Source organism: Vibrio sp. 10N.286.49.C3 (assembly GCF_041469545.1).
Taxonomy (GTDB): domain Bacteria; phylum Pseudomonadota; class Gammaproteobacteria; order Enterobacterales; family Vibrionaceae; genus Vibrio; species Vibrio tasmaniensis_A.
This window is the reverse complement of sequence record NZ_JBFRKT010000009.1, coordinates 76,198-133,868: the sequence shown is the minus strand read 5'-3', so window position 1 is coordinate 133,868 and position 57,671 is coordinate 76,198. Positions and strand designations below refer to the sequence as shown.

The window sequence follows — 57,671 nt, the reverse complement described above, 5'->3', positions numbered from 1 at the left end:
ACTACGATTGGTATTAGTTTAACAAATTCAATAAAAAGCCCCGAAGCTCAGGCAGCAACGGGGCTTTTGTTATCTATTAAACTTTGCGGTATCTATTAAGCTTTTTGAAATCTATGAGCTGATTAGTCTTGGTCACCAAGCAGCACAGAGTCTAGTGCGATAACCATCATGTCGTTGAAAGTCGTTTGACGTTCATCTGATGTGGTTTGCTCACCAGTTTTGATGTGATCAGAAACAGTACAAATAGTCAGAGCTTTTGCACCGTATTCAGCACACACACCATAGATGCCTGCCGCTTCCATTTCTACGCCGACAATGCCGTATTTATCCATCACTTCGAACATCTCTGGATCTGGCGTGTAGAACAATTCAGCCGAGAACAGGTTGCCAACCTTTACATCAACACCACGCGATTTTGCTGCATCTTCCGCTGCACGTACCATTTTGTAGTCTGCGATTGCGGCAAAGTCATGACCTTTAAAGCGAATACGGTTCACTTTAGAGTCGGTACATGCACCCATGCCGATAACCACATCACGTACTTTGATATCTTCGCTCACAGCACCACAACTACCAACACGAATGATCTTTTTCACACCAAAGTCTTTGATCAGCTCTGTCGCGTAAATAGAACACGATGGAATGCCCATACCGTGTCCCATTACCGAAACCTTACGACCTTTGTAAGTACCGGTGTAACCAAACATGTTGCGAACGTCGCACACTTCAACCACTTCTTCTAAGAAGGTTTCAGCGATGTATTTAGCACGTAGCGGGTCACCTGGCATGAGAACTACGTCAGCGAAATCACCCATTTCAGCATTAATATGTGGAGTAGCCATTGAAAATATCCTTAATCTCAAAACAAAAAAAGAAGAGAGAGGCTTCCCTCTCTCTTCGTTAACTATTATAGAAAGCTTGTACCGTGTCCCATTGGCGATGTGCCAAAGTAAGACGCTAAGCTTTGACCAATATCAGCGAAGGTATCACGACGGCCTAGAGAGCCAGCAGGAACCTTGTTTCCGTAAACAATCACAGGGATATGTTCACGAGTATGGTCAGTACCTGGCCATGTCGGATCACAACCGTGGTCAGCAGTTAAGATAAGTACATCATCTTCTTTCATCATATCGATGATTTCATTGATACGGCCATCGAAGTACTCAAGTGCCGCTGCGTAACCTGCAACGTCACGGCGGTGGCCGTAAGCTGAGTCGAAATCAACGAAGTTAGTGAACACGATAGTGTTGTCGCCCGCTTCAGTGATCGCTTCTTTAGTTGCTTCAAATAGCGCAGGAATACCTGTTGCTTTCGTTTTCTGAGTAATACCACAACCTGCGTAGATATCAGAGATCTTACCGATTGAGTGAACGTTACCGCCCTTCTCATCAACCAACTTCTGAAGAACTGTCGCCGCTGGCGGCTCAACAGAAAGGTCACGACGGTTACCAGTACGTTCGAACTGACCTTTACCTGGGCCAATGAACGGGCGCGCAATAACACGGCCGATGTTGTAGTCTTCTAGCTCTTCACGAGCAATCTGACAAAGGTCTAATAAGTTCTGTAGACCGAATGTCTCTTCATGACATGCGATTTGGAAAACAGAGTCTGCTGAAGTATAGAAGATTGGCAAGCCACTCTTCATGTGCTCTTCACCTAGGTTATCTAGGATTTCTGTACCCGATGAGTGACAGTTACCTAAGAAGTCAGATAAACCTGCACGCTCAAGGATGCGGTCAGTCAGTTCTTTTGGAAAACTGTTTTCTTTGTCGGTGAAGTAGCCCCAGTCAAACAGTACCGGTACACCTGCGATTTCCCAGTGACCTGATGGCGTGTCTTTACCAGAAGACAGCTCAGCAGCGTGACCGTACGCGCCAATGATCTCAGCGTCTGCGTTCATACCAGGAGCAAAGCGACCTGTAGACTCTTTGTGAGCCATAGCTAAACCTAGCTTAGACAGGTTTGGCAGCGTTAGTGGACCTTTACGATCCGCATTGTCTGCAAGACCTTGATCACAATGGTCAGCAATGTGACCCATAGTGTCTGAACCTACATCACCGAATGTGTCCGCATCTGCTGTTTCGCCGATACCGAATGAATCTAAAACTAAAATAAATGCTCTTTTCATTTTCTTCACCAACTTATTGCTCTTTGCACCAGAACTCTGTTTATCGGCATACACAAGGTATGCCGATACCTGTTATTTACACGTCTTCAGAACGAATCTGACGGTAAACGTCTGGCGTTACTGTATATTCTCCGCCCACAGTGATTGCATTTTGTAATGCTTTTGCAGCTTCTTGCCACTGTTGTTCATTGCGAGCATGAATCATTGCTAATGGTTTATCGGCGCTTGCTACTTCGCCAAGGCGAATGAAGCTATCAAAACCGACTGCGTAATCAATGCTGTCTGTTGCTACGCGGCGACCACCGCCCATACCAACGACAGCCATACCAATTGCACGCGTATCCATCGCTGATACTACACCGCTTTCTAGCGCATACACTGGTTTAACAATTTCTGCTTTTTCTAGGTAGTTATCGTAGTTCGTTACGAAATCAGTTGGACCACCAAGGCCCGCTACCATTTTACCGAAGCACTCTGCTGCTTTACCGTTATCCAGTACTGCCATCAGTTTTTCACGCGCTTCGTCTGAATCTTTTGCAAGGTTACCCAGAACCAGCATTTCAGCACACGATGCCATCGTAATTTCTAGCAAACGAGGGTTACGATATTCGCCGGTTAGAAATTGAACCGCTTCACGTACTTCTACTGCGTTACCCGCTGAAGAAGCCAGAACTTGGTTCATGTCCGTTAGGATTGCCGTTGTTTTAGTACCCGCACCGTTTGCTACTGCAACGATAGATTTTGCTAACTCTTCAGACGCTTCGTAAGTCGGCATGAATGCGCCTGAACCTACTTTTACGTCCATCACTAAAGAATCAAGACCAGCAGCCAATTTCTTAGACAAAATTGAAGCTGTGATCAACGAGATGTTGTCGACTGTTGCCGTGATATCTCGAGTCGCGTAAACGCGCTTATCAGCCGGTGCTAAATCACCAGTTTGGCCGATGATCGCTACGCCAGCTTCTTTGGTTACAGCACCAAACACATCGTTGGTGGGTGTAATATTGTAACCAGGGATAGATTCAAGTTTGTCTAGCGTACCGCCAGTGTGGCCTAAACCACGACCAGAGATCATTGGAACGAAACCACCACATGCTGCCACCATAGGGCCAAGCATCAGAGAAGTTACGTCACCAACACCACCAGTAGAGTGCTTATCAACGATTGGGCCATCAAAGTTCATGTGGCTCCAGTCAATCACCATGCCCGAATCACGCATTGCACACGTCAGTGCGATACGTTCTGGCATCGTCATTTCATTAAAAAAGATAGCCATTGCGAATGCTGCAATTTGGCCTTCAGAAACGGTATTTTTAGCCACGCCTTGAATGAAGAAGTTAATTTCTTCAGTCGTTAGGACTTCACCATCACGTTTTCTGCGAATAATTTCTTGAGGTAGATACATTAGTGCCTCCCAAACTCTAGTGAGTATGGTTTGTAGGGAAAGAGGTAATATGGAGTGACTTAACGCCACTCCATCAAACAGACTTTATTGTTATACCCGATAGGGAAATTAGTATGCTGCTGGATCAGCAGTTTGGTCTGTCACTTCTAATGTATTAAGAAGGTTAGTCAGTAGGCTTGAAGCACCAAAACGGTAGTGCATGTTGTCTGCCCAGTCAGCGCCTAGTAGCTCATCAGCCATTGCTAGGTAAGCTTGAGCATCTTCAGCTGTACGTACGCCACCAGCTGGTTTGAAACCAACTGTTTTAGCTACGCCCATGTCACGAATAACTTCAAGCATCATGCGCGCGTACTCTGGAGTCGCGTTTACTGGCACTTTACCTGTTGAAGTTTTGATGAAGTCTGCACCTGCTTCGATACAGATCTGAGAAGCTTTCTTGATCAGTGCTTCTTCTTTTAGCTCACCAGTTTCGATGATCACTTTAAGCGTGATGTCACCACAAGCGGCTTTACATTGCTTAACTAGCTCAAAGCCAACTTCTTCGTTGCCAGCAATAAGAGCACGGTATGGGAATACTACGTCAACTTCGTCTGCGCCGTACGCTACCGCTGCTTTTGTTTCTGCAACAGCAATTTCGATGTCGTCATTACCATGAGGGAAGTTAGTTACAGTCGCAATGCGTACTTCTGGAGTACCTTGCTCACGCAACGCCTTTTTAGCTGCTGGGATGAAGCGAGGGTAAATACAGATTGCAGCGGTGTTGCCAACTGCAGTCTTCGCGTCATGACAAAGTGCCACTACTTTTTCAGTAGTATCGTCGTCATTTAGCGTAGTTAGGTCCATAAGTTTAAGTGCACGTAGAGCTGCTGCTTTTAAATCGCTCATTTCTATCTCCGATCAATATATTCAAATAGTTAACTACTTCACCATCCATCCAGTATAGATGGATATTTTAGTAATGCTCAGTAGTCACAAATGAACGGACTTGGTTCCCTGAAGACTTGATAACTTTCGCTACCAATTGCAATCCTTGTCACCGCACAGTACCAGTTTGGTCTATGGCACAACAAATCAGTCATGTTGTGTCTAACATCTATAGTGTATTGCTAATATAGCGTATTGCTAAGTTTGGCTTAATCCCAGAAGAATAACGTTCGAGCTAATCTCAATGTTACTTTCTTGCCAGCAGAGACATCCTATCCCTTTAGCTAATACATTATAGGTATCCATCAATAAATTGTAGTGCTCCTTAGAACGCAAACGGTTTGTATCTCAAAAAAACATTCTAGACCCATTTTCGACTCCAAGCATTCACTCATGCTAATGCTCAAAATCACTAGGCCCAAAAACAAAAAAGCCCCGCAGCAATTTCTTGCTACGGGGCGATATTATTATGGCGTCTATATATCGATTTCTAACTGATTAGAAAGACAGGAAGAAGCCAGCAATTGTTGCTGCCATCAGGTTAGATAGAGTACCAGCTACAACCGCTTTAACACCCATACGTGCGATGTCGTGACGACGGTTTGGAGCAATACCACCTAGACCACCTAGAAGAATCGCAATTGAAGAAAGGTTTGCGAAACCACATAGAGCGAACGAGATAATTGCTTGAGTCTTAACAGACATTACTTGACCAGTCGCTTCAACGATTTGAGCGTTTTCACCGATGTATGGTACGAAGTTTAGGTATGCAACGAATTCGTTAACAACTGTCTTCTGACCAATGAAAGAACCAGCAATAGTTGCTTCTTCCCATGGAACACCAATGATGAATGCTAACGGTGCGAAGATCCAACCTAGAAGAAGTTCTAGAGTTAGGTTTTCCATACCGAACCAACCACCGATGCCACCTAGGATACCGTTGATAAGAGCGATTAGACCGATGAATGCTAGTAGCATTGCACCAACGTTAAGTGCTAGTTGTAGACCAACTGACGCACCGCCAGCCGCTGCATCGATAACGTTAGCAGGCTTGTCGTCGCCACCGTCGATGTCTGAACCTAGGTTCTCGTCAACTTCATCAGTTTCAGGCTTGATGATTTTAGCGAATAGTAGACCACCAGGTGCTGCCATGAATGACGCTGCTACTAGGTACTCTAGAGGTACACCCATAGATGCGTAACCCGCTAGTACACCACCAGCAACAGACGCTAAACCACCACACATTACTGCGAATAGTTCAGAGTTAGTCATTTTAGGAACAAATGGACGAACAACTAGAGGCGCTTCCGTTTGACCAACGAAGATGTTTGCAGCTGCAGACATAGACTCGGCGCGAGAAGTACCTAGAGCTTTCTGAAGACCACCACCAAGAACCTTGATTACAACTTGCATCGCACCAATGTAGTAAAGTACAGAGATAAGAGCAGAGAAGAAGATTAGTGTTGGTAGAACTTGGAATGCAAAGATGAATCCGATACCGTCAACTGAGAAGTTAACAAGGCTACCAAATAGGAAGCCAGTACCATCTTTACCGTAGTCGATCACGTTTGCTACACCAGCAGAGAAACCTGCAAGTAGATCACGACCCCAAGGGATGTAAAGTACGAATGCACCAAGTGCGAATTGGATAGCGAAAGCGCCACCCACTGTTCTTAGATTAATTGCTTTGCGGTTGTCGGATAGTAGTACTGCGATTGCAATCAGTGCAACCATTCCGACGAGGCTCATAAACAGGCTCATAGTTTATGACTTCCTTATTAGTTATTTATTGGCGTGTTACAAAATGGGGCTATAAAGCGGAGGCAATTATACTCATGCGACCACTAATAAAGTAATGCCGTCCTCACACTTTCGTAGAAGATTCATGTACCATTCACACGTAAATGTGAGCCGAATCACAAGCCAAGTGCAATTTACGCAAACGATAAACAAAAACCTTCGATTTTATTCACATATACCGAATGCGCGATGGCTATTTTGCCAAATTTGCGCTGCAACCGATTGCTTCGGTTCTTTTCTAAGCAAAAACAGTTCATTTAAGATCGTAACTAAATACTTGGAATGATTAACATTTCCTTGTTTTCCATGCATGGGCATATCCGGGGCATCCGTTTCTAACACCAGGCCGTCAAGAGGCAGTTTTGAGATAGTGGTGCGTGTTTTTTGTGCTCTTGGGTAAGTAATCGTTCCACCGACACCAATATAGAAACCAAGCTGAATCCACGCCAAAGCCTGCTGTTCGCTCCCTGAAAATCCATGAATCACACCACCCAAAGTAAATTTATACTGCTTTATTAGCTCAATAAGTCGGTTAAAAGACTTCCTTTCATGGATGATTAAAGGCAGCTTAAACGCCTTAGCTAGCTCTATTTGTTGGATGAAAAAACGCTCTTGTTTCTCCCGTGCAACATCGACAAAAAAGTCGAGACCACACTCTCCTATCGCAACGCATTGACTGTTTTTTGATGAGAGTAATCGGCGAAGCTCTGAGAATTGCTTGTCATTGGCTTGCTCTAAAAAATAAGGATGGAAACCTAAAGCGTAGTAAACATTAGGGTAAGATTTAGCGATTTCATCAAGCTTCCTCCAGTTACTTTGGCCAATAGAAGGGATGATTAACTTCTCGACTTGCGCCTGTTTCGCCTCTTTAACGTAACCTTCAATACCTTTATCAAGTGAAAAACCTTGCTCAAAGATGTCAAAGTCCGCATGGCAATGGGTGTCAAACAGCGGAAAGTCACTTATTTTCGATGTCATCTTCCCTGCTCTCTGTTTGTTTTCCTTGAGGATCACGGCGATAAGCCGCACAGCTGCGCTTATTTTCAGGCGTTAAGCCAAGCTCTTCGCACCACTTATCGTATTTCTTAATCCAAGCTTTTATCCAACTGAACATACTTACCTTAAGCCTCTAACCTCAAATGACACGAATAAAAAAACGCCTATTGCAGAACAATAGACGTTTTTGTTTAACTCGAATAGAGCGCAGAGTGATTAGTGCTCGCGCGTCGCTCGGAATTGAACTTCTGGGAAACGCTCAGAAGCTAGGTTCAAATTCACCATAGTCGGTGCAATGTAAGATAGGTTATCACCACCATCTAACGCTAGGTTAGCTTGGCTCTTACGTTTGAACTCTTCTAGTTTCTTAGCGTCATCACATTCAACCCAACGTGCAGTTGCAACGTTCACACCTTCGTAAATCGCTTCAACGTTGTATTCCGCTTTCAAGCGCGCTACAACTACATCAAACTGAAGTACACCAACTGCACCAACGATCAGATCGTTATTTTGCAAAGGACGGAATACTTGAACCGCGCCCTCTTCAGAAAGCTGAACCAAGCCTTTTAGAAGTTGCTTCTGCTTCAATGGATCGCGCAGACGAATACGACGGAATAGCTCAGGCGCAAAGTTAGGAATACCTGCGAACTTCAAGCTTTCGCCTTGAGTAAAGGTATCGCCAATCTGAATTGTGCCGTGGTTATGCAGACCAATGATGTCACCCGCGTATGCTTTTTCAGCACGAGCACGGTCACCCGCCATGAAGGTTACTGCATCTGAGATACTCACGTTCTTACCAGTACGAACATGGTTCATCTTCATACCTTGGTCGTAAGTACCTGATACGATACGCATGAATGCGATACGGTCACGGTGTTTTGGATCCATATTTGCTTGGATCTTAAATACGAAACCAGAGAACTTCTCTTCAGTCGCTTCAACATCACGCTCATTTGCTTGACGCGTTTGAGGTGCAGGAGCCCATCGAGTTAGGCCGTCAAGCATATGATCAACACCGAAGTTACCCAATGCAGTACCGAAGTAAACCGGAGTCAACTCGCCAGCAAGGAACAGTTCGTGATCAAACTCAGGACATGCGCCGATAACCAATTCAAGCTCTTCACGAACGCTGCTCGCCAGATCTTCGCCAACAGCTTCGTCTAGTTCAGGGTTATCTAGACCTTTAATGATACGAACTTCTTGGATCTCATGGCCGTGGCCAGATTCATACAAGATCGTTTCATCACGGTGAATGTGGTAAACGCCTTTAAACTCTTTACCACAACCGATAGGCCAAGAGATTGGAGCACAAGCCATACCTAGCTCGCTTTCCACTTCATCTAGCACTTCCATTGGGTCACGAACATCACGGTCAAGTTTGTTCATAAACGTTACGATTGGTGTATCACGTAGACGCGTTACTTCCATCAGTTTACGAGTACGATCCTCGACACCTTTTGCAGCATCGATAACCATCAAACAAGAGTCAACCGCTGTTAGTGTACGGTACGTATCTTCCGAGAAATCTTCGTGTCCAGGAGTATCGAGTAGGTTGACTAGACAATCGTTGTATGGGAATTGCATTACAGACGTAGTTACCGAGATACCACGTTCTTTTTCCATCTCCATCCAGTCAGATTTAGCGTGCTGGTTAGAGCCACGGCCTTTTACGGTACCCGCTTTTTGAATCGCGTTTCCGAATAAAAGAACTTTTTCAGTAATCGTGGTTTTACCCGCATCCGGGTGAGAGATAATCGCAAACGTTCTACGTTTGCTCACTTCTTGTTGGAAAGACATAGTCGCCCTTTGCTGATCTAAAGCGTAAAAAGGGCAAGTAGATAATACTTGCCCTTGAATTCTGTGTGCGGATTATACAGAAAGCGTGTCACTTTCTAAAGGGTCAGTTTACACCCTATTTTGTGGCTAATTCCGGAGCTAGCGCTCTAGTTCGCGAAAAGACGTAACATGACTAGCTAAAAGACATAAAAAGATAGCTCATAATGATGGCATCTTCATTGCCTTGCTTGGTTGGATAATAGTTACGACGGCGATCAACTTCATTGAAGCCGGCCTTTTCGTAAAGATTAAACGCATTTACATTACTTTCGCGAACCTCTAGCCAAGCGCTTTCCGCGTCAGCTTGTTCGCACATATCGAGAAAGTGCTCAACCAAAGCTTTGCCGTAACCTTTACCTTGCTGCTTTGGGTCAACCGCTATCGTCAGCAAAGTCACTTCACCGACAATGTTCTGAGCATAAAAATAGCCGACAACCTCTCCGTCCACCTCTAAAACACGGTGGCAGCCTCCACGGCTATTAAGATCACGGATCATGTTTTCAGACCAAGGATGAGAATGCGCGGCCTGCTCTATCTGCCAAATAGCATCTAGGTGTTGTTGTGAAGTCGGTAAAAATTGATTAGTCATAAGCACAAATTTGTTGCCATAAGTCGCGGCGATGTTGGTTATTACCGTTAATGTCAGACAGTAATGGAGATTGAAGTGTTTTAGCCTTCAGTTCATGAGCAGATTCGCAACCAGCAAACCATACCCAGTCAACCGCCCCTAAATCCACAGAAGATAGATGCTGAGGTTGAATATACAACGCCTGAGATAAGTCGAGCTTGATACTTTTGAGTACTCGCTCAAACATCACGGCGAGATCATCCTGAGGTTTTTCTGGTGAAACCAACAGTAACTTGCAATCATTCGATAACAGAGTCAATTCAGATTCATAACCAGCCAAACGCTCTGGGTGACTTAACTCCCATTGGCTAATGCCCATCTCTTGTAGATATTGCGCGTGTGTTTGTGACATATCTAGCGGTCGTAACCTTTGGTTTGTTGGTATTAATATTCTTCGAGTGAACTTAAACGGTGCTCATTGGGGCTGATACTAACAAAAAATAAAGGAGCATCAAGCTCCTTTATTTAGACTAAATCAGTTTGTATCTTATTGAGTGGTAAATCAGCTTATAAGTCGTTGAACTCTGGGCTGTAAGCAATTTCACCAGAATGCCCAGCAAACGCCCCTTCTACCAACTCAATCGCTTGAAAAGCGCCTTCAGGCACATCCCAAACACAACTCAGGCCAAATTCGCTCGCCGCCTTGAAACCAAAACGACCGTAGTAAGCAGGATCACCGAGTACAACACAGGCTGGGTAACCAAAATCTACCAAAGTAGAAAATGCGTCTTCAACCAGTGATTTGGCAATGCCTTGATTGCGGAACTCTTCTTTCACGGCGAGAGGTGCGAGCCCCTGCCAGTTATGATCGTCACCATCAAGAGTAAGAGGGCTAAACATCAGGTGACCAACCACCTCCCCTTCATCAGAACAAGCCACCAGCGATAGCGTTAAATGGCTATTCTCACGCAAGCTCATAACCAAATTAGCTTCTGCATCCGTTTCAAAAACAGATTTCAATAAACGATCGATGACAAGTATATCTGCCGGTGCTTCAGTTCGAATAAGCATTCATTACCTCACTTTGTGTATCTGGGGATTGTACTCCCTTCTGCACAAAATCAGCTAATTGATTTAACAAAGTTTTCATAGGAGTCGGCAATAAGTCTAAATCGACGCTATCCATCAAATTTTTCACTTCCAAGCCTAGCTCGGTATCGCCCTCAATAGACAGTCGACGTTGGAAGAAAAGCGTATCTGGGTCTTCTTTTCGCCCAGCAATCAACACGAGATCATTTAGATTGCCACTAAAACTCACATCTTCATTGACCTCTTTATCAGCGACAACTAGTTGCTCATTTTTGTAGCTAATACACCAACTTAACCCCATATCTTTTATTGAAACTTTAAGCCACTTGTCTTCTAAGAACTCAAAATCACCATCCTCTAAAGCCTCCTTGAATACATTTTTCAATGCTTCTAATAAGGCTTTTTTTTGTACTGATTTTGGTAATAACTGGACTGGAGATCGCAAAATTGATGCGGCATTTTGAACTAGTTGAGTGCGTATCTTGTTTATCACGTGACTTATCCGTAACTTTGTCAATAATATAGAAAGCATCATAGATGATGTTGAGATCTCAGTTACTGTTATGTATCAAATTAATTCAGTTTGATGCTCGACCTTTAATATATTGATAATCACAGTTATAGTAACTCTGGTCATGAAAATCACAGCGAATCGCTGCACTCACAAGTAAACATCGATAGCTGAACAAAAAGCAATCAATGTTTATCGATAGTGAATATTCAAGCTCTTGGAGAATTGGTAGTACTTTGATGCCTCCCCAGCAACTACAACATTGGTTTACACAGCTTACTGCAAACAGCCCGTTCTTTTTTGCGGTACTTGATGCTCAACATAACTATTTTATGGTGAATGAGCGTTACTGTGATATTGCTGGTTTAAGTAAAACAGAACTTGTAGGCATGAATGACCGCCAAACCTTGGGCGAGCAATTCTACCAACACCTTAAGCCTTACTATGAGCGTGCATTCAATGGCGAAACAATTGAGGCGGAAATCACCCTAAACGAAACGGCTTTAGACACTAGCCTTCATTTCAGCCTATCTCCGCTTACCAATGGTAAAAAGACTGAATACATCATCTTTCACGCCTTCGATACATCTGAAAACCAAGTACTTGTCCGTTCTTTAGAAGAGTCTGAAGCGAAATTCCACAAGCTATCTCACCTGCTCCCAGACGGATTGCTATTAGTTGAAAACGACTACATTCTGTCTTCGAACCCTGCAGCTGCGCGCTTACTTGGCTTTAACTCCACCACAGAATTGATTGGCGAAGAGTTAGGCCGATTATTTATCGATGAACAAACCAAAACAGTCTTTAATAATGACCTCAGCTCCATTATTTCTGAGTCTGGCTTGGTTTGTTTAACGGGTGCTCGATGTGGCTTTGAACGTAAAGTTCAGTTAAATATCGACTCGACGGTCATTCTTGGAAGCAGTACCCAACTCGTACTTATTCAAGACGCTCAAGAAACAACAAAACAATACACACCCGCTAACAGTGAAGATGCCTACATCGATACACTGACTAAGCTCTACAACCGACTTGGGTTTACCAAAAGCCTTGAGCAGTTCATTCACAACAAGACCCCTGTTGTGATGCTCTACTTAGACATCGATAACTTCAAAAATATCAATGACTCACTTGGCCACCACATCGGTGATAAAGTGATTAAAGAGGTCGCATCTCGCTTAAAACGACAACTGCCTCGTCAAGCTATTATTGGCCATTTAGGCGGTGATGAATTTGGTATTATTCTACCTGAGCCTGAACACCCACGAACACCTGAAATACTCTCTGAAAAGATCATATCTCTGATCAACCAACCCTTCGATCTCCACCATTTTAGCAAGCGTTTAGCCTGCTCGATTGGTAGTGTGAGCTTTCCTCACGATGGCAGTGACGCACGTATCTTGCTACAGAATGCTGACACCGCAATGTATGAAGCTAAGGATCGTGGACGCAACCGCCTGATCAAGTTCAACGAACAGATGAACAAAGAAGCGCGAATGCGACTGTGGCTTGAGATAGAACTGCAAAAAGCACTGCAACAGAACGGGCTTGAGGTTTGGTACCAACCAAAAGTAAATGCGCGTGACTTCACCATTAACGGAGCAGAAGCTCTGGTACGTTGGAAACACCCCGTAGAAGGTTATATTAGCCCTGCCGCATTTATTCCTGTAGCGGAACGAGCTGGCCTTATTGAACAACTTGGTCGTGTGGTAATGCGCGAAGTATTTGCCACGGTGAAACGTTGGAAGATGCAAGGTATTTTACCTGGTCGCGTCGCGATCAACCTTTCACCAGAGCAGTTTGGTAATCCAAAATTGATTGATTTCATGGAGAAGTTGCTGCGTTCTACTGAGCTAGATCCAAGTGCGATTACCTTTGAGCTTACAGAAAGTGCCGTAATGAGTGATAGTGAGCACACGCTTCAAATGCTGAACGCGATTAAGAGACTTGGCTTTGCGTTATCCATCGATGACTTTGGTACGGGTTACTCTTCTCTATCTTACCTTGCTCGCTTTCCGATTGATGAGCTTAAAATTGACCGGGCTTTTATCTCAGATATCGATACCTTACCAAAGCAAATTACCGTAATTGAAAACATCATCAACCTTGGGAAATCTCTCGATTTAACCGTGGTTGCAGAGGGTGTCGAAACCAGTGAACAAGCAACCCTGCTGTCTAACCTCAACTGTGGTTCAATTCAAGGTTTCCACTTCTATCGCCCTCAACCAAAACAAGAGGTTGAAGAACTGTTCGCCCAAAACCGTCGTCACAAGAATTAATTAAACACGCCCTCCAACACCAAGCTAAAGCGTAAATTCGCCATTCGTCAGTACCTCAAATGGGGTAAAAGCAGATTTATCCATCTAAACCTGCCTTACATCAATTCCGTCATTCATAATTCTTCATAAAATACTCGCTTCAATTTTATTCTATTGGTAGTGAGCAAATGGAACTCTTATGCCCAGCGGGTAACTTACCTGCTTTGAAAACCGCTATTGATTGCGGTGCGGATGCTGTCTATATCGGATTCAAAGACGATACGAATGCCCGACACTTCGCAGGCCTTAACTTTGCGGGTAAAAAGCTCGATCGTGCTGTGCAGTATGTGCATGACCGCAACAAGAAAATTCACGTTGCCTTAAATACTTTTGCTCACCCAAACGGCTTCGAACGCTGGACTAACGCTGTAGATAACGCCGCCGCACTAGGCGTTGATGCGCTGATCATCGCTGACATTGCGGTGCTCGAGTACGCTGCAAATAAATATCCAGAACTAGAGCTGCACTTATCAGTACAAGCATCTGCGACCAATGCAGCCGCTATCGACTTCTATCATAAAAATTTCAACGTTAAGCGTGTGGTATTGCCGCGCGTATTGTCGATCCATCAGGTCAAACAGCTTTCTCGTAACATCACTTCTGACGTTGACCTCGAAGTATTCGCTTTTGGTAGCTTATGTATCATGGCAGAAGGCCGTTGCTACCTCTCTTCATACATGACGGGTGAATCGCCAAATACGGTTGGGGCATGTTCTCCAGCAAAATACGTTCGCTGGCAAGAAACGGATGGCGGACTTGAATCTCGCTTGAACGAAATCCTTATCGACAAGTATGAAGCAGGTGAGAACGCAGGTTACCCAACGCTATGTAAAGGCCGATTTGAAGCAGAAGTAGATGGTGAGCGAAAGCGTTATCACGCACTTGAAGAGCCAACTAGCCTTAACACACTATCTATGTTGCCTGAGCTTTTCGCCGCGAATGTTGCTTCTGTGAAGATTGAAGGTCGCCAACGTAGCCCTGCTTATGTCGAGCAAGTCACTCGCACTTGGCGCGCAGCCATCGATCGCTACTTAGCGAACCCTGAACAATACCAAGTGGAACAAGCTTGGAATGCGACACTGGCGAATGTATCTGAAGGTACACAAACCACGCTTGGCGCTTACCACCGTAAATGGCAATAGAGCCAAATGGAGAACTCAATGAAATACGCATTAGGCCCTCTACTTTATTTTTGGCCAAAACAAGATGTTGAAAGCTTCTATGAGCAAGCAAAATCAAGCTCTGCCGACATCATCTACCTCGGTGAAGCGGTGTGCTCAAAGCGCCGTGAGATGAAAGCAAAACACTGGATGGACATAGCAAAAGAGCTGTCTGATTCAGGTAAGCAAGTGGTACTTTCAACCATGGCATTGCTAGAAGCCCCAAGCGAAGTCAACATCATGAAGAAGTACATTGATAACGGTGACTTCGCCATTGAAGCCAATGATGTATCTGCGATTCAACTGGCAAGTGAAAGTAAGGTGCCTTTTGTTGTTGGTCCTGCGGTGAACACCTACAATGCACGCACTCTGAACCTGTTCTTGAAACAAGGTATGACGCGTTGGTGTATGCCCGTTGAGCTTTCTCGCGAGTGGCTAAGCAACGTAATGAAACAGTGCGAAGAGCTTAATATTCGTAATAAGTTCGAAGTAGAAGTGTTTAGCCATGGCTACTTACCTCTTGCTTACTCTGCACGTTGCTTTACAGCCCGAGCAGAGAACAAAGCCAAAGACGATTGCGAAACCTGCTGCATCAAATACCCAACAGGTCTACAGGTCGAAAGCCAAGAAGGCCAATCGGTATTTAACCTTAATGGTATCCAGACGCAATCAGGTTACTGCTACAACCTAGTCAATGATCTACCGAGCATGCATGACTTGGTCGATGTCGTTCGCCTGAGTCCATTGGGTATCGACACTTTCTCTGAAATCAATAACTTCAGAGCGAACGAGCAAGGTCAAAAACCAATGAAGATTGAAAGCCGCCAGTGCAATGGCTACTGGCATCAGCTTGCGGGTTTAGACGTTAAAAACATCTAGTTTCTAGAGTTAAACCCATCAGCCACAGAGACAAAAAGGTCTAGCATTCGCTAGACCTTTTTAATTCTACTTAAGAAATACGACCTATGCCGCCGCTGTATTCATCGGTGAGACATCGAGCTTCTTTACATCTTTGTAGAGCATCACCATCACCACCACGCTTAGCGCAATATTAGACAGTGGGTACGCAACCCAGATCCCCGGCACACCGTACAACTTAGGCATAATGTACAAGAAAGGTAACTGGATAAGCATATTACCTAGCATGACAAACATCGCTTTACTGCCTTTGTTGACCGCCTGATAGTAAGCACCCGCTACCACTAAGAAACCATCAAGCGCCAGTGCAAACATGTGCAATCGAATACCCAACACGGTGTACTCAACTAGCTGAGGTTCATCTGAGTTAAAGACTGACACAAACTCACGTGGGAACACGTTCAGAAGCAGCACGAACGCCACACCAATCAATACCGAACTCATCATCGCAATCTTAAGTAGCTTACGGATATTCGCTTGGTTACGCGCACCATGGTTATAACTCACCAATGGTTGCATGCCGTTGGCGATGCCTTCAGCTGTGAGATAATAAACCGTCACTATGTAGCCCAAAATCGCGTAAGCACCAATCATCAACTGGTCGCCATATTGAGAGAACAACGCATTGTGCAGCGCAACCATCATCGAACCATACGCATACATAAAGAAGCTTGATGTACCGATAGCGAAGATTTCAGGAATTACCGATAACTTCAGTCTCAGTTCATTCCAACGCAAGCGCAGGTTTGCTCGACGTGAGAAGAAGTAAGCCAGACCCAGACCGGTTACTACAAACTGAGCAATCGCGGTTGCCAGTGCTGCACCTTTCAACTCCCAACCAAACTGAGCAATAAACAGATAATCCAGAGCTATATTGATCACCGCACCGACAATCATCAGTATGGTGGCTAAGTTAGGGCTGTCATCGTTACGCAGTAAAAACGGCATCGCGATCGAACCTAGCGTGAAGACACTCGCGCCAATCAGAATGTGTAAGTATTGCAGGCCAAGTTCATACACTCGCCCTTCTGCGCCCTGCCAAAGCAAGAAGTTATCAGCAAACAAAAACAGCAATGCAGAAACAATAGGTGTTATCGCCAACAACAAGGTTAAACCTGTTGCTAAGATCTCCTTAGCGCCTTGAGTATCTTTTTCACCTTGGCGAATCGAGACAAGCGCACCTGTACCTACACCCACCAACATACCAATACCGAGAATCGAACCAATCACAGGCCACGCAACATTGATACCTGCAAGTCCATCAGCCCCCACATAGCGGCCAATGAAGATGCCATCCACCACTTGGTAAAGGCCATTAACCAACATGGCAGCCACAGTAGGGATTGTGTATCGCCAAAACTGACGACTAATTGAGTTACTCATTTCTTACTCTACTTTCATCTGTGAGTCGCATATCAACAAGATATGACTCGAAAAATTAGTTAACAAGGCTAACTAAATATCTAAATTATTTACTTCAAAGCTTTATTTAATAACAGGTTTAGCTGCTGAGACTCTTGCTCAGACAAACGACTTTCCAATATCTGTGCCATGACCTGATAGATCTTACTTTCTTCTTCTAAGCCGACTTCAGCTTTGCTGGTCAATACGACCAACTTAGACCTCGCATCTTCGAGCGAAGCTTTACGCTCAACAAGCCCCTTTCTCTCTAGTCTCTGAACCATAGTGGTTGCTGAAGGCTTTGTAACCTGCATCTCAATCGCAAGATCAGTCAATCGGATCGGTTCAGGAGAAGATTGAATGACCTTCAAATAGTCATACTCATTGAAGCTCAATTGGCAAATAGGGTCTTCATTTACCTGAGTTCGCCATATCTTAGAGGCGAAGCGCTCAATCTTTTCTAAATTCTGGTTCAGCATACTCACCTAATCAAGAATCGCATTTAGTTAGCAAGGCTAACTATTTTAGTGTTGTTTAAATAAAAAGCAATCAAAACTAGCCCCCTTGTTTATAAAAAAGGAGTATAAAAAAGGAGCATAAAAAAACCGCTGACAGGCAGCGGTTCTTCGGAATCAAAATATATCGTTTACTTTGTGTCGGCTTTTTCTTCGGCCTCAGCCAACTTAACTTTTGCTAAGTGCTCGGCTTTAAGAGTAGTAAATATACGGCTTAGCTCTAAGAAAGAGTAACGATGCTCTACATATTCATACACATTGAAAGACACTGACAACTTGTACAGAGAGATCGCATTCGCGTAGTCCCCATTCATGTGGTAACGCTTAGCAAGGTAGAAATATGTCTCAGTTAGGCGCTGCGCAAGTAACGTGTTGTCACGAGTACCGGTCAAGATGGCCTTAAAAGCCTGCTCTTCAGTAATGTCATCAAGCATAATCGCGACTAATACCCAACCCCACTGCTCATCACGGCTCTCGTAACGTTTTTGCAAATCAAGCTTGGCTTGCTCTGGCGTGAGTTCGTGCTGAATGATATACAACCAAAGCGCACGGAATGGATCACTTGGGTCATCGGTATAATGCTTCGTCATCTCTTCATTGGCTAAATCATAACGTTCGCCGTAGTAGAGTGCGATAGAGCGGTTTCTTTCTGCGTAAGAGTTTGCAGGATCAAGCTCTAACGTAGAATCAAAAGATTCATAAGCGGCATCAAACTCCCCTACCTGCGTAAAGTAAACCCCCAAAAGGTTGAAGATATCAGGTTGAGCAGGGTTCAATGAAAGAGATTGGTTGAAGTCGAGACGTGCTAGATCACGCAGGCCAACACTATCGTAGTAGTTACCACGTTCAAACAGCATCTTAGATCGAACTTCATCATTCAAGTCCGGGCGCTGTAATAATTGACTAAGACGTGCAATTTGAACCTCTTGCTGAACGCTTGGTTGCAGCGGCACAGCCATTGGTGGATAAACCCAACGTGAGGTGTTATCTGATGTTGTCGCACAACCTGTCAGTACAAGCAGTAAACACATACTCGCGGTTTGAAACCATTTCACAAATAATTACTCCTGTTATGACCGCAATAAAAAAGGGGAGCGATATGCTCCCCTTTATAACATGCTTTTTTACCAATGGGTTAGAAATCACTAAAAAGCGATAGTCCCATTAATAGGCTAAGAATTACTCAGCAGCAGGTGCTTCGCCTTCAGCTGGCGTCTCAACTGCTTCTTTCATGCTTAGACGTACACGGCCTTGACGGTCAATTTCAAGAACCTTAACTGGTACTTCTTGACCTTCAGTTAGGTAGTCAGACACTTTCTCAACGCGCTTATCAGCGATTTGAGAGATGTGTACTAGACCATCTTTACCTGGAAGGATAGTAACGAATGCACCGAAGTCAGCTAGACGAGCAACTTTACCTTGGTAAATGCGGCCAACTTCAACTTCAGCAGTGATCTCTTCGATACGACGGATAGCTTCTTTAGCAGCTGCGCCTTCAGTAGCAGCAATCTTGATTGTGCCATCGTCTTCGATTTCGATTGTAGTACCCGTTTCTTCACAAAGAGCACGGATAACTGCGCCGCCTTTACCGATAACATCTTTGATCTTATCAGAGCTGATTTTCATTGTGTGGATACGTGGAGCGAATTCAGAGATATCTTCACGAGCACCAGAGATAGCTTCATCCATTACAGAAAGGATGTGCTTACGTGCACCTTGCGCTTGGTTAAGAGCAATTTGCATGATCTCTTTAGTGATACCTTCGATCTTGATGTCCATTTGAAGTGCAGTGATACCAGCGTTAGTACCTGCTACTTTAAAGTCCATATCACCTAGGTGATCTTCGTCGCCAAGGATGTCAGAAAGAACAACGAAATCGTCGCCTTCTTTAACAAGACCCATTGCGATACCCGCAACAGAAGCTTTGATTGGAACACCAGCATCCATAAGTGCTAGAGATGTACCACATACAGAAGCCATTGAAGAAGAACCGTTAGATTCTGTGATTTCCGATACAACACGAACTGTGTATGGGAATTCGTCAACAGAAGGCATTACTGCTTGGATACCACGTTTAGCAAGCTTACCGTGACCAATTTCACGACGCTTAGGAGAACCAACGAAACCAGTCTCACCTACACAGTATGGAGGGAAGTTGTAGTGTAGAAGGAAGTTGTCTTTCTTCTCACCCATTAGGCTGTCGATGATTTGTGCATCACGTTGTGTACCAAGCGTTGCAGTAACAAGTGCTTGAGTTTCACCACGAGTGAATAGAGAAGAACCGTGTGTACGTGGAAGAACACCAGTACGTACGTCTAGCGCACGAACCATGTCTTTTTCACGGCCATCGATACGTGGGCTGCCAGCAATGATACGGCTACGTACTACGTTTTTCTCTAGAGAACCAAGCATGCCGCGGATTTCGCGCTCATCTAGGTTTTCGTCTTGTGCAATTAGAGCTTCAACAGTGTCGTTCTTGATTGCGCCAACTTGCTCGTAACGAGCCATTTTCTCAGTGATCTGGTACGCGTCAGATAGACGAGTTTCAGCAAGTTCAGCAACTTGAGCTTTAAGCTCAGTGTTAACTGCTGGCGCTTCCCAGTTCCAAGATGGAGTTGCAACTTCAGCAGCAAACTCGTTAATTGCTTTGATTACAACTTGTTGTTGGTCGTGACCGTAAACAACAGCTGAAAGCATTTCTTCTTCAGATAGGTTATCTGCTTCAGATTCAACCATAAGTACTGCGCCTTCTGTACCAGACACAACTAGGTCTAGTTTAGAGTTTTCAAGCTCAGTATTTGATGGGTTAAGAACAAGTTCGCCGTCGATGTGACCAACACGTGCAGCACCGATAGGACCATTGAATGGAGCACCAGAGATAGCAAGTGCAGCAGACGTTGCGATCATAGTGATCATGTCTGGGTTTACGTCAGGGTTGATAGAAACAACCGTAGCGATAACTTGAACTTCGTTTTTAAACGCACTTGGGAAAAGTGGACGAATTGGACGGTCAATCAGACGAGCTGTTAGTGTTTCGCCTTCAGATGGACGACCTTCACGCTTGAAGAAACCACCAGGGATTTTACCCGCAGCGTATGTACGCTCTTGGTAGTTAACTGTTAGAGGGAAGAAATCTTGACCCGCAACAGCTTCTTTTTTAGCAACAACAGAAACGAATACTGATGTATCGTCCATAGTCGCCATTACAGCAGCAGTAGCTTGACGTGCCATTACGCCCGTTTCTAGAGTAACGGTGTGGTTACCGTACTGGAATGACTTTACAACTGGTTTTTCAAACATTGTATATCCTTCATCTGAAAATCTCTTTTCAGAATAAGTGAATGAATGCTCAGCAATAACTAATCGCGACTAGTAAAAAAAGACGAGAAGTTCAATCAGACTAAACATCTGCTTTTAATAGTCGCGACCTATTGGCCGACATCTGTGACTGTTATTGTTGAGCTAATTAGGGTGCGAAATAATCAAACAATTATTCGCGTGCGAGAGTATAAACTATTTTCTTGGCAAGAGACATTTTCACGATTAAAAATCAGGTTAACCGCACAGAGAACCTTCATTTTTAACATTAAAAATATAACAGGCACAAAAAAAGGAGCATAAATGCTCCTTTTCTTCAAACTGTCTTTGCAGACATCGCTATTAGCGACGTAGGCCTAGACGCTTGATTAGGTCTTGGTAACGAGTAAGGTTTTTGCCTTTCAAGTAATCAAGAAGCTTACGACGGCTAGAAACCATACGTAATAGACCACGACGGCTGTGGTGATCGTGTTTGTGCGCTTTGAAGTGACCTTGTAGGTGGTTGATAGAAGCAGTAAGTAGTGCTACTTGTACTTCTGGTGAACCTGTGTCGCCTTCAGATTGTGCGTATTCTGCAACGATTGCTGCTTTAGTTTCTGCATTCAGAGACATAAATCTCTCCTGATAAGAGTAAGTTTATATTTGTAGCAGCCAATCTCTGATTCAGCCGCTACGCGAGCCGAGGATTATAGGGAAGTTTACGAGTTGGTGCAATAACAATCGAACTGATGAAAAACGAAAAAAGCGAACCATTAAAATTAAGGGCTCGCTTTCTATATTATTGATTCGCTTTTCCTGGCTAAGCGCCAATACCTAACTAGGTTTCAGCGTTATGCTTGTGGCTCTTCATCTCTGAAAACAACCAAACGCTTAGGTGCAACTCGGCCATCTTCAGCAATCTGAGCAACACCAACAAACAGTTTCTCTTCACCACTTGTCATGCGAACCGTACCTTCAGTTGGCGCACCAGAAACCTGAACGGGCATACCGTGCTGAACTAGGTCAGTCAGTTCCGCGTTTAAGTTAACTTCTGGTAAGTCTTCAACGGCTGTGTCCATTGGCATTAATAGTGGATCAAGCAGCTCTTTGGGTGCAATTTCTTGCGCCTGCGCTTGCTCTAGGATCTCGTTCAACTGCTCCAAAGTCACCATACGATCGTACGGATACTTAGCAACACCAGTACGGCGAAGCATGGTCACGTGGGCACCACAACCTAGCATTTCACCAAGATCATCGGTAATTGTGCGGATGTAAGTGCCTTTTGAACAATGCACTTCCATCTCAACTTCATCACCTTCAAAGCGAAGCAGTTCAATAGAGTAAACAGTGATTTTACGAGATTCACGAGGCACCTCGATACCTGCACGTGCGTATTCATACAAAGGCTTACCTTGATACTTCAATGCTGAGAACATTGATGGAATCTGGTCGGTTTCCCCTTTGAAGCTTGCAATGCAGCGTTCAAGTTGCTCTTGAGTCACGTTAACATCTCGTGTCTCTACCACTTCACCATCAGAGTCAGAGGTATTGGTACGCTCACCAAGCTTAGCGATTACTACGTAGCGCTTGTCAGAATCTAATAGAAACTGAGAAAACTTCGTTGCTTCACCAAGACAAATTGGCAGCATGCCAGTCGCAAGAGGATCAAGAGCACCGGTGTGCCCTGCCTTCTCTGCAAAGTAAATACGTTTTACTTTTTGCAGTGCATCATTAGACGAAATGCCCGTTGGCTTATCTAACAGAATTACCCCGTTGATAGGGCGACCTTTACGACGGCGAGCCATTACTCTTCGCCCTTAGACTGAGTTTCATCAGTGCGGCCAGACTCTTCTTGCTTACGCTTATCGTCGTTTAAAACTTCACTTACTAAGTTAGACATACGCATGCCTTCTACTAGTGTGTTGTCGTAAGTAAAACGCACTTCAGGCGTTAGACGGTGACGAATACGCTTACCAAGAGCCATACGAACTGGCACTTCATGCTCTTTAAGAGCAGCAAGACATGATTCAGGTGTTTGCTCACCGATACATAGGAAAGTAACGAACACTTTTGCGTAAGCAAGGTCACGAGACACTTCTACGTCTGAGATAGTTACCATACCGATACGTGAGTCACGAACTTCACGTTGTAGGATAAGCGCAAGCTCTTTTTGAAGCTGCTGAGACACACGTTGTGTGCGGCTAAATTCTTTTGACATTTTCTTTTCTCACTTAGAAAGATGGGGGGCTTGGTAATTACCAGCCCCCCATGGTGTATTCAACAACCGATTACTTTATTACCTTTATTAGTAATGTTAGTAACCTTAGTCAATATGTCGAGTCGTACAGACTGATTAGTCTAGAGTACGTTTAACCTCAACGATTTCGAATACTTCAATCTGGTCACCAACGCGAACGTCGTTGTAGTTCTTAACGCCAACACCACACTCGTAACCATTCTTAACTTCTTGAACGTCATCTTTAAAGCGACGAAGTGACTCTAGTTCACCTTCGTAGATAACAACGTTTTCACGAAGTACACGGATTGGGTTGCTACGCTTAATCGTACCTTCAGTAACGATACAACCAGCGATTGCACCAAGTTTAGGCGACTTAAATACGTCACGAACTTGTGCAAGACCAATGATTTCTTGACGGAATTCAGGAGCAAGCATACCGCCCATTGCCTGTTTAACTTCGTCAATCAGTTGGTAGATGATTGAGTAGTAACGTAGATCTAAGTTTTCGTTCTGAACTGTATTACGCGCAGTTGCGTCAGCACGAACGTTGAAACCAAGGATGATAGCGTTAGAAGCTGCAGCAAGCGTTGCGTCAGTTTCAGTAATACCACCAACACCAGAACCTACGATGTTCACTTTAACTTCGTCAGTTGACAGTTTCAGTAGAGAGTCAGCAATCGCTTCTACAGAACCTTGAACGTCAGCTTTAAGTACAACGTTAAGTTCAGCAACTTCGCCTGCCGTCATGTTCGCGAACATGTTCTCTAGTTTCGCTTTTTGTTGGCGAGCTAGTTTAACATCACGGAATTTACCTTGACGGTAGTTTGCAACTTCACGAGCTTTACGCTCATCACGTACAACAGTCGCTTCATCACCTGAAGCAGGAACGCCAGAAAGACCTAGAATTTCTACAGGGATAGATGGACCTGCAGTTTCGATGTCTTTACCGTTTTCATCACGCATTGCACGAACACGGCCGTACTCTTGACCACAAAGAACGATATCGCCTTTGTTTAGAGTACCAGACTGTACTAGCACTGTTGCAACTGGACCGCGACCTTTATCAAGACGAGATTCAACAACAACACCAGATGCCATGCCTTCTTTAACCGCTGTAAGCTCAAGAACTTCAGACTGAAGAAGGATAGACTCTAGAAGGCCATCAATGTTTGTACCCTGTTTTGCAGAGATGTGAACGAAGATGTTCTCACCGCCCCATTCTTCAGGAATAACGTCGTATTGAGCTAGCTCATTCTTAACGTTGTCTGGGTTTGCACCCTCTTTGTCGATCTTGTTCACAGCAACAATCAGAGGAACGCCTGCCGCTTTCGCGTGCTGGATTGCTTCGATTGTTTGTGGCATTACGCCATCGTCTGCAGCAACAACAAGTACAACGATATCTGTCGCTTGAGCACCACGAGCACGCATAGCAGTAAAGGCCGCGTGTCCAGGAGTATCAAGGAACGTGATCATGCCGTTGTCAGTATCTACGTGGTAAGCACCAATGTGCTGCGTGATACCGCCAGCTTCGCCAGAAGCAACGTGTGCTTTACGAATGTAGTCAAGTGTTGAAGTTTTACCGTGGTCAACGTGACCCATGATAGTAACAACAGGAGCACGACCTTCAGCGATAGCATCGTTATCACGGTCAGCTAGTACTGCTTCTTCAAGTTCGTTTTCTTTACGTAGGATTACCTTGTGACCCATTTCTTCAGCAACAAGTTGTGCTGTTTCTTGGTCGATCACTTGGTTGATAGTCGCCATAGCGCCCATCTTCATCATTACTTTGATAACTTCAGTTGCTTTAACTGACATTTTGCTAGCCAGTTCAGAAACAACGATAGTTTCGCCGATAGCAACGTCAGATTTTGCAACAGTCGCTGACTTATCGAAGCCTTGCTGCATTGAAGTTGGTTTAGCAAGCTTACCTTTACCGCCACGACCACGTTGGTTACGACCACCACGGTTATTGCCAGGCTGAGTTGCTGGAGCTGGTTTCTTCTTGCGACGACGAGGTGCTTTCTCATCTTTTTTGTCTGCCGCATCTTCAGCTTCACGAGCGTAAGTAGAAGTCGTCACATGGTAATCCGCAGATTTCTCTTGCTCTTTCTTCTTCTTCTCTTCTTCAGACCAACGTTCTTGGTTCTCTTCAGCTAACTTACGAGCTTCTTCAACAAGCTTAGCTGCTTCAGCTTCGGCTTTACGAGTTGCTTCTTGCTCTTGACGAGCTTTAAGTTCATCCGCTTCTTTTTTCGCTTGTGCGTTAGCGTCTGCATTTTTTGAATTCATGTCTTTTTTAGCCTTTTCAGCTTGTGCGCGTTGAGCCTTCTCTTCAGCTTCACGTTTTGCATCCGCTTCACGTGTTACTTTTGCTTCGGCTTCGCGCTGTGCTTTCTCTGCAGCATCACGTTTCGCTTGCTCTTCAGCATCGCGTTGTGCTTTCTCTTCCGCTTCACGATTAGCTACTTCCTCAGCTTCACGTTTCGCTTCATCTTCAATAGTGCTGCGCTTCACGTAAGTACGCTTTTTACGTACCTCAACTTGAACATCCTTACTCTTACCGCCTCCAGCGGCAACACTTAGCGTGCTGCGGGTCTTGCGTTGAAGAGTTAAACGAGTCGGTTCTGTTTCACCAGAAGTATCGCCGTGCTCCTTTTTAAGGTGCGTTAGCAATGTTTGCTTCTCTGAATCAGTCACTTGGTCCGACCCTGCTTTCTTCATGCCTGCATCAGCAAGTTGTTCAATTAAGCGGTCAACTGGCGTACCAATCTCTTCACTCAGTGCTTTAACTGTTAATTGTGTCATACCGCTCTCTCTCCTTGCTGAATTATTCTTCGTCGCCGAACCAACAGATGTTACGCGCAGCCATAATTAGCTCGCCTGCACGCTCTGCAGTTAGGTCTTCGATGCCTTCTAGTTCATCAACGCCTTGGTCAGCTAGGTCTTCCAATGTCGCAACGCCTTTTGCTGCTAGCTTGTAAGCCATTTCACGCTCAAGACCTTCAAGTGCAAGTAGGTCTTCAGCTGGCTCAACACCATCGAAAGTTTCTTCTTTCGCTAGCGCTAGAGTTGTCAGTGCGTCTTTCGCGCGGTTACGCAATTCTTCAACGATACCTTCATCTAGACCATCTACTTCAAGAAGCTCGTTCACAGGAACGTAGGCTACTTCTTCAAGCGTAGAGAAGCCTTCTTCAACAAGCATTTGAGCAAAGTCTTCTTCGATATCTAGGTGCTTCATGAAGTTTTCAATAGAAGCAACTGCTTCTTCTTGGTGCTTCTTCTCTAGATCAGCAACAGTCATTACGTTCAGTTCCCAACCAGTAAGTTGAGACGCTAGACGTACGTTTTGACCGCTACGACCGATAGCTTGCGCTAGGTTGTCAGCTTCAACCGCGATGTCCATTGAGTGCGTATCTTCATCAACGATGATAGAAGCAACATCAGCAGGAGCCATTGCATTGATAACGAATTGCGCCGGGTTATCATCCCAAAGCACGATATCGATACGCTCACCGCCAAGGTCGTTAGATACAGCTTGTACACGTGCGCCACGCATACCAACACACGCACCAACAGGATCAATACGTTTGTCGTTTGTTTTAACGGCGATTTTAGCACGAGAACCAGCGTCACGTGCAGCACCTTTAAGTTCAATTAGCTCTTCACCAATCTCAGGCACTTCAACACGGAATAGTTCAGCTAGCATTTCTGGCTTAGAACGAGTAACAAACAGCTGGAAGCCGCGAGCTTCTGGCTTAACTGCGTATAGAAGACCACGAACACGGTCACCTGGACGGAAGTTTTCACGAGGAAGTTGGTCATCACGAAGGATTACCGCTTCAGCGTTGTTACCTAGATCTAGAATCACTGTGTCACGGTTAACTTTCTTAACTGCGCCAGTGACTAGCTCGCCTTCGTTATCAATAAACTGTTCAACGATTTGAGCGCGTTCAGCTTCACGTACTTTCTGTACGATAACTTGCTTAGCTGTTTGAGTCGTAATACGGTCAAACGTTACTGATTCGATATCATCTTCGATGAAACCGCCAAGTTCGATCTCTGGATCATCGTACTTTGCAGCTTCAATAGAGATTTCTTTTGTTGGGAATTCAACTTCCTCAACAGCTTCCCAACGGCGGAAAGTTTCGAAATTACCCGTTTTACGGTCAATCTCAACACGAACTTCGATTTCTAGTTCGCTTTTCTTTTTTGTTGCCGTTGCAAGCGCGATTTCAAGCGCTTCAAAAATACGCTCACGAGGAACTGCTTTCTCATTAGAAACAGCTTCTACTACCGCCAAAATTTCTTTGTTCATTAATCTAGCCTCTTAAGCTCTTCTCTCTAGGAGAACTAAAATTTAGGGATCAGGTTAGCTTTCGCAATATTGCTCAGGACGAATTCTTCTTCTTGTCCTTCAACCAATACTTTCACTGTCTCGCCTTCGATAGATTGGATATCACCTTTCCATTTACGACGGTTGCCGACAGCCATTTTCAAAACGATGCTTACCTCGTGACCAATAAATTGTTGGTAATGCTCAGCTTTGAACAGTGGTCTCTCTAAACCTGGTGAAGACACTTCAAGGTTATAAGCCACTGAAATTGGATCTTCAACGTCCATTACGGCACTTACTTGGTGACTAACTTCAGAGCAATCATCTACATTGATACCATTTGGTGAATCGATGTAAATGCGTAGCGTTGAGTGCTCACCAGCACGAATAAATTCTAATCCAACTAACTCATAACCCGATGCTGCTACTGGAGCGTCAAGCATTTCAGTAAGTTGTCTTTCTAAACCAGTCATTTAACCACTCCAGAAACAAAAAAAGGGCTCAAAGCCCAATTTAAATTCCAAGCAAACATTATCATCTAAATGCATTTATAAATGCTTAGATAACAAAAAACCCCGTATAAGCCGGGGTTTTTGTTGCTGGACCCTTATATGTTAAGTGTCATCATATTTGATATCACACTTAACTCACAGTGAGGTTCACACTGTGCAAACTTGCTACCAATACAAGCTATATAATAGCATTGAAATTGGTTGCGGGAGCCGGATTTGAACCGACGACCTTCGGGTTATGAGCCCGACGAGCTACCAAACTGCTCCATCCCGCGTCCGACTTGTGAGCATTATACGCCCAACAAGATGTTTTACAAGTTTGTAAACATGGTGCCGAGAGAGGGACTCGAACCCTCACACCCTAAGGCACTAGCACCTCATGCTAGCGTGTCTACCAATTTCACCATCTCGGCATCAAATCTTTACAGATTATTGTGGAATTTCGTCGCCTTGCGCCGGAACTTCACTCACTGCATCTTCAGCTTGTTGAATCACCTGACCTTGAGTCGGGTCAATCCACTGTGACTCAGTTTTATGTGTAGACATATTACCAAGCACTAAGCTAAGGATAAAAAATGTAGTTGCAAAAATTGCAGTCATTCGGGTAAGGAAATTTCCTGAGCCACCAGCACCAAACACAGTGTTTGAAGCGCCAGCACCGAAAGAGGCTCCCATATCTGCGCCTTTACCTTGTTGAATCAACACTAGGCCAATTACACCAAGCGCTGCCAACAGGTAAATCACAAGTAGAACTGTAAACATTTTTCCACCTATGTTCCTAATTGTTGAGCCAGCGCCGTTCAAAAAACTATTTTTAAGAACAAGGCTAGCGACCTCCTAACTGAAGGCCGAGCAATACTAGCGAATGCGACGATGACTGACAAGGGGAATTTACTAAAAAATAAGCCTTTACCAAGCAAGTGGTCAAAAAAAGGGCAAAAGGGACACAAAACTCATTTGCGTCCCTTTTTAATCATCACATAACTAAAACCCGGCCCCCACAAGTGAGACCGACTTCGCCTGTTACGGCAAACGTTTTATTAGCAATTCGCTTTTACTGCATCAGCAATTTTCAGTGCAGAACTCTGAACAAGTTCAGCATCTTCACCTTCGACCATTACGCGCAGTAGTGGCTCAGTACCCGATTTGCGTAATAGCACACGACCTTTCTCACCGAGTTCCGTCTCGACTTCAATAACAGCCGCTTTCACAGCCTCTGCTTCTAGTGGGTTTGAATCACCACTGAAACGAACATTTTCTAGAACTTGAGGGTATAACGTCATACCTTGAGAAAGTTCATTCAGTGTCATTTCACTATCGACAACTGAGGCCAATACTTGCAGAGCAGCAACGATAGCATCACCTGTCGTCACTTTATCTAATAGGATAACGTGCCCCGAGTTCTCAGCACCGATCTTCCAGCCTTTAGCTAGAAGTTGTTCCATAACGTAACGGTCACCAACAGCAGCACGTACAAATGGAATACCTAACTGCTTAAGGCCATTTTCCATACCAAGGTTGGTCATTAGCGTACCAACAACTCCGCCTTTTAGTTCACCACGACGTAGCGCATCACGAGCAATGATGTAAGCGATTTGGTCGCCATCAACCTTGTTGCCTAGCTCATCAACCATGATGATACGATCACCATCACCATCAAAGCCAAGGCCTAACGCCGCTTTTTCTTCAAGCACTTTAGCTTGCAGAGCGCGTACATCAGTCGCACCGACTTCGTGGTTGATGTTAGTGCCATTTGGCTCCACACCAATCGCAACAACCTCAGCACCCAGCTCTTTAAATACAGCCGGCGCAATGTGATAAGTCGCACCATGCGCGCAATCCACCACAATTTTCATACCAGCTAGCGTCATTTTGTGTGGGAATGTACTTTTACAAAATTCAATATAACGGCCTGCTGCATCATTTAGGCGCACCGCTTTACCTAATTCAGAAGATTCAACGCACTCGATATCTTTGTCTAGCTCAGCTTCGATGGCGAGTTCAATGTCATCCGACAATTTAGTACCTTCAGACGAGAAGAACTTGATGCCGTTGTCATAGAATGGGTTGTGCGATGCAGAGATAACAATCCCCGCTTCAGCACGGAAAGTTTGTGTTAGGTAAGCAACAGCAGGTGTTGGCATTGGACCAGTAAACGTAGCTTGAAGACCAGCAGCAGCAAGTCCCGCTTCTAGTGCAGACTCAAGCATGTAGCCAGAGATACGAGTATCTTTACCAATGATCACTTTCTTTGTGCCCTGCTTCGCAAGAACACGACCAGCAGCCCAGCCAAGCTTCAAAACAAAATCAGGTGTGATTGGGTACTGGCCCACTTTTCCACGTACACCATCTGTGCCGAAGTAACGTCTTTTATCAGACATATTGATTTTCCTTAATTATGATTAGTGATTGTTATTCATCACTTCGATTATCTTCATCGCTTCCAATGTATCTTCTACATCGTGAACGCGAATAATTTGAGCACCTTTCATCGCAGCAATGGTGGCGCAAGTAACACTTCCTACCATGCAATCTACTGGTGCTTTGTCTAGCAGTTTAAAGATCATCGATTTTCTCGAGATACCCGCTAAGATTGGCAAGCCAAGCGTATGAAATTTTTCAAGGTGTGCTAATAGGTGGTAATTATGCTCTATCGTTTTACCAAAGCCAAAGCCAGGATCTAAAATAAGTTGATCTTTAGGTATACCTACGGACTCACAAGCCTCAGCCCTTTCTTTTAAAAAGTCTTCAACATCAGTGAAAACATCGTCATAACTAGGGTTAGCTTGCATGTTTCTTGGCTGGCCTTTCATGTGCATCAAACAAACTGGAACTTGAGCTTGAGCAGCAGCCTCTAAAGCGCCCGGCTCTTGCAGAGCTCGCACATCATTGATCAAGTCAGCACCCGCTTCAACGGCTTGACGCATCACATCCGCTTTGCTGGTATCAATCGAGATCCAAACATCAAACTTGGCGCGAATCGCTTTAATCGCAGGGATAACTCGAGCTAACTCTTCCTCTAAGGACACCTCTGGAGCACCCGGACGAGTCGACTCACCACCAATATCAATAATGCTAACGCCAGCCTGAATCATTCGCTCTGCTTGCAGTAAAGCATTATCTAATGAATTGAATTTTCCGCCATCAGAGAAAGAGTCAGGCGTAACATTGAGGATACCCATCACATGTGGGCGGTCTAAAACGAGCGTTTTATTGTGTGCTTTTAATATCATGGAAGGTGGGTCTTAAAGGTAAAAAATATCTTGGCCTAGAAACAGAAAAACCCTGAGCGTACTCAGGGTTTTAATTAATAGCTTAGCGATTAAGAATCTTTGTTTTGAGCGTCATCTGATTCAGATTTAGCTTCTTCAACTGTCGACTCTTCAGCTTTTGGCTCGGCTTCGGCTTTCTCTTCTGATTTAGCTTCAGGTTTAGCTTCTTCCTTTGCAGGTTCTGCTTTCGCCTGGTCACCCCAACCAGCAGGCTCACGAATGTCATCTTTGCGTTCCATCAAGTCATCAATCTGACCTGCATCAATCGTTTCAAACTTCATTAGCGCATCTTTCATCGAGTGCATGATATCCATGTTCTCTTCAAGAATCTGTTTCGCACGAGCATAGTTACGGTCGATAAGAATACGAATTTCTTCATCGATTAATCTAGTTGTATCGTCAGAAACATGTTTCGCTTGGCTCATGCCGCGACCTAGGAAAACTTCGCCTTCTTCTTCAGCATAAAGAAGAGGACCTAGTTTTTCAGAGAAGCCCCACTGCGTAACCATCTTACGAGCAATATCAGTTGCACGCTCGATATCGTTAGACGCACCAGTCGAAACTTTGTCTTTACCGTAGATAAGCTCTTCAGCAAGACGACCACCGTACAAGCTAGAGATCATTGATTCTAGATGCTGGCGAGACATGCTTACGCGGTCTTGCTCAGGTAAGTACATAGTTACACCAAGCGCACGACCACGTGGGATGATTGATACTTTGTACACTGGATCGTGTTCAGGTACCAAACGACCAACGATTGCGTGACCTGCTTCGTGGTAAGCCGTTGACTCTTTCACTTCCTCAGACATCACCATTGAACGGCGCTCTGCACCCATCATAATTTTGTCTTTCGCAAGTTCAAACTCAACCATAGATACATTGCGTTTGTTACCACGAGCAGCAAATAGAGCCGCTTCGTTAACAAGGTTCGCAAGGTCTGCACCAGAGAAACCTGGAGTACCACGAGCAATCAAAGATGGTTCAACATCACCTGATAGTGGCACTTTACGCATGTGTACTTTAAGAATCTGTTCACGACCACGTACATCAGGCAGACCAACCACAACTTGACGGTCAAAACGACCAGGACGAAGTAATGCAGGGTCTAGTACGTCTGGACGGTTAGTCGCAGCGATAACAATAATACCTTCGTTACCTTCGAAACCATCCATCTCAACCAGCATTTGGTTAAGTGTTTGCTCACGTTCATCGTGACCACCACCAACACCAGCGCCACGTTGACGACCTACAGCATCGATTTCATCGATAAAGATGATACAAGGCGCTGCTTTCTTCGCTTGTTCGAACATGTCACGCACACGAGATGCACCAACACCAACAAACATTTCAACGAAGTCAGAACCAGAGATAGTAAAGAACGGTACTTTCGCTTCACCAGCAATCGCTTTTGCAAGCAATGTCTTACCCGTACCAGGAGGACCGACCAACAGGATACCTGTCGGGATCTTACCACCAAGCTTTTGGAAGCGGCTTGGGTCACGAAGGTAATCCACAAGCTCTTTCACGTCTTCTTTTGCTTCGTCACAACCAGCAACATCAGCAAACATCGTTTTGATTTGTTCTTCGCTCATCATTCGAGCTTTGCTCTTACCAAAAGACATTGCGCCTTTACCGCCGCCGCCGCCTTGCATTTGACGCATGAAGAAAATCCACACACCAATCAGTAAGATCATTGGGAACCATGAAATGAAGATAGTGCCAAGCAGGCTCTGCTCTTCAGGTGGTGTACCCTGAACTTTTACGTTTTGATTAATTAAGTCATCAAGTAGCTTTTGATCATAAACAGGCATGTAAGTTACATACTTAGAGCCACCACCACGACGTGTGAAAGTGATTTCGCTGTTATTGAACTGTGCGTCTTGAATCTGGCCTTGGCCAACTTCCTGTACAAACGTGGTGTAATCTACTGCTCTGCCGTTACTTTCCCCAGGGCCGAAGCTCTGGAATACCGACATCAACACTACCGCGATAACAAGCCACAGAATTAAATTTTTTGCCATGTCACTCAAGGTGTAAGCCTCTCGATAACTAATTGTAATTAAAGGTAGGGTACTACAGTTTGTAACCTGTAGCCATGTTGTTAACTCTCACTCTTGGAAGAGAATCGTTAACCTTTGTAACCAGTTGCTACGATAAACACTTCACGAGAGCGAGCTCGAGAAGAGTCGGGTTTTCTAACTTTGACTGTTTTAAACATCTCACGGACGTCCTTAACATATTGGTCAAACCCTTCGCCTTGGAATACTTTTACAACAAAACTACCATTGGTAGCTAGAACTTGTCGACACATATCCAAAGCTAATTCAACTAAATACATAGCTCTTGGCTGATCCACAGAATTGTTGCCTGCTATATTAGGTGCCATATCAGACATCACGACATCAACCATGTTTGGTTGTATACGTTCCAACAACGCATCTAGCACAGCTTCTTCGCGGAAATCGCCTTGTAAAAAGCTCACTCCAGCAATCGGATCCATTGGTAACAAGTCACACGCAATGATTTGACCGTTGTCTCCGATAATCTTAGCAGCATATTGAGACCAACCGCCAGGCGCTGCACCCAAATCCACAATGGTCATCCCTGGAGTCAGCAATTTATCTTTCGTTTGAATCTCTTCCATTTTGAAATAAGCACGCGAACGATAGCCTTTTTTTCTGGCTTCATTTGCGTACTTGTCGTCGAAGTGTTCCTTCAACCAACGGCCTGAACTGGCCGAGTGTTTCTGTTTGCTCATTGGATACCTAAATTGGAGGAAAGTACTAATTGCTGAATAAATTATAGTCTTCAGCTTTAGATGGCGTTAAAATAGGTTTTTTCAACCCTAATACTAAATAAAATTGGCCGCGTAATGAACCTAAGTACCAAACAAAAGCAGCATCTAAAGGGCCTAGCTCACAGTTTAAAACCTGTTGTGCTAATGGGCGCAAATGGACTTACTGAAGCTGTTCTAGCGGAAATCGAATTAGCTCTAGACCACCACGAACTGATCAAGATTAAAGTTGCATCAGAAGACCGTGATACTAAGCAACTGATTATCGATGCAATTGTACGTGAATCTAAAGCTGAGAAAGTACAGACTATCGGTAAAGTTCTAGTACTGTTCCGTCAGTCAGAAGCACGTAAAATCGAGATTCCACGCAAGTAAGCGAGCTTAATATAAGCTAACTTCATTAAAAGGAAGCCACTGCGCTTAGCTTTTAGTGTAGCGTGAGAAACGAAAAAGGTCGCATTAGCGACCTTTTTACTTATCAAAAACAAAGAAAATTCAATTAGATGTATTCTACTTTGTCGATTTCGAAGTCTTTATCACCACCTGGGGTAGAGATCAGTACTTCATCGCCTTCCATCTTACCGATAAGACCACGTGCAATTGGGGATTTCACAGAAATGCGACCCGTTTTGATATCGGCTTCATCTTCAGAAACGATTTGGTAGCGGAATTCTTCATCCGTATCTACGTCAATCAAAGTCACTGTCGTGCCAAAGATAATCTTACCTGTGTTATCCATCTGCGTTACATCGATGATCTGAGCCAGTGATAGCTTATATTCAATATCTCGAATTTGAGCTTCACAGATACCCTGCTCTTCACGAGCTGCGTGGTATTCAGCGTTCTCTTTCAAGTCACCGAGTTCACGAGCTTCACCAATAGCTGCTGAAATAATAGGACGTAGCTTAAGTAGGCGATCTAATTCGTCACGTAGCTGCTGAGCGCCACGTACTGTCATTGGAACCTTTTCCATTTTTTACCTCTATGCCAAAGCTTTCTTTGGCCAACATAAATCCACCCAACATACTTATTGGGTGATAGAAACAAAACGATTTGGCTTAGTGTAAACAAACTTTATGGCTAAATCACCTTTATTCCACTTTGCGTTATAAAAGCTTTATCTAGGTCTAAATTACAGACATCACAAAAATGAATAATAACCTCACCATCAATAAGCTGGCGATGAAATATCTAAAAAAAACAAAAATAAACCAAATAAACACAGATCACACTTTTATAAAAACCACATAAAATCAACAACTTAGATGGTGACAGGCCCAATAAAACAGTGTGCATAATTTTTATTGATATCATTTTACTACCTGATGGTGGAACTTTAGGGTTAAAAAGTACCCCACGGATTGTTCTGGCAAGTTTCACGCTTTTGTTCTAAGCATGATTATGAAGCTTGATTAATACGAGCAATACACAAAAAGGATTCAAATCCTTGATAAATACCTTTATGGACAGTAATTAGGAATTAATAACATGAACAAGACTATGATCGCGCTTGCTGTATCTGCTGCAGCTCTTGCTACTGGTGCTAACGCTTCAGAACTATACAACCAAGACGGTACTTCTCTAGAAATGGGTGGCCGTGCGGAAGCTCGTCTTTCTATGAAAGATGGCAACGTACAAGACAACTCTCGTATCCGTCTTAACTTCCTAGGTCAAGTTGAAATCCAAGACGGCCTATACGGTGTTGGTTTCTACGAAGGCGAATTCACAACTGCTGACAACGGTGGTCCTACAGACAGCGATAGCGACAGCCTAACTAACCGTTATGCTTACGCTGGACTTGGCGGTACATTCGGTGAAGTGACTTACGGTAAAAATGACGGCGCTCTAGGCGTAATCACTGACTTTACCGATATCATGGCTTACCACGGCAACTCTGCAGCAGACAAAATCAATGCTGCTGACCGTGCTGACAACATGCTTTCTTACAAAGGTCAATTCCAAGACCTAAGTCTTAAAGCAAGCTACCGTTTTGCTGACCGTAACGACGACACTGCAAACAACGTAGGCTACACTGACAACGGTCAAGACGGCTACTCTCTATCTGGTATCTACGCAATCGGTGAAACTGGCGTTAAACTAGGTGCTGGTTACGCAGACCAAGATAAGAACAACGAATACATGCTTTCGGGCTCTTACACTATGGGCGACCTATACTTCGCTGGTGTATTCACTGACGGAGAAAAAGATTTTGACCGCCAGTACAAATCTTCAAACGCTTCAAGCATTGGTAGCAAGTTCACAGGTGTTCAAGACTACACTGGTTACGAAGTAGCAGCCGCTTACACTCTAGGTCAAACTGTATTCTCAACCACATACAACAACGCAGAAACAGGTAGCGACACATCGGCAGACAATATCGCTGTTGATGCAACGTACTACTTCAAGCCTAACTTCCGTGGTTACGTATCGTACAACTTCAACCTACTAAGCGCTAGCGACAAGCTAGGTACTTCAACAGTTGGTACTAAAGGTGCTGAAGACGAGCTTGCTCTAGGTCTACGTTACGACTTCTAATTCTGATTATCTAATTGATTAATTAGTTAATTGAGAATCAAAACGCCCGCTCTATAGCGGGCGTTTTTTATATCTGTATACTGAAAACATCAGTCATCCAAGAAAACCTTCTATGCGCCTTCTATCCAGCTTACTCCTATGTGGTTTGTCACTGTGTAGCTATTCAATTAGTGCTTTCGAATACCTCCCTCTAGATAAACTGCCCGATGGCAGTAGCACAAGCTTGATACTGAAGTCATTGAGTGATGATTCGAGTGAGTTGAACACCAATAGCGATGGCTTTTACCCTCCCGCCAGTACGTTAAAGCTAGTCACCGCTTTGGCAGCCAAATTGGAGTTAGGAGATAATTTTAACTACACGACCAGCATTGCGCGTTCTAATAAAGATGTCGTGATCGCATTCAGTGGTGACCCTACACTACAAAGAGAGCATCTAAAAAATCTTTTAGATCAATATGCTAAATCGCAATCTAAAACAATCAAGGGCAACTTATACCTCGATAACTCAGCTTTTACTGGCTATCAACGAGCGGTTGGTTGGCCTTGGGACATTTTAGGCGTTTGTTACAGCGCTCCCTCTAGTGCAATGACCTTAGACAGTAACTGCGCACAAGCCTCTATTTATACAAAAGATAACGGTACAACACGCGTATATATCCCAGCTCACTATCCGATAGACGTGACAACCTCAGCAGCCACGGTAACTCGCTCTGGCCAAAAGGCAACGCAATGCGACTTGGAGCTTATTACTACCCCAGATAACACTTACAAGCTCTCTGGTTGCTTAGTTGAACGTAAGAAACCACTGCCGCTCAAGTTCGCGATTCAAAGTCCAGAACTTTACACCTATCAAGTCGTTACATCGATTCTTAAAGAACTGAGAATTGAAGTAAAAGGCAATGTGGTCGTTGGCAAAAAAGCTAAAGCAGGCAAAAGCACGTTAATCGCAAGTCACAGCTCAGAGAAACTTCCCGAACTGATTAATATCATGCTCAAGAAATCAGACAATCTAATAGCAGACAACCTAACCAAAACACTGGGTGCGACATTTTATGTTCAACCGGGCAGCTTTAATAACGGCACTGAAGCGATAAAGCAGATATTACTGACCAAAGCCAATATTGACCTAAGCCAAGCACAGTTGGTCGATGGTTCAGGGCTATCCAGAAATAACCGCATGACCTCGCAAACCATGGCTCAGGTACTTCGTTATATCTGGGAGAACGATAAACAGCTCAACCTGATTGAGGCTATGCCTACATCTGGCACTGATGGCACGCTCAAATACCGTCAAAGCATGAGAAAAGCACCAATCCAAGGCAACATTATTGCCAAAAGTGGTTCTTTGTATGGGAGCTACAACATGGCTGGCTTTGGTTTAGATAAAGCGGGAAAACCAAACTCTCTATTTGTACAGTTTGTCCGTGATTACTTTCCTGACACACCAGATCCAGAAAAACCAGTAGAAGCACCCATCACCCAGTTTGAACGAGCTTTCTACACAGATGTAGTTGAATTCAGTCAAACACAGAGCAAATCTAAGTAATGTTCAACTCTGTTTAAGCTTCTACTTAAGCAATAAAATGGCGCTGAAGATCTTGAATCTTCAGCGCCATTTTTTTCTCTAAGGTGTTTTTAGCTATTTTTATAAACGCTAAGCGATCCCTAAGAATGAATTAACCACAGTGAAGTAGATCCACATTCCAGAGATATCCACTATCGAAGCCAGTACAGGGCTCACTAACACAGCAGGATCAAGTTTGAAGAATCGAGCGACTATCGGTAACCCGCCGCCGAGTACAGTTGATATGGTCACTTGAATAAACAGAGCAACAGCAATCGCGTAAGCAATCATATTAATGTCGTAACCACCCGTTGACTGGTTGTCACTGAATAATAAGATTCGGCCAATCATCACTAAGGCGATCGCAAGAGCTAAACAGATAGCAACTCTAAGCTCTTTCCATAGAACGTTGGCCCACTGGCGTTTCTTCAATTCCCCTGTGGCTAAGGCCCTAATGACCAAAGTCGCAGCTTGTGTTCCTGTGTTGCCACCCGCGGCAGCGATTACCGGCATATAGATCGCCAGAAGTACTAGCTGGCTAAGAATATCTTCATACTGAGCAATGATAAGCCCAGAGACAATGCCCAGCAGTGCTAAGGCAATAATCCAACCGATACGCTGCCTAACATGGCTAAGCACTCCAGTTGAAAGGTAACCTTGTTGAGGTTCAACCTCTGAGTAGATCAGCCCTAGTTGGTGAGCTAGATGTCGAGAGCGCTTCTCAAAGCCCTGCTCTTCTAGCTCACTAAGTAAAGTCTGAATCGTACTAAGAGAGCATTGCCCAAGCACTAACACCGCATCTTCAAGTGGCATGCGGTTTAAAAGGTTAATTTGTTGCTCACGCCCATACTGTTGAAAGGCATTCGATACAGCTTGGATGTCTTGCTCTGAGTACAGAGCTTCAATAGATAAAAAAGTGTTGTTCATTACCGTCATGGCGAATCTCCCGATTGGCAAAGGTAACGACCATCAAAACAAGTAGCCTATAGAGAGTACCCCGAGAGTATAAAGCGGTGTACTCCAAGAGCGTATAGCTATATACATCAAGAATATACAACTAAGCGCACCAAGAGCTTAAAGCACTGACGTGTCTACTTGTTAGAATCTAGAGTGTGGAAAAGAATGAAGGGAAAACAGATACCCTACCCGAACGGCAGGACAATAGATCAATACCGAGACGAGTTATTCTTCTCCATTCAAACTAGGAGGATGGTCGGTATTGTTCATAAAAATCTCCAAAATTACTGTCAGCTCGACAGCGCGCATAGTGTAGCAATCCTGTAAAAAATTCTTCGTCAACTTTCTGTCAATAAATAGGGGTCAATAAAAAAGGCATCCGAAGATACCTTTTCTATAAATCATTGAGATTTAATATTACTTAATAGTAATACGAGCAAACTTACGCTTACCTACTTGGTAGACCGCAGTACCTGCTTCAGGTACGAATTTGCTGTCTTCAATCTTCTCGCCTTCAAGCTTAGCTGCGCCTTGCTTGATCATACGCATCGCATCAGAAGTCGAGTTTACAAGACCTGCTTCCTTTAGAACGTTCGCAATTGGCAGGCCAGCTTCGAATTCGAATTCAGGCATTTCATCAGGAACTTGGTTCTTAGCAAAACGGTTAACGAACTCTTGCTCAGCGGCTTCAGCATCGGCTTCGCTGTGGAAACGAGCAATGATCTCTTTAGCAAGAAGTACTTTCACGTCACGAGGGTTTTTTCCCGCCTCAACGCCAGCTTTCAGTTCCGCAACTTCTTCAAGAGGACGGAAAGACAGTAGCTCGTAGTAGCTCCACATTAGATCGTCAGAGATAGACATGATCTTACCAAACATCTCGCTTGGTGCTTCGCTGATACCGATGTAGTTGTGCGCAGACTTAGACATCTTCTTAACGCCGTCTAAACCAACAAGTAGTGGCATCATCAGTACCGCTTGTGGTTTTTGACCTGCTGCTTTTTGCAGTTCACGACCCATTAGAAGGTTAAACTTCTGGTCAGTACCGCCAAGCTCAACATCGCTCTCTAGTGCAACAGAGTCGTGACCTTGAAGAAGTGGGTACATGAACTCGTGGATTGCGATCGGTTGACCACCAGCGTAACGCTTTTTAAAGTCATCACGCTCAAGCATACGAGCAACAGTTTGGTTAGAAGCAAGACGAATCATGCCTTCTGCACCAAGCTCAGATAACCACTCAGAGTTGAAACGAATTTGCGTTTTCGCAGGATCTAGAATCTTGAATACTTGCTCTTTGTAAGTTTCAGCATTCTTCAATACGTCTTCACGGCTTAGCGGTGGACGTGTTGAGTTCTTACCTGATGGATCACCAACCATTGCTGTGAAATCACCGATAAGGAACGTCACTTCATGACCAAGCTCTTGGAAAGCACGAAGCTTGTTAAAGATAACCGTATGGCCTAGGTGGATATCTGGAGCGGTTGGATCGGCACCCAGTTTAATGCGTAAAGGACGACCTTCTTTTAGTTTCGCAATCAGTTCGTCTTCTGGAATCAGTTCTTCTACGCCACGTTTGATCTCGGCTAGTGCAGCTTCAATACTCGCCATTCTTGTTCACTCCCACAGATTTGGCAAAAATATAATAATTAGACATCTTACTTGAATAGCGATGTATTTTGAAACCAGTTACACTATTCCGTCGTCTATTTTCATAATATTTACAGAACGAACCGGAACATGTTGTCTATTTTTGCACGCCTTCCCATTTTGCACCGGGCATTTATCGCATTTTTTAGTGCCGTAATTTTTATCGCTATTTTCTTACTCCCCGACGTCAACAGCTTACGTGACGATACGGGAGCTTTAGTCGTTGGAAAACACTACCCACTGACGATCAGTGCATCAGCACTTGTTAGCTCAAGTGACGCACCACCGACGGCAGTACTCAAATGGGAGAAATACACCGTTCGCTCTGGCGAAAGCACCTCTGTTTTATTTGAACGTATTGGCCTTTCATACCGTTTACTGATCACTCTACTCAATACCAACAACGATATTAAAAAGCAGCTGTCCAATCTAAGACCTGGCGACGTATTACAATTCGGCTTTGATGAAAACAACGACCTTATTCAGTTGAAGCGACAACTTAGTGCGTTTGAAAGCTTCAAGATCACTAAGTCTGGCGATTCATTCTCCTCTAGCTTCGACAAAAAGGAAGTGGCCTACCAATACAACTATGCCGAAGCCAACATCACGTCTAACTTCTGGAACGCCGGCGTCAATGCAGGCCTAACTGCAAACCAAATTATGGAACTGGCGGGCATCTTCGGTTGGGATATCGACTTTGCGTTGGATATTCGCAACAACGACAGCTTTAAGATTTTGTACCAAGAGAAAGTCGTTGAAGGCGAAGTGATAGGTCGCGGCAAGATCATGGCGGCAGTATTCAAAAACCAAGGTGATTCATTTACCGCGGTATTAGATGATAGAAGCGGCAACTACTTCGATGAAAATGGTCGTGCCATGAAGAAAGCCTTCTTGCGCTCACCGATTGATTTTCGCCGTGTAACATCGAACTTTAACCCTCGTAGAAAACACCCAGTAACCGGTAAGGTTCGAGCTCACCGAGGCACCGACTACGCAGCCCCTGTTGGCACACCTATCTGGGCAGCCGGTGACGGTATTGTTCAGAAATCGGGTTATAACCAATTCAATGGTAACTACGTGTTCATTCGCCACAGCAACACCTATATCACTAAATACTTGCATATGAAGCGACGTATGGTAAAAACAGGTCAGCGCGTAAAACAAGGCCAAACCATTGGTACTTTGGGCGGTACAGGCCGTGTGACTGGCCCGCACTTACACTATGAATTCTTGGTCAATGGCGTACATAAAAATGCGCGAACCGTGAAATTACCGCAATCTAAGTCGTTAACCGGTAAAGCAAAAGCAACCTTTATTGCCAACTCAGAGATTCGACTGAATAACCTTGAGCGATACGGCCAGTTGCTAGCGACTAATTAGGCAACTAGATACCAATTAGGTTAAGAGCCCTATAAACCAACGAAAAGAGCGCCCACCAAGGCGCTCTTTTTTATGTTCATCGAACCACTGTATCTACTATTTTTCAGGCTTCTTATCTCGCCCTAGCATTAATAGACAAGGCGTCAGCACCAAGGTTAGTACCGTTGCAAATGCCAACCCTCCCGCAATCGCCGTAGCGAGTTGCGACCACCATTGGGTACTCGGCGCGCCAAACTCTATTTTTTGGTTAATCAGATCAATGTTCATCTCTAATACCATCGGCATCAAGCCTAATATGGTAGTGACCGTAGTAAGCATCACTGGTCTTAAACGCTGAACACCGGTTCTCAGAATTGCATCGCGCTTATCTAAGCCTCTTTTGATTAGCTGATTATAGGTATCAATCAGCACGATATTGTTGTTCACCACTATACCTGCCAGTGCAATCACTCCAATACCGGACATCACGATACCAAACGGACGTTGGAAGATAAGCAGACCAACAAACACACCAACCGTAGAGAACAGCACCGCACTAAGAATCAGGAATGCTTGATAGAAGCTATTAAACTGAGTAATCAAAATCAACGCCATTACCGCCAGTGCAACCATGAATGCACTTTGTAGGAAGGCCGAAGAATTTTCTTGTTCTTCATTCTGACCACGGATACGAAACTCGACACTACTCGGTAGCCCCAATTCACTTAACGCTTGCTCAATCTTTGGCAGTTCGAGGGCAAGGTTATAGCCCTCTTCCATATCCGCCATGATGTTCACTACGCGCTTACCATCGAGGCGCTTAATCGTATCTTGCTTATGGTCGGGAACAATCTGAGCAAAGTTGGTGATCGGCACCAAGCCAGCAGGTGTTTTGACTCTCAACTGGTCAAAGCGTCCGATATCTCTTTTATCATTAGGGTAACGCACCAAGATATCGACCTCTTCTGAAGAATCATCAGGCAGGTAATCACCAATCTTGAGACCATTGGTAACGAATTGAACGGTATTACCCACCAAGGTCGCATCAGCGGAAAAGCGTGCGGCATCGTCTCGGCGAATATCCACTTTCCAATCAATGCCATCTTTGCTTGCTGTATCACTGATGTTAGTCAGAGCTTGATTACCATCCGCCCAGTTTCTTACAATTTTTGCAGCCTGATTCAGCTGTTCTGGTGTTGTTGCTGACAGCTCAATCACTAAATCATTTTCAACCGGAGGCCCTGCATCTGGAAACTTATATTCAATCTCAACACCAGCGTATTGATCGGTTTGCACCTTTAATTCATCAATAATCGCTTTAACACTACGACGATATTGCCAATCAACAGGAGTAATCGAGATCAAGCCAATCTGGTCGTCCCCGCCCGTGCGTGTGTAAACAGTATCGAACTCATCATGATTAAGCATCATTTGCTCAATATCGCGCATGATGTCATCTTTTTCTTGAATAGAAAGATCACCATGTGAGCGAACTTTGACATTAAAGAATGGTGGATCAACCTCAGGGAAGAACTCTGCACCTAAGCCCGCTTTGGAGTAAGTAAAACCAACTGCAACCGCGAGCAATATCGCACTGAACAGAATCTTAAAGGGATGCTTAATCGCAATCGAAAGCGTGTGGTAATACGCCTTGGTTAAGCCCGTTGCTTGTGAAAAATCACCATTATGCAGTGCCACCATTCGAGCTTGGCTCTTGGGCGATACGTATTGAGGTTTGCCAATCAAGCCACCTAATACCGGTACAAACAACAACGCCATAATCAATGAAGCGGTTAGCGTTGCAATCAGTGTTAGTGGCAGAAACTTCATGAATTCGCCTGTCACATCCGGCCAAAACAGTAACGGAGCAAATGCAGCTAAGGTTGTCGCTGTCGATGCGGTTATCGGCCACGCCATCCGTTTCGCTGCGTCTCGGTAAGCTTCTTTTCTACCTTCACCTTCTTGCATTCGCCTATCGGCAAACTCGGTAACAACAATCGCGCCGTCGACCAACATACCAACGGCCATGATCAAAGAGAACAGAACCACAATGTTGACGGTTAGACCAAACACAGACAACACCAACAATCCCGTGAGGAATGATCCAGGTATTGAAATTCCAACCAATAACGCGGTTCGAACACCAAGAATGGCGATGATAACGATCACCACTAAAATGATGGCGGACAAGATATTGTTTTGAAGATCGTTGAGCATGATCTTCACGTCTTTAGATTCATCCCAAGTGTATTTAACCAATAAGTTATTTGGCCATTCCGCTTGTTGTTGAGCACCAGCCATAACCGCTTTAACTAACTCTACGGTTTCGATGATATTTTCACCCGCACGCTTCTTGATATCCAAGACCACCGCAGATTTACCATCTAAACGGGCAAAGCTTTCAGGATCTCGAAACGCTCGACGAACCGTGGCCACATCACCAAAGGTTACAACCTGTTTACCATCCACTTTGATAGGCAACTCAAGTACATCTTTTAAAGAGTTAAACACCGAAGGAACTTTGACTGAGAAACGTCCGTAGCCAGTGTCAACAAAACCAGCGGCGACCACTCGATTGTTCAGAGCGATCAGGTTATAGATATCCGCTTGATCTAAGCTGTAGCTCTCCATCAACAGCGGATCGACAATGATCTCGACGATGTCATCGCGATCGCCCGCAATATCGACCTCTAGAATTTGGCGATAGCTTTCGAGCTTATCCCCAAGCTCTCGGGCAATTTGCACTATGGTGCGTTCAGGAACAGTACCGAATAGCACAACAGACAGAACAGGTTGCTCAGACGCGAGTGTTACTTCATTTACGGTCGGCTCATCACTGTCTTCTGGCAATTTTGGTTTGGCTAAATCGACAGCATCACGCACATCAGCCATCGCTTTGGTGAGATCAACGCCAACATTAAACTCCAACACAACAGAGGCGTGGCCTTCTGCTGCGGTTGCGGTCATCTCTTTTACGCCTTCAATCGACCTCAGCTCTTGTTCTATCGGTCTAACCAATAAGCGTTCTGCATCGGTTGGCGAAATACCTTGGTGCCCAACAGAAACGTAGATAATCGGGATGGTAATATCGGGGCTCGATTCTTTGGGGATCGTGATATAGGTAACGACACCTGCGACCAATATGAGAGCTAAAAGAGAGAGCATTGTTCGAGCGCGAGACAAGGCTGCATCAATAATTGAATACATCGGTTATCTCCTACTCTGCGGTTACGTTAGAGAGTTCAGCGCCTTGCTCAACAGCAATCACAGAATCACCATCACGCACAAACCCTTGGCCTACAGTTATAATATCAACTCGCTGACCTAACCCTGTGAGCCAAACTCCATCTTGTTCTGCCTTTACTAGCTGAATACCTATAAATTTCACGGTTGGTGAGTCATCGGCTGAAACCAAAGTTTTGACCCCAAGATTACCGGCCTCATCCAGTGCCAGCATCGCAGGTGTTATCTTGATAGCATCACTTGTTTCTAGGTTGAGTGTTACTTCAGCACTGACACCGGCAGGTAACAGGCCATCGGAATTATCGATTTCAATCTCTATTGGGAAGGTATTAGTAGAAGCAGAAGAGATTCGAGAAACATAGCGCAGACGACCTTCCGCTTCTTCTCGCCCTAACAGACGAACCAAAGCAGATTGATTGACTAACAAATGCTGGATATGACGTTCACTGACATCGGCTTCGATGACCAGAGGGTCAAGATCAATCACACCCGCAACCGGATCGCCGACGCCTACGAAATCGCCAAGCTCAACCATCAAGTCTTGAACCACACCGGAGAAAGGCGATGTGATGACTGTATTTTTTAGAGCCAGTTCAGCATTACGCTTCATAGCCTTCGCTTCAGTTAACGAAGCCTCAGCTGTGGTGTAGGCTATCTCGCCTTGCAGCCCTCTTTTTTTCAGCGACTGCGCCGCTTTGAATTCCTTCTGCTTCAAGCGATATAAAGCAGAAGCTCGCTCTAGCTGAATCTCTAAGTCACCTTTATCTATCTGAGCAATGGCTTGCCCTACTTTAACCGTATCGCCTTTCACAACGTTCAACCTAACAATCTTGCCCGCGACTTCCGCTCCCAATCGAGCATGCCTATCGGGTGCTGTGCGACCATAAAGATCTATGGTTTTAAAGGTGGGGGATGAAGTGAATGTTTGAAAGGAAACCTTAGCCAACGGAATTTCTGTCGCTTTTTTTTCTGGCGACTCTTCCGCTTGCCCCACTCCTAAACCAAGCCAAATCGACAACAGTACAACTAGAACCAGAGAAACCAACCACGGCTGCTTCAGTTTCTGAAAAAATGGAGAGTTAGAAAATAGAGTGGGCATAGCAAATCCTTTTGTCCGATGTGATTAAGGCGCGCTAATTAGCTTAACACCGTCATATGCAACATCCTGATGCACAGAGGTAACTTTAACAGACCCACACCCAACGAAGTTGGACGCTATCGACAGTTTAAAAAATATGGCGTTTACTATAAAGCAAATGAATAAGGTTGAACTTAAGCATAACCACCCAAAATAACCTTGGCGTACATGCCTAGAATAAGTCGACTTACTGTCTGTTTTGTATGGTGTATTTTTTACAAACAAAAACACCGAGCATTGGCTCGGCGTTTAAAATATTTCTAATGTAGCTTTCCGTTCAAGCTACCTTTCGTGCACGCTAAACGCTAAATGATGCGCCACAACCACATGTTGTTGTCGCGTTCGGGTTGTTCACAAAGAAACGTGCGCCTTCTAGGCCTTCAGTGTAATCAACCATGCCGCCCATTAAGTACTGTAGGCTCATTGGGTCAACAACCAGCGTCACACCGCTATTTACAATGGTAGTGTCGCCATCATTTACTTTTTCATCAAATGTGAAGCCGTACTGGAAGCCACTACAACCGCCGCCTGTAATGTATACACGCAGTTTTAGCTCTGGGTTTTCTTCTTCAGCAATTAGCGTTTGTACGCGGGTAGCTGCTGCATCAGAAAAGGACAATGGGATATTTACTTCGCTCACGACAACCTCTCTTACCTGTGTCAAAAACAACATGATACAAATCTAAATCGAGACCATAGTTGTTGAATATTTTCTTATATTCTGGTGATTATCTAATACCTGACTGAAACGTTCAAGTATTCACCACAGGATCGTTCCTTTTACTGCTGTAAACTCGCTAATATCTGACAATTAAAACGCGTAACCACACAAAACAACCAGATTCGGGTGATTATATCAGCGAAGGCATTCCTAGTTGGATTCCGGATAGGTACAATGCGTGCCAATTGGTCCGACAGTCAAAAGAGGATATATCAATGACCAAATCAGCAGAGCTGTACGAAAAAGCACAGCAAACTATTCCTGGTGGCGTAAACTCTCCAGTTCGTGCATTCAATGGCGTAGGTGGTTCTCCTATCTTCGTTGAACGCGCTGATGGCCCACTTATTTTTGATGCTGATGGTAAAGCATATATCGATTACGTTGGCTCTTGGGGTCCAATGATCCTTGGTCACAACCACGTTGTTATTCGTGACGCTGTTATTGCAGCAGCTCAACGCGGCCTTAGCTTTGGTGCTCCAACCGAAACTGAAATCAAGATGGCTGAACTTGTATCTGAGATGGTTCCATCAATGGAACAGCTGCGTATGGTGAGCTCAGGTACAGAAGCAACAATGAGTGCGATTCGTCTCGCTCGTGGCTTTACTGGTCGTGACAAAATCCTTAAGTTTGAAGGTTGTTACCACGGCCACGCAGACAGCCTACTTGTAAAAGCAGGTTCTGGCGCACTGACTTTAGGTCAACCAAGCTCTCCAGGCGTACCGGCTGATTTTGCGAAACTAACGCTAACTGCAACTTTCAATAATCTAGATTCAGTACGTGAAATCTTCGCAGCAAACAAAGGTGAGATCGCGTGTATCATCGTTGAGCCTGTCGCGGGCAACATGAACTGTATCCCACCAGTAGAAGGCTTCCACGAAGGTCTACGTGAGATCTGTGATCAAGAAGGTGCATTGCTAATCTTTGATGAAGTAATGACAGGTTTCCGCGTTGCTGAAGGTTGTGCTCAGGCTTACTACAACATCAAGCCAGACTTAACGTGTCTTGGTAAAGTGATTGGCGGCGGCATGCCAGTGGGTGCTTTTGGTGGTCGTAAAGACGTGATGCAATACATCGCACCAACGGGGCCTGTTTACCAAGCAGGTACGCTTTCAGGTAACCCTGTTGCAATGGCTGCTGGCTACGCATGTTTGAATCTTCTAAGAGAAGAAGGCAACGAAAAGCGTCTAGCGTCTAAAACTAAGCAGTTGGCAAATGGCTTCAAGCAACTTGCTGACAAGCACGGCATCCCTATGCTAGTTCACCAAGTTGGCGGTATGTTTGGTTTCTTCTTCACAGACCAAGAAACGGTAACGTGCTACGAAGATGTAACTAAGTGTGATGTAGAACGCTTCAAGCGCTTCTTCCATCTAATGTTAGATCACGGTGTTTACCTTGCACCTTCAGCATTCGAAGCAAGCTTTACTTCTCTTGCTCATGGTTCAAAAGAACTGGATGCAACACTAGAAGCTGCTGACCGCTCTCTTGCGATCATTGCTGCTGAAAGCAAATAATCGAAAGCACTTTATAAGTCGCTAACCGATTGAATTTAGGGCTGCATTAGATGCAGCCCTTTTTAATACATCACGCTCGTTAACCACAAATATGACAGATTATTTACCCTTCGATTAAGGCTAAAACTGAACTAAAAACGCCTAACGTTCCCAGAAAAGAAAAACCAACAACATCAGCGTACCTAGGAACATTCTGAACCAAGGGATCTCTTTTTTTATTTGCTGTTCTTCGTCTTGGCATTTCTTATCTTTATTACAGCATCCCATTATCAAAACTCCTCATTGCTAACTCTCTGTTTTGCAGCCATTATAAACTCAGAACGCAAATATAGAGACCATTAACGTGTCAGAAAAACTCAAAATCAATACCAGCCACTGGGTGATCATCATTGCCCTACTTGCGGCGGCTTATGCTTGTTACTTGCTTATAGAGCCGTACGTCAACTCAATCGTGATGGCCTTTATCATTTCACTATTGATGTTCCCGATCCATGAGTGGCTTGAAAAAAAGCTCCCGAATAAAGAAAACATCGTCTCTCTGCTGTCTTGTGTGATTCTGACTTTCATTATTGTTATCCCTTTATTGGCAGTATTTGCAGCAATTGTTCAGCAAGGCTCTCTGTTCTCTCAGAACACGTACCAATGGGTGACACACGGCGGTATTCAGACTCTGTTTGCACACCCACTTGTGGTCAAAGCGCTGTCGTTTGTGAATAACTACCTGCCTTTCGACAACATTGAGCCCCAAGCCATCGCACAGAAAGTCGGAGAATTCGCGACAAGTTTTGGTTCTAAACTGGTTGGTATCAGTGCGAAAATCCTTGGTGATGCGACCAACTTCTTAATGGATTTCTTCTTGATGCTGTTTGTTCTGTTCTTCTTATTAAGAGATCACGACAAAATCATCAGTGTGGTTCGTCATATTCTTCCGCTATCTCGTAGCCAAGAAGACAAGCTCCTCACTGAGATTGAGCAAGTTTCTAAGTCTGCCGTTATGGGCTCATTCTTAACCGCAATAGCGCAAGGTTTTGCGGGTGGTTTAGGTATGTGGATTGCTGGTTTCCCTGGGTTGTTCTGGGGCACTATGATGGGCTTTGCCTCTTTCATCCCCGTGGTCGGTACCGCTCTAATCTGGATCCCAGCCGCAACCTACTTATTCCTAACCGGTGATACCACGTGGGCAATTTTCCTAACGGTTTACTGTGTCGCGATTGTTGGCTCAATTGACAACCTACTGCGCCCGCTGCTGATGCAAGGTAGTGCAGGCATGAATACCCTAATGATCTTCTTCTCACTGTTGGGTGGTATTCAACTTTTTGGCCTAATTGGTCTTATCTACGGCCCACTGATCTTTGCTATTACTATCGTTCTTTTCAATATTTACGATGAAGAGTTTAAAGACTTTTTAAACCAGCAAGACAAGAGTTGATCAACTGTTCAGCAACTTGGTTGCCGAACCCGTATTAAACACTTCAAGCTTTGGGCGGATTATGCGAAAATCCGCCCTCATTTTTTGCTAACGATTCAATAGAGTGTCCTATGTCAGCTTATATTGCCCCAAGCCAAATTGCTGAGCGCCAACTTGCCTACTTTGAAGGCAAACATGTTTTAGTTGCCGGTGAGGCTGAAGACTTATTCCCTGTTGAATTAGCGAAACATTGTGAATCAGTCACCGTGTTTACTTCTAATTACAGCTACTACCGTCAATTAGAAGGCAGCAACACCATCCAACGTTTTTATGGTGCGGAATTTACCGAAGAGACCAAAGCCGATTTAGTGATGCTGTACTGGCCAAAGGCCAAAGCGGAAGCGGAATTTCTGCTGGCGATATTATTTGCCAAGCTAGGTAAAGATACCGAGATTGTCGTAGTTGGCGAAAATCGTTCAGGTGTTAAAAGTATCGAGAAGATGTTCACTCCTTACGGCAAAGTCGTGAAATACGATTCAGCGCGTCGTTGTTCTTTCTACTGGGGTCAATGCTTCGAGCAACCACCAGCCTTCAACCTGCAAGAGTGGTTTAAAACCTACACGGTTAACATTGGTGAGCAATCACTAACCGTGAAAAGTCTTCCAGGCGTCTTCAGTCATGGTCAATTTGATGTTGGTAGCCAACTATTACTTGATACCCTGCCAAAACTGAAAGGTAAAGTACTGGATTTCGGTTGTGGTGCAGGCGTATTGGGCGCGGTAATGGCATCTCGTCACCCTGATATCGAACTGGAAATGTGCGACATCAGTGCATTTGCCGTGGCGTCTAGCCAAGCAACGCTAGAAGCGAATGGTTTAACAGGTAATGTCTTCGCCTCAGATGTCTACTCTGACACATCAAAAGATTACCAATTCATCATCAGTAACCCACCATTCCATTCTGGTTTGGATACAAGCTACAGTGCGACTGAAACCTTACTTGCTCAGGCTCCTAACCACATGAAGCGTTCTGGTGAGATGATTATTGTTGCGAACAGTTTTTTAAAATACATTCCAATTATTGAGCAAGCTTTTGGAAAATGCGCGACTCTAAATAAGACCACCAAATTCGCGATCTATCACGCAAGCAAATAGCCTATCTAACACAGCGCAGGGTCAATATCTGCGCTGTCTGTTCATATTTCTATCAAAAGCCCATAAAAATGAGCTTTTGCACACGCTTTAAATACCACTTACTTGTCAAAGTAAAAAAACTCGTTAATTTCGTTAAATTGGAACCCGTTAATTCTATTCTCTGTACTTGTTTTCATCCCTTTCAAGCAGTACATCAAAGGAAAGTAGTACCCAATTTATGTTTAGATTCTATCGTAAGCAGAAGTTTAAGCGCCTTCAAAATACCCTAATGCTGGCATTTCTTGTCCTTAGTATTACCCCAGTAACACTTATCGCGATATTTTTCCTCCAATCGCACAGTCAGGATCTTCAGGAACAAAGTACTTCGCACCTTGTTTCCGTCCGTGATACTAAACAGCAGCAAATTGTCGATTACCTACAAGCTCAAGAATCCCAAGTGATGGGTTTTGTTCGCTCAGAGCTTGCCAATGCCAGTGGCGGACGATTCTATGGTTTGATCAATGCATTCCAACGCCTCGGCTTAGACATTGACGAAGCACGCGCTAATGCGCAGCAACGCTACATTCAAGGATCGGGCGATCAAATCAAAACATCGATTCTTCCTGAATCCAGCAGCTACATAGGAAGTGAGCGTTATCGCCTATTGCACAAGCGCTACCACAACTCTTATTTAGAGCTGCTTAAGCGTTCAGATTTTGACGACATTTTATTAGTCGACATTAACGGTAACATCGCTTATTCAGTTTTTAAGCGCGATGACTACGGCACCAACTTGCTGACTGGTAAGTACAAAGATGCAAACCTCGGCAAAACCTTTCAACGCCTGGAAAAGGACGTAAAAGACAAACGCAAATCCAACGAAGACTACACGCCGGTTATCGTTTCTGACTTTAAAGACGAAAATGGTAAACAGACCGCATGGTTAGGCGCACCTATCGTTCAACAGGGCTACCTACACAGTTACGCCATGTTTAGACTACCCATCAATGGTATTACTAAGCTTATTGCCGATCTCAACAAGAGTTCGAATATTCAAACCTTGCTTGTCGGCGATGATCATCTGCCACGTAGCCTTGCCCATTCACAAGAGTCGATTAATCTGAGTTTAGATGTTGTTGATAAAGCTCTGGCCGGAGAAACGGCCGTTGGCACCTTCGACAACGCTCAGGATCAAGCGATCATCGCTGCATATACTCCAATTGAGCTCAAATATGCGACTTGGGCACTGGTCGTCGAGCTTCCAGAGAAAGAAGCGTTTGCCCGTATTCATCAGTTAGAAAAGATCTTTGTGATCGTGATGTTGACGGCGATTATTCTTGTATTTGTCGCATCCCATTATCTGTCTAACTTCATCACATCACCGTTACTCAAGCTCACATGGGCAGCAGAGAAAGTCTCTGCGGGTGACCTTGATGAAACCATGATTAATACCGAACGAAAAGATGAGATAGGCCGCCTCGCAGTAAGCTTCGAAAGAATGCAACGTTCGATTCGTGAAAAGATGCTGCTCATTAAGAGCCAAAATGATGAGCTTGAGGACAACCTTAAGACCATTCAAAAACAAAATGAAGAGTTGCAACTGGCCAACAAACTTAAAGATGAATTCTTAGCAACAACATCACACGAATTGAGAACGCCATTACATGGCATGGTAGGTATCGCTGAAGCGCTAATATCTGGTGCAAACGGTCCTATTCCTGCCAACCAGAAGTACCAGTTGGATATCATCATCAATAGTGGCCAGAGATTGGCAACACTGGTCGATGATCTACTTGATTACCACAAAATGCGCTACGGCAGTTTAGACATAAATAAATCTGCTGTTGATTTATCTGCTGCTACCAGCTTGGTACTAGAATTGTCTCATCATCTGTTGGGCAATAAGCCAATCCGAATTATTAACCAAGTACCCAGTGACTTAGGGTTGGTTTCGTCCGATCCTCAACGATTAGAACAAGTGATGTATAACTTGGTCGGCAATGCCATCAAGTACACATCAGAAGGTAAAATTGTTATCTCAGCAAGCGTTATCGACGAGAACATTCGTGTACAAGTTGTTGATACAGGCCAAGGCATACCTGCTGAATACTTAGAACACATCTTTGAACCACTGATTCAAGCAGGACAAGACTCAAGTAACTATCGCCAAGGTGCAGGGCTTGGGTTGTCGATAAGTCGTCAACTGATTGAACTGATGGGCGGTTCACTGTACGTAAGTAGCCAACCAATGCTTGGCACGACGTTCAGCTTTACCCTGCCTTTAGCCACCCAAGAAGAATTGGATAACTACAGTGATTCAGGAAGCTATTCACACTTCCAAGCGCCAGATTTAATTGATAACAGCCAACAAGAAAATAGTGTTATCAGTGAAGATCCAGACGGTCCGTTACTGGTTATCGCCGACGATGAACCAGTAAATTTACGCGTGCTAGACAGTTTCTTGAAATTGGAAGGTTATCGAGTGCGCACCGCATGTGACGGCCCAGAAACCATTGAACTGATTGAGAAAGAGAAGCCAGAGTTACTTCTGCTCGATATTATGATGCCAGGTATGAGTGGCTATCAGGTGTGTGAAGCTCTGCGTAAGCAATACGATCATGCACAGTTGCCAATCATCATGCTCACAGCTCTTAATCAAGCAGAAGACCGTGTTCGTGGCTTTGAAGCTGGTGCCAACGATTACTTGTCTAAACCGTTCAACAAACAAGAGCTGGCGGCGCGAATTACGGCTCACTTATCAGCAAGTAAAGCTGAGCAAAGGCGTCTTGAGAATGATCAATTGCAACTGGAGCTTAAACACAGAGCCATGGTTGAAGCGAACCTGCTAGAAACTCAAGGGCGCTTGCTAGAGCAGCTAGAATCAGCCCCTGAGGCCATCATCTGTATTCGTGATGACCAACGAATTCGATTTGCCAACGAAGCTGCAGCAAAACTATTTAGGCGCGGGCAAGAGCAGCTTAAACGCTCTATGGCCGATGAGATCATTGCGCCTAAATACCTTAAGGTGGAACAAGCTCACTACTGTGGTGATATTGATATCTATATAGACGACACTCGTCAGCGCATACCAAGTGATATCCTTAAGCTACCTGAAGGCTCAGGGCTCGACACCATGTATATCTTTAATGTTGGTGGTGGGGTTAACTCAAACCGAGTCAATAACCTTGAAACGGCGGTTGAGGCACTTTCAAGCTACGCCTTTGAGGGTGACAAAGATAAACTTCAACAACTGAAAGAGCTTGGCGGTGAATTTACTCGCCTTGCAGATAAAGCAACCGGTGAAGGTAAAAACAAACAAGAGCTGATGCGTGAAGTACTGGTCGATGTCATGACTAGTGCCATCATCTACTGGGAGTCTGTTACAGGGGAAACCAAGTTTGCCTTCGCAGAGAAGAGTGGCTTGTGGCGCGTCTACCTAGACCGCAGTACCCTGCAAACTAGAACGCTAGACAAATATCTACGTGTAGAAACTCTACCGAAAACGCCTCGCTGGCGAACGGTACTGAGCTCTATCGAGTTTATACTTGAGCACTGTAAAGAACAGACACCTGAAAGAACTCATATTGAGACCCTAAGGGATAAGCTACAAAAACTACTGACCAGTTAGCTCTGAAGTAAGCTCAAGCTACTGTAAATAATGAAGCCCACCTAGCGTGGGCTTTTTTGTGAATATCGTACGCGACCAAAGGACAATGACGTCGATTCAAACACACTTCTTTTACGGCATTAAACAAGCAAAATGACACGTTACTCAATCTTAAACAATCACCAGTTCAGTTACTATTTTGAGCCTTATTCTTGGCTGAATTTCACATTCCTCCGGCTATTTGTTGCAGTTTGAGAAGCGAGTCACAACAGAACGGCAGATTTAATTTTCTAGAAAAATTTAACGTAAAATAGGTAAGTGACCGAGATCTACAATTACATCACAGTAAGATAAGCCCCTATAATTAAAAGTCAAAAAGGTTAGTAATCACTTACAAGAGACCGCCACCACAAAACCAAATGCGAGTCACATCACCTTAACAATTGCGCACAAAAAACCACCAAAGCAAGCTATTTTGACGTTAATGACGTGGTGCTGTGTGTTTTTAACGTTTTTGACGGGAAACGAGTTTGATTAATTCATCGATAAGGTGTTTTCTTACTCCTGCCAAAGGCCTACAGGCCACTCTTACCACTTCTCAGAATCAAAGATGAATCTGGAGCAACGAAGAAGAGGTAGGCCTTTAACTAGAGTGTGTATCTACTAAATAATTAGCGACAGATAACATTCAATCCATTAGTGAAATGAAAGCAAATAGTAAGGAACAGCTATGCTTGCCAATATAAAAAAAACAGCAATAGCAACAGCAATTATTGCAACTGCTACAACAGGTTTTGCATCAGTAGCAACAGCTGCAGAGCGCAGCGAACTGACCGTTCACCCGAAAGAGTACACTACATTCGTACGTAACTTTAACCCGTACCTTGGTGCTACTAACCTACATACTACAACTGACTTCATGTACGAGCCTTTAGTAGTATTTAACGAAATGCACGGTAACACTCCGGTGTTCCGTCTAGCTGAAAGCTTCAAAATGTCAGATGATCTGATGAGCGTTGTTTTCGACATTCGTAAGGGTGTTAAATGGTCTGATGGAGAAACTTTCTCTGCTGATGATGTTGTTTTTTCTTTCAACCTTGTAAAAGAGAAGCCAGAGCTTGACCAATCTGGTATCAACTCTTGGGTAACTTCTGTAGAAAAACTGAACGACAACCAAGTTAAGTTCACACTAACAGAAGCAAACTCAAACGTACCTTACGAGATTGCTAAAGTACCTGTAGTACCTAAGCACATCTGGAAAGACGTTAAAGATCCATCAACGTTTACCAATGAGAACCCGGTAGGTTCTGGTCCGTTTACAGAAATCGATACGTTTACAGCGCAACTGTACATCCAGTGTGCAAACCCGAACTACTGGGATGCAGATAACCTAGATGTTGACTGTCTACGTGTTCCACAAATTGCGAACAACGACCAGTTCTTAGGTAAAGTTGTAAACAGTGAAATGGACTGGACGTCTTCTTTCGTTCCAGATATCGATCGTACATACGCTGCAGCAAGCCCTAAACACCACTACTGGTACCCGCCAGCAGGTACACAAGCATTCATCGTTAACTTCAAGCACCCTGATGCTGCGAAGCATGAAGCATTGAGCAACGTTGAATTCCGTCGTGCTTTCTCTATGGCTCTTGACCGCCAAACTATCATCGACATCGCATTCTACGGTGGCGGTACTGTGAACGATTTCGCATCGGGTCTTGGCTACGCGTTTGAAGCTTGGTCTGATGAAAAAACTCACGACAAATACAAAGGCTTCAACACTTACAACGCTGAAGGCGCGAAGAAGCTTCTTGCTGACGCAGGCTTCAAAGATGTAAACAAAGATGGTTTTGTTGACACTCCATCAGGCAAATCTTTCGAACTAATGATTCAATCGCCAAACGGCTGGACTGACTTCAACAACACAGTTCAACTTGCGGTAGAGCAACTAAACGAAATCGGTATTAAAGCGAAAGCTCGTACACCTGACTTCTCTGTTTACAACCAAGCAATGCTTGAAGGTACATACGACGTAGCATACACAAACTACTTCCACGGTGCGGATCCATACACGTACTGGAACAGTGCTTACAACTCATCACTACAATCTGGTGATGGTATGCCTCGTTTCGCTATGCACTTCTACAAAAATGACAAGCTAGATGGTCTTCTAAACAGCTTCTACAAAACAGCTGACAAGAACGAACAGCTAGATATTGCACATGGTATCCAGCAAATTATCGCTGCAGACCAAGTGACTATCCCTGTGATGTCTGGTGCTTACATGTACCAATACAACACAACTCGATTCACTGGTTGGTGGAACGAAGAAAATCCAAAAGGCCGTCCAAACATTTGGGCTGGTATTCCAGAGCGTCTACTTCATGTACTGGACCTAAAACCAGTTAAATAAGTAATCGTTCAATCTTTGCGGCGTAACTTCTTACGCCGCTTATAAAAATCCCCACACTATCAATTGAAAGTATGGCGCTAGTCGTCAGGGGATTTTTCGTTCCAAATTTCGCTAGGAGCGACCTGAATCCAGAAACAGGGAAACAATCTGGGTGAGTAAGGTGTGAGTTATGGGTTATTTTTTAAGACGTTTGTCATTTTATTTTGTCGCGCTATTAGTTGCAGCGACGTTAAACTTTATTATTCCAAGAGCAATGCCTGGTGACCCAGTTACCATGATGTTTGCGAACGCTTCTGTTCAAGTTACTCCTGAGCGTATTGCGGCAATGAAAGAACTATTAGGCTTCGTTGATGGCGGCTTACTGGTTCAATACGGCGCATACATGAAGAACATTCTAAGCTGGGAGCTTGGTACATCAATTC

At 44.4% G+C, this 57,671-nt stretch carries 47 protein-coding genes and 2 tRNA genes (1 of these 49 running past the window's edge); 13 read left to right on the top strand and 36 right to left on the bottom strand.

All coding sequences use genetic code 11. From position 1 onward, the window contains the following. Window positions 1-122 precede the first annotated feature (122 nt). The 12 genes from deoD to AB4180_RS05075 all read right to left on the bottom strand — a co-directional run bounded on the left by deoD (window position 123) and on the right by AB4180_RS05075 (window position 11,239). On the bottom strand, window positions 123-842 hold the full coding sequence (deoD, locus tag AB4180_RS05130) for a purine-nucleoside phosphorylase (RefSeq protein WP_102249125.1): 720 nt from the start codon (window positions 840-842) through the stop codon (window positions 123-125). Window positions 843-907: 65 nt separating this feature from the next. Next, window positions 908-2,128, bottom strand: coding sequence for a phosphopentomutase (locus AB4180_RS05125; RefSeq protein WP_102249126.1), 1,221 nt, complete (start codon window positions 2,126-2,128; stop codon window positions 908-910). A gap of 76 nt (window positions 2,129-2,204) precedes the next feature. After that, window positions 2,205-3,533 carry a thymidine phosphorylase gene (deoA, locus tag AB4180_RS05120; protein WP_102249127.1) on the bottom strand — a complete coding sequence of 443 codons (1,329 nt, stop codon included), beginning with the start codon at window positions 3,531-3,533 and terminating at the stop codon, window positions 2,205-2,207. Window positions 3,534-3,641: 108 nt separating this feature from the next. Further along, window positions 3,642-4,418, bottom strand: a complete 777-nt coding sequence (gene deoC, locus AB4180_RS05115; RefSeq protein ID WP_102249128.1) for a deoxyribose-phosphate aldolase — start codon at window positions 4,416-4,418, stop codon at window positions 3,642-3,644. A 537-nt stretch (window positions 4,419-4,955) separates the two neighbouring features. Then, a complete protein-coding gene (locus tag AB4180_RS05110; protein WP_009847523.1) occupies window positions 4,956-6,218 on the bottom strand; it encodes a NupC/NupG family nucleoside CNT transporter in 1,263 nt (420 codons plus the stop codon). Between the two features lie 204 nt (window positions 6,219-6,422). Beyond that, window positions 6,423-7,235, bottom strand: coding sequence for a TatD family hydrolase (locus AB4180_RS05105; RefSeq protein ID WP_102249129.1), 813 nt, complete (start codon window positions 7,233-7,235; stop codon window positions 6,423-6,425). Continuing rightward, the gene (locus AB4180_RS05100) at window positions 7,216-7,371 is read right to left on the bottom strand and encodes a DUF5363 family protein (protein WP_198592241.1); all 156 of its coding nucleotides are present in this window, start codon (window positions 7,369-7,371) and stop codon (window positions 7,216-7,218) included. The genes AB4180_RS05105 and AB4180_RS05100 overlap by 20 nt, the downstream gene beginning before the upstream one ends. Window positions 7,372-7,469: 98 nt before the next feature. Further along, window positions 7,470-9,050 carry a peptide chain release factor 3 gene (gene prfC, locus AB4180_RS05095; RefSeq protein ID WP_012604694.1) on the bottom strand — a complete coding sequence of 527 codons (1,581 nt, stop codon included), beginning with the start codon at window positions 9,048-9,050 and terminating at the stop codon, window positions 7,470-7,472. Between the two features lie 172 nt (window positions 9,051-9,222). Beyond that, complete coding sequence (gene rimI / locus AB4180_RS05090; RefSeq protein WP_102249130.1) at window positions 9,223-9,678, bottom strand: ribosomal protein S18-alanine N-acetyltransferase; 456 nt, start codon at window positions 9,676-9,678, stop codon at window positions 9,223-9,225. Further along, window positions 9,671-10,069, bottom strand: a complete 399-nt coding sequence (locus AB4180_RS05085; protein WP_102249131.1) for a DNA polymerase III subunit psi — start codon at window positions 10,067-10,069, stop codon at window positions 9,671-9,673. Before AB4180_RS05085 ends, rimI begins: the two co-directional genes overlap by 8 nt. Before the next feature lie 155 nt (window positions 10,070-10,224). Then, the gene (locus AB4180_RS05080) at window positions 10,225-10,728 is read right to left on the bottom strand and encodes a GNAT family N-acetyltransferase (RefSeq protein WP_009847530.1); all 504 of its coding nucleotides are present in this window, start codon (window positions 10,726-10,728) and stop codon (window positions 10,225-10,227) included. Continuing rightward, entirely contained in the window at window positions 10,712-11,239 is a 528-nt protein-coding gene (locus tag AB4180_RS05075) for an SCP2 domain-containing protein (RefSeq protein WP_009847531.1), read from the bottom strand. Before AB4180_RS05075 ends, AB4180_RS05080 begins: the two co-directional genes overlap by 17 nt. A 257-nt stretch (window positions 11,240-11,496) precedes the next feature. Here AB4180_RS05075 and AB4180_RS05070 point away from each other — a divergent pair, with 257 nt between their 5' ends. The 3 genes from AB4180_RS05070 to AB4180_RS05060 all read left to right on the top strand — a co-directional run bounded on the left by AB4180_RS05070 (window position 11,497) and on the right by AB4180_RS05060 (window position 15,614). Beyond that, window positions 11,497-13,536, top strand: coding sequence for a bifunctional diguanylate cyclase/phosphodiesterase (locus tag AB4180_RS05070; protein ID WP_009847532.1), 2,040 nt, complete (start codon window positions 11,497-11,499; stop codon window positions 13,534-13,536). A 167-nt stretch (window positions 13,537-13,703) separates the two neighbouring features. Beyond that, window positions 13,704-14,717, top strand: coding sequence for a peptidase U32 family protein (locus tag AB4180_RS05065; protein WP_009847533.1), 1,014 nt, complete (start codon window positions 13,704-13,706; stop codon window positions 14,715-14,717). Window positions 14,718-14,735: 18 nt separating this feature from the next. Further along, entirely contained in the window at window positions 14,736-15,614 is an 879-nt protein-coding gene (locus tag AB4180_RS05060; RefSeq protein WP_009847534.1) for a U32 family peptidase, read from the top strand. An 84-nt stretch (window positions 15,615-15,698) separates the two neighbouring features. Here the strand turns inward: AB4180_RS05060 and AB4180_RS05055 are convergent, their stop codons facing one another. From AB4180_RS05055 to rlmE, 17 genes are all read right to left on the bottom strand, one after another. Continuing rightward, on the bottom strand, window positions 15,699-17,036 hold the full coding sequence (locus tag AB4180_RS05055) for an MATE family efflux transporter (RefSeq protein WP_102249132.1): 1,338 nt from the start codon (window positions 17,034-17,036) through the stop codon (window positions 15,699-15,701). 89 nt (window positions 17,037-17,125) lie between these two features. Next, window positions 17,126-17,533, bottom strand: coding sequence for a MarR family winged helix-turn-helix transcriptional regulator (locus AB4180_RS05050; protein WP_009847536.1), 408 nt, complete (start codon window positions 17,531-17,533; stop codon window positions 17,126-17,128). A 167-nt stretch (window positions 17,534-17,700) separates the two neighbouring features. Beyond that, window positions 17,701-18,624, bottom strand: coding sequence for a lipoprotein NlpI (nlpI, locus tag AB4180_RS05045; RefSeq protein WP_009847537.1), 924 nt, complete (start codon window positions 18,622-18,624; stop codon window positions 17,701-17,703). 124 nt (window positions 18,625-18,748) lie between these two features. Next, entirely contained in the window at window positions 18,749-20,869 is a 2,121-nt protein-coding gene (pnp, locus tag AB4180_RS05040; protein WP_102249133.1) for a polyribonucleotide nucleotidyltransferase, read from the bottom strand. 360 nt (window positions 20,870-21,229) lie between these two features. After that, a complete protein-coding gene (gene rpsO, locus AB4180_RS05035) occupies window positions 21,230-21,499 on the bottom strand; it encodes a 30S ribosomal protein S15 (RefSeq protein ID WP_004734493.1) in 270 nt (89 codons plus the stop codon). 218 nt (window positions 21,500-21,717) lie between these two features. After that, on the bottom strand, window positions 21,718-22,671 hold the full coding sequence (gene truB, locus AB4180_RS05030; RefSeq protein ID WP_012604702.1) for a tRNA pseudouridine(55) synthase TruB: 954 nt from the start codon (window positions 22,669-22,671) through the stop codon (window positions 21,718-21,720). Next, window positions 22,671-23,084: a 30S ribosome-binding factor RbfA gene (gene rbfA / locus AB4180_RS05025; protein WP_009847540.1), complete on the bottom strand. Its 414-nt coding sequence runs from the start codon at window positions 23,082-23,084 to the stop codon at window positions 22,671-22,673. Before rbfA ends, truB begins: the two co-directional genes overlap by 1 nt. A gap of 135 nt (window positions 23,085-23,219) precedes the next feature. Beyond that, window positions 23,220-25,910: a translation initiation factor IF-2 gene (gene infB / locus AB4180_RS05020; protein ID WP_102249134.1), complete on the bottom strand. Its 2,691-nt coding sequence runs from the start codon at window positions 25,908-25,910 to the stop codon at window positions 23,220-23,222. Between the two features lie 22 nt (window positions 25,911-25,932). After that, window positions 25,933-27,420 carry a transcription termination factor NusA gene (gene nusA / locus AB4180_RS05015; protein WP_009847542.1) on the bottom strand — a complete coding sequence of 496 codons (1,488 nt, stop codon included), beginning with the start codon at window positions 27,418-27,420 and terminating at the stop codon, window positions 25,933-25,935. A 35-nt stretch (window positions 27,421-27,455) separates the two neighbouring features. Further along, window positions 27,456-27,911: a ribosome maturation factor RimP gene (rimP, locus tag AB4180_RS05010; protein WP_004734501.1), complete on the bottom strand. Its 456-nt coding sequence runs from the start codon at window positions 27,909-27,911 to the stop codon at window positions 27,456-27,458. A 237-nt stretch (window positions 27,912-28,148) separates the two neighbouring features. Beyond that, window positions 28,149-28,225 (bottom strand) — tRNA-Met (locus tag AB4180_RS05005). A 53-nt stretch (window positions 28,226-28,278) separates the two neighbouring features. Then, window positions 28,279-28,363 (bottom strand) — tRNA-Leu (locus AB4180_RS05000). Window positions 28,364-28,379: 16 nt separating this feature from the next. Then, window positions 28,380-28,712, bottom strand: coding sequence for a preprotein translocase subunit SecG (gene secG / locus AB4180_RS04995; protein ID WP_009847546.1), 333 nt, complete (start codon window positions 28,710-28,712; stop codon window positions 28,380-28,382). Window positions 28,713-28,990: 278 nt separating this feature from the next. Continuing rightward, complete coding sequence (gene glmM / locus AB4180_RS04990) at window positions 28,991-30,331, bottom strand: phosphoglucosamine mutase (RefSeq protein ID WP_017097304.1); 1,341 nt, start codon at window positions 30,329-30,331, stop codon at window positions 28,991-28,993. A gap of 21 nt (window positions 30,332-30,352) precedes the next feature. Continuing rightward, entirely contained in the window at window positions 30,353-31,183 is an 831-nt protein-coding gene (gene folP, locus AB4180_RS04985) for a dihydropteroate synthase (protein WP_102249135.1), read from the bottom strand. A gap of 89 nt (window positions 31,184-31,272) precedes the next feature. Continuing rightward, entirely contained in the window at window positions 31,273-33,243 is a 1,971-nt protein-coding gene (gene ftsH / locus AB4180_RS04980; RefSeq protein ID WP_029223088.1) for an ATP-dependent zinc metalloprotease FtsH, read from the bottom strand. 107 nt (window positions 33,244-33,350) lie between these two features. Further along, a complete protein-coding gene (gene rlmE, locus AB4180_RS04975; RefSeq protein WP_009847548.1) occupies window positions 33,351-33,980 on the bottom strand; it encodes a 23S rRNA (uridine(2552)-2'-O)-methyltransferase RlmE in 630 nt (209 codons plus the stop codon). A gap of 114 nt (window positions 33,981-34,094) precedes the next feature. Between rlmE and yhbY the strand changes: the two genes are divergently transcribed. Next, window positions 34,095-34,391: a ribosome assembly RNA-binding protein YhbY gene (yhbY, locus tag AB4180_RS04970; RefSeq protein ID WP_102249136.1), complete on the top strand. Its 297-nt coding sequence runs from the start codon at window positions 34,095-34,097 to the stop codon at window positions 34,389-34,391. A gap of 124 nt (window positions 34,392-34,515) precedes the next feature. Here the strand turns inward: yhbY and greA are convergent, their stop codons facing one another. Beyond that, window positions 34,516-34,989 (bottom strand): transcription elongation factor GreA, encoded by a 474-nt coding sequence (gene greA / locus AB4180_RS04965; protein WP_009847549.1) that lies wholly within the window; start codon window positions 34,987-34,989, stop codon window positions 34,516-34,518. Between the two features lie 515 nt (window positions 34,990-35,504). Between greA and AB4180_RS04960 the strand changes: the two genes are divergently transcribed. Then, on the top strand, window positions 35,505-36,551 hold the full coding sequence (locus tag AB4180_RS04960) for a porin (RefSeq protein ID WP_102249137.1): 1,047 nt from the start codon (window positions 35,505-35,507) through the stop codon (window positions 36,549-36,551). Window positions 36,552-36,663: 112 nt separating this feature from the next. Beyond that, entirely contained in the window at window positions 36,664-38,097 is a 1,434-nt protein-coding gene (dacB, locus tag AB4180_RS04955) for a serine-type D-Ala-D-Ala carboxypeptidase (RefSeq protein WP_102249138.1), read from the top strand. A gap of 108 nt (window positions 38,098-38,205) precedes the next feature. Here the strand turns inward: dacB and AB4180_RS04950 are convergent, their stop codons facing one another. Both AB4180_RS04950 and tyrS read right to left on the bottom strand, forming a co-directional pair. Beyond that, window positions 38,206-39,051, bottom strand: a complete 846-nt coding sequence (locus tag AB4180_RS04950; protein ID WP_009847552.1) for a magnesium transporter — start codon at window positions 39,049-39,051, stop codon at window positions 38,206-38,208. 438 nt (window positions 39,052-39,489) lie between these two features. After that, a complete protein-coding gene (tyrS, locus tag AB4180_RS04945) occupies window positions 39,490-40,677 on the bottom strand; it encodes a tyrosine--tRNA ligase (protein WP_004734518.1) in 1,188 nt (395 codons plus the stop codon). Window positions 40,678-40,806: 129 nt separating this feature from the next. Here tyrS and AB4180_RS04940 point away from each other — a divergent pair, with 129 nt between their 5' ends. Continuing rightward, a complete protein-coding gene (locus tag AB4180_RS04940) occupies window positions 40,807-42,096 on the top strand; it encodes a peptidoglycan DD-metalloendopeptidase family protein (RefSeq protein WP_009847553.1) in 1,290 nt (429 codons plus the stop codon). A gap of 96 nt (window positions 42,097-42,192) precedes the next feature. On the opposite strand, the gene AB4180_RS04935 is transcribed toward AB4180_RS04940, so the two are convergent. The 3 genes from AB4180_RS04935 to erpA all read right to left on the bottom strand — a co-directional run bounded on the left by AB4180_RS04935 (window position 42,193) and on the right by erpA (window position 47,096). Then, complete coding sequence (locus tag AB4180_RS04935) at window positions 42,193-45,282, bottom strand: efflux RND transporter permease subunit (protein ID WP_102249139.1); 3,090 nt, start codon at window positions 45,280-45,282, stop codon at window positions 42,193-42,195. Window positions 45,283-45,292: 10 nt separating this feature from the next. Continuing rightward, window positions 45,293-46,417, bottom strand: coding sequence for an efflux RND transporter periplasmic adaptor subunit (locus tag AB4180_RS04930; RefSeq protein WP_102249140.1), 1,125 nt, complete (start codon window positions 46,415-46,417; stop codon window positions 45,293-45,295). Window positions 46,418-46,754: 337 nt separating this feature from the next. Then, window positions 46,755-47,096 (bottom strand): iron-sulfur cluster insertion protein ErpA, encoded by a 342-nt coding sequence (gene erpA, locus AB4180_RS04925; RefSeq protein WP_004734539.1) that lies wholly within the window; start codon window positions 47,094-47,096, stop codon window positions 46,755-46,757. A 296-nt stretch (window positions 47,097-47,392) separates the two neighbouring features. Here erpA and hemL point away from each other — a divergent pair, with 296 nt between their 5' ends. Next, on the top strand, window positions 47,393-48,688 hold the full coding sequence (gene hemL, locus AB4180_RS04920; RefSeq protein WP_012604713.1) for a glutamate-1-semialdehyde 2,1-aminomutase: 1,296 nt from the start codon (window positions 47,393-47,395) through the stop codon (window positions 48,686-48,688). A gap of 141 nt (window positions 48,689-48,829) precedes the next feature. On the opposite strand, the gene AB4180_RS04915 is transcribed toward hemL, so the two are convergent. Then, a complete protein-coding gene (locus AB4180_RS04915) occupies window positions 48,830-48,955 on the bottom strand; it encodes a hypothetical protein (RefSeq protein ID WP_009847557.1) in 126 nt (41 codons plus the stop codon). 76 nt (window positions 48,956-49,031) lie between these two features. Here AB4180_RS04915 and AB4180_RS04910 point away from each other — a divergent pair, with 76 nt between their 5' ends. The 5 genes from AB4180_RS04910 to AB4180_RS04890 form a co-directional block, all read left to right on the top strand. Next, window positions 49,032-50,117: an AI-2E family transporter gene (locus tag AB4180_RS04910; RefSeq protein WP_004734536.1), complete on the top strand. Its 1,086-nt coding sequence runs from the start codon at window positions 49,032-49,034 to the stop codon at window positions 50,115-50,117. 110 nt (window positions 50,118-50,227) lie between these two features. Beyond that, window positions 50,228-51,250: a 16S rRNA (guanine(1207)-N(2))-methyltransferase RsmC gene (rsmC, locus tag AB4180_RS04905; protein WP_102249141.1), complete on the top strand. Its 1,023-nt coding sequence runs from the start codon at window positions 50,228-50,230 to the stop codon at window positions 51,248-51,250. Between the two features lie 217 nt (window positions 51,251-51,467). Then, the gene (locus AB4180_RS04900) at window positions 51,468-54,857 is read left to right on the top strand and encodes a response regulator (RefSeq protein WP_017097316.1); all 3,390 of its coding nucleotides are present in this window, start codon (window positions 51,468-51,470) and stop codon (window positions 54,855-54,857) included. 709 nt (window positions 54,858-55,566) lie between these two features. Continuing rightward, on the top strand, window positions 55,567-57,249 hold the full coding sequence (locus AB4180_RS04895; protein ID WP_102249142.1) for an ABC transporter substrate-binding protein: 1,683 nt from the start codon (window positions 55,567-55,569) through the stop codon (window positions 57,247-57,249). 169 nt (window positions 57,250-57,418) lie between these two features. After that, window positions 57,419-57,671 carry the beginning of an ABC transporter permease gene (locus AB4180_RS04890; RefSeq protein ID WP_009847562.1) on the top strand. The gene runs 734 nt beyond the window's last position, so 253 of the gene's 987 nt are visible here — the first part of the coding sequence; its start codon is at window positions 57,419-57,421; its stop codon lies off the right edge, out of view.

Bases quoted from the DNA above. Each gene is read 5' to 3' on its own strand.
- deoD (WP_102249125.1), bottom strand. From the start codon at position 842: ATGGCTACTCCACATATTAATGCTGAAATGGGTGATTTCGCTGACGTA.
- AB4180_RS05125 (WP_102249126.1), bottom strand. From the start codon at position 2,128: ATGAAAAGAGCATTTATTTTAGTTTTAGATTCATTCGGTATCGGCGAA.
- deoA (WP_102249127.1), bottom strand. From the start codon at position 3,533: ATGTATCTACCTCAAGAAATTATTCGCAGAAAACGTGATGGTGAAGTC.
- deoC (WP_102249128.1), bottom strand. From the start codon at position 4,418: ATGAGCGATTTAAAAGCAGCAGCTCTACGTGCACTTAAACTTATGGAC.
- AB4180_RS05110 (WP_009847523.1), bottom strand. From the start codon at position 6,218: ATGAGCCTGTTTATGAGCCTCGTCGGAATGGTTGCACTGATTGCAATC.
- AB4180_RS05105 (WP_102249129.1), bottom strand. From the start codon at position 7,235: ATGACATCGAAAATAAGTGACTTTCCGCTGTTTGACACCCATTGCCAT.
- AB4180_RS05100 (WP_198592241.1), bottom strand. From the start codon at position 7,371: ATGTTCAGTTGGATAAAAGCTTGGATTAAGAAATACGATAAGTGGTGC.
- prfC (WP_012604694.1), bottom strand. From the start codon at position 9,050: ATGTCTTTCCAACAAGAAGTGAGCAAACGTAGAACGTTTGCGATTATC.
- rimI (WP_102249130.1), bottom strand. From the start codon at position 9,678: ATGACTAATCAATTTTTACCGACTTCACAACAACACCTAGATGCTATT.
- AB4180_RS05085 (WP_102249131.1), bottom strand. From the start codon at position 10,069: ATGTCACAAACACACGCGCAATATCTACAAGAGATGGGCATTAGCCAA.
- AB4180_RS05080 (WP_009847530.1), bottom strand. From the start codon at position 10,728: ATGCTTATTCGAACTGAAGCACCGGCAGATATACTTGTCATCGATCGT.
- AB4180_RS05070 (WP_009847532.1), top strand. From the start codon at position 11,497: ATGCCTCCCCAGCAACTACAACATTGGTTTACACAGCTTACTGCAAAC.
- AB4180_RS05065 (WP_009847533.1), top strand. From the start codon at position 13,704: ATGGAACTCTTATGCCCAGCGGGTAACTTACCTGCTTTGAAAACCGCT.
- AB4180_RS05060 (WP_009847534.1), top strand. From the start codon at position 14,736: ATGAAATACGCATTAGGCCCTCTACTTTATTTTTGGCCAAAACAAGAT.
- AB4180_RS05055 (WP_102249132.1), bottom strand. From the start codon at position 17,036: ATGAGTAACTCAATTAGTCGTCAGTTTTGGCGATACACAATCCCTACT.
- AB4180_RS05050 (WP_009847536.1), bottom strand. From the start codon at position 17,533: ATGCTGAACCAGAATTTAGAAAAGATTGAGCGCTTCGCCTCTAAGATA.
- pnp (WP_102249133.1), bottom strand. From the start codon at position 20,869: ATGTTTGAAAAACCAGTTGTAAAGTCATTCCAGTACGGTAACCACACC.
- rpsO (WP_004734493.1), bottom strand. From the start codon at position 21,499: ATGTCTCTGAATGCAGAAACTAAAGCAGCAATCGTTGCAGAATACGCA.
- truB (WP_012604702.1), bottom strand. From the start codon at position 22,671: ATGGCTCGCCGTCGTAAAGGTCGCCCTATCAACGGGGTAATTCTGTTA.
- rbfA (WP_009847540.1), bottom strand. From the start codon at position 23,084: ATGTCAAAAGAATTTAGCCGCACACAACGTGTGTCTCAGCAGCTTCAA.
- infB (WP_102249134.1), bottom strand. From the start codon at position 25,910: ATGACACAATTAACAGTTAAAGCACTGAGTGAAGAGATTGGTACGCCA.
- nusA (WP_009847542.1), bottom strand. From the start codon at position 27,420: ATGAACAAAGAAATTTTGGCGGTAGTAGAAGCTGTTTCTAATGAGAAA.
- rimP (WP_004734501.1), bottom strand. From the start codon at position 27,911: ATGACTGGTTTAGAAAGACAACTTACTGAAATGCTTGACGCTCCAGTA.
- secG (WP_009847546.1), bottom strand. From the start codon at position 28,712: ATGTTTACAGTTCTACTTGTGATTTACCTGTTGGCAGCGCTTGGTGTA.
- glmM (WP_017097304.1), bottom strand. From the start codon at position 30,331: ATGTCTGATAAAAGACGTTACTTCGGCACAGATGGTGTACGTGGAAAA.
- folP (WP_102249135.1), bottom strand. From the start codon at position 31,183: ATGATATTAAAAGCACACAATAAAACGCTCGTTTTAGACCGCCCACAT.
- ftsH (WP_029223088.1), bottom strand. From the start codon at position 33,243: ATGGCAAAAAATTTAATTCTGTGGCTTGTTATCGCGGTAGTGTTGATG.
- rlmE (WP_009847548.1), bottom strand. From the start codon at position 33,980: ATGAGCAAACAGAAACACTCGGCCAGTTCAGGCCGTTGGTTGAAGGAA.
- yhbY (WP_102249136.1), top strand. From the start codon at position 34,095: ATGAACCTAAGTACCAAACAAAAGCAGCATCTAAAGGGCCTAGCTCAC.
- greA (WP_009847549.1), bottom strand. From the start codon at position 34,989: ATGGAAAAGGTTCCAATGACAGTACGTGGCGCTCAGCAGCTACGTGAC.
- AB4180_RS04960 (WP_102249137.1), top strand. From the start codon at position 35,505: ATGAACAAGACTATGATCGCGCTTGCTGTATCTGCTGCAGCTCTTGCT.
- dacB (WP_102249138.1), top strand. From the start codon at position 36,664: ATGCGCCTTCTATCCAGCTTACTCCTATGTGGTTTGTCACTGTGTAGC.
- AB4180_RS04950 (WP_009847552.1), bottom strand. From the start codon at position 39,051: ATGACGGTAATGAACAACACTTTTTTATCTATTGAAGCTCTGTACTCA.
- tyrS (WP_004734518.1), bottom strand. From the start codon at position 40,677: ATGGCGAGTATTGAAGCTGCACTAGCCGAGATCAAACGTGGCGTAGAA.
- AB4180_RS04940 (WP_009847553.1), top strand. From the start codon at position 40,807: ATGTTGTCTATTTTTGCACGCCTTCCCATTTTGCACCGGGCATTTATC.
- AB4180_RS04935 (WP_102249139.1), bottom strand. From the start codon at position 45,282: ATGTATTCAATTATTGATGCAGCCTTGTCTCGCGCTCGAACAATGCTC.
- AB4180_RS04930 (WP_102249140.1), bottom strand. From the start codon at position 46,417: ATGCCCACTCTATTTTCTAACTCTCCATTTTTTCAGAAACTGAAGCAG.
- hemL (WP_012604713.1), top strand. From the start codon at position 47,393: ATGACCAAATCAGCAGAGCTGTACGAAAAAGCACAGCAAACTATTCCT.
- AB4180_RS04915 (WP_009847557.1), bottom strand. From the start codon at position 48,955: ATGGGATGCTGTAATAAAGATAAGAAATGCCAAGACGAAGAACAGCAA.
- rsmC (WP_102249141.1), top strand. From the start codon at position 50,228: ATGTCAGCTTATATTGCCCCAAGCCAAATTGCTGAGCGCCAACTTGCC.
- AB4180_RS04900 (WP_017097316.1), top strand. From the start codon at position 51,468: ATGTTTAGATTCTATCGTAAGCAGAAGTTTAAGCGCCTTCAAAATACC.
- AB4180_RS04895 (WP_102249142.1), top strand. From the start codon at position 55,567: ATGCTTGCCAATATAAAAAAAACAGCAATAGCAACAGCAATTATTGCA.